The organism is Achromobacter sp. LC458 (assembly GCF_001005835.2).
Classification (GTDB): domain Bacteria; phylum Pseudomonadota; class Gammaproteobacteria; order Burkholderiales; family Burkholderiaceae_B; genus Achromobacter; species Achromobacter spanius_B.
Map to the genome: position 1 here is coordinate 57,672 of NZ_LBHW02000003.1, position 55,576 is coordinate 113,247.

56 protein-coding genes (2 of these 56 only partly in view) are annotated in these 55,576 nt (G+C 64.4%); 16 read left to right on the plus strand and 40 right to left on the minus strand.

What is annotated here, in order from left to right; translation table 11 throughout:
* The 13 genes from YH64_RS03685 to YH64_RS03745 all read right to left on the minus strand — a co-directional run.
* On the minus strand, positions 1–510 hold the 5' end (the start) of the coding sequence (locus YH64_RS03685; RefSeq protein ID WP_143215240.1) for a hypothetical protein. Its footprint begins 1,068 nt before the window's first position; 510 of the gene's 1,578 nt are visible here — the first part of the coding sequence; it begins with the start codon at positions 508–510; its stop codon lies beyond the left edge, outside the window.
* Positions 511–600: 90 nt separating this feature from the next.
* Entirely contained in the window at positions 601–1,356 is a 756-nt protein-coding gene (locus tag YH64_RS03690) for an ABC transporter ATP-binding protein (RefSeq protein WP_046802971.1), read from the minus strand.
* A 28-nt stretch (positions 1,357–1,384) separates the two neighbouring features.
* The gene (locus YH64_RS03695) at positions 1,385–2,122 is read right to left on the minus strand and encodes an ABC transporter permease (RefSeq protein ID WP_255444111.1); all 738 of its coding nucleotides are present in this window, start codon (positions 2,120–2,122) and stop codon (positions 1,385–1,387) included.
* A gap of 135 nt (positions 2,123–2,257) precedes the next feature.
* On the minus strand, positions 2,258–3,328 hold the full coding sequence (locus YH64_RS03700; RefSeq protein WP_052945926.1) for a rhamnan synthesis F family protein: 1,071 nt from the start codon (positions 3,326–3,328) through the stop codon (positions 2,258–2,260).
* A gap of 1 nt (position 3,329) precedes the next feature.
* Complete coding sequence (locus tag YH64_RS03705) at positions 3,330–4,277, minus strand: NAD-dependent epimerase/dehydratase family protein (protein WP_046802973.1); 948 nt, start codon at positions 4,275–4,277, stop codon at positions 3,330–3,332.
* A complete protein-coding gene (locus YH64_RS03710; protein ID WP_052945928.1) occupies positions 4,274–5,536 on the minus strand; it encodes a glycosyltransferase family 4 protein in 1,263 nt (420 codons plus the stop codon). Before YH64_RS03710 ends, YH64_RS03705 begins: the two co-directional genes overlap by 4 nt.
* A 6-nt stretch (positions 5,537–5,542) precedes the next feature.
* Complete coding sequence (locus tag YH64_RS03715; protein ID WP_046802974.1) at positions 5,543–6,553, minus strand: glycosyltransferase family 2 protein; 1,011 nt, start codon at positions 6,551–6,553, stop codon at positions 5,543–5,545.
* A gap of 13 nt (positions 6,554–6,566) precedes the next feature.
* On the minus strand, positions 6,567–7,112 hold the full coding sequence (gene rfbC, locus YH64_RS03720) for a dTDP-4-dehydrorhamnose 3,5-epimerase (protein ID WP_046802975.1): 546 nt from the start codon (positions 7,110–7,112) through the stop codon (positions 6,567–6,569).
* Complete coding sequence (gene rfbA / locus YH64_RS03725; protein ID WP_046802976.1) at positions 7,112–7,993, minus strand: glucose-1-phosphate thymidylyltransferase RfbA; 882 nt, start codon at positions 7,991–7,993, stop codon at positions 7,112–7,114. The genes rfbC and rfbA overlap by 1 nt, the downstream gene beginning before the upstream one ends.
* Positions 7,990–8,886: a dTDP-4-dehydrorhamnose reductase gene (rfbD, locus tag YH64_RS03730; RefSeq protein ID WP_046802977.1), complete on the minus strand. Its 897-nt coding sequence runs from the start codon at positions 8,884–8,886 to the stop codon at positions 7,990–7,992. Before rfbD ends, rfbA begins: the two co-directional genes overlap by 4 nt.
* 7 nt (positions 8,887–8,893) lie before the next feature.
* Positions 8,894–9,817 (minus strand): glycosyltransferase family 2 protein, encoded by a 924-nt coding sequence (locus YH64_RS03735; protein WP_046802978.1) that lies wholly within the window; start codon positions 9,815–9,817, stop codon positions 8,894–8,896.
* 139 nt (positions 9,818–9,956) lie between these two features.
* Entirely contained in the window at positions 9,957–11,018 is a 1,062-nt protein-coding gene (gene rfbB, locus YH64_RS03740) for a dTDP-glucose 4,6-dehydratase (RefSeq protein WP_046802979.1), read from the minus strand.
* A gap of 178 nt (positions 11,019–11,196) precedes the next feature.
* Positions 11,197–11,757: a cob(I)yrinic acid a,c-diamide adenosyltransferase gene (locus YH64_RS03745; protein WP_046802980.1), complete on the minus strand. Its 561-nt coding sequence runs from the start codon at positions 11,755–11,757 to the stop codon at positions 11,197–11,199.
* Positions 11,758–11,965: 208 nt separating this feature from the next.
* Between YH64_RS03745 and YH64_RS03750 the strand changes: the two genes are divergently transcribed.
* Positions 11,966–12,271, plus strand: coding sequence for a copper-binding protein (locus YH64_RS03750; protein WP_006216414.1), 306 nt, complete (start codon positions 11,966–11,968; stop codon positions 12,269–12,271).
* A 229-nt stretch (positions 12,272–12,500) separates the two neighbouring features.
* On the opposite strand, the gene hslU is transcribed toward YH64_RS03750, so the two are convergent.
* From hslU to YH64_RS03775, 5 genes are all read right to left on the minus strand, one after another.
* Positions 12,501–13,835, minus strand: a complete 1,335-nt coding sequence (gene hslU / locus YH64_RS03755; protein ID WP_046802982.1) for an ATP-dependent protease ATPase subunit HslU — start codon at positions 13,833–13,835, stop codon at positions 12,501–12,503.
* A 79-nt stretch (positions 13,836–13,914) separates the two neighbouring features.
* Complete coding sequence (hslV, locus tag YH64_RS03760; RefSeq protein WP_006216412.1) at positions 13,915–14,454, minus strand: ATP-dependent protease subunit HslV; 540 nt, start codon at positions 14,452–14,454, stop codon at positions 13,915–13,917.
* A gap of 132 nt (positions 14,455–14,586) precedes the next feature.
* Positions 14,587–15,051: an RNA polymerase-binding protein DksA gene (gene dksA, locus YH64_RS03765; RefSeq protein WP_006216410.1), complete on the minus strand. Its 465-nt coding sequence runs from the start codon at positions 15,049–15,051 to the stop codon at positions 14,587–14,589.
* Between the two features lie 126 nt (positions 15,052–15,177).
* Positions 15,178–16,305 carry a GTP-binding protein gene (locus YH64_RS03770; protein ID WP_046802983.1) on the minus strand — a complete coding sequence of 376 codons (1,128 nt, stop codon included), beginning with the start codon at positions 16,303–16,305 and terminating at the stop codon, positions 15,178–15,180.
* 411 nt (positions 16,306–16,716) lie between these two features.
* Positions 16,717–17,220: a Fur family transcriptional regulator gene (locus YH64_RS03775; RefSeq protein WP_046802984.1), complete on the minus strand. Its 504-nt coding sequence runs from the start codon at positions 17,218–17,220 to the stop codon at positions 16,717–16,719.
* Between the two features lie 199 nt (positions 17,221–17,419).
* Here YH64_RS03775 and YH64_RS30060 point away from each other — a divergent pair, with 199 nt between their 5' ends.
* From YH64_RS30060 to YH64_RS03800, 6 genes are read left to right on the plus strand one after another with little or no spacing between them, the layout of a single operon-like run.
* The gene (locus YH64_RS30060) at positions 17,420–17,590 is read left to right on the plus strand and encodes a hypothetical protein (RefSeq protein ID WP_162941293.1); all 171 of its coding nucleotides are present in this window, start codon (positions 17,420–17,422) and stop codon (positions 17,588–17,590) included.
* The gene (locus tag YH64_RS03780; protein WP_046802985.1) at positions 17,587–18,309 is read left to right on the plus strand and encodes a metal ABC transporter ATP-binding protein; all 723 of its coding nucleotides are present in this window, start codon (positions 17,587–17,589) and stop codon (positions 18,307–18,309) included. The genes YH64_RS30060 and YH64_RS03780 overlap by 4 nt, the downstream gene beginning before the upstream one ends.
* On the plus strand, positions 18,306–19,172 hold the full coding sequence (locus tag YH64_RS03785) for a metal ABC transporter permease (protein ID WP_046802986.1): 867 nt from the start codon (positions 18,306–18,308) through the stop codon (positions 19,170–19,172). Before YH64_RS03780 ends, YH64_RS03785 begins: the two co-directional genes overlap by 4 nt.
* Positions 19,173–19,191: 19 nt before the next feature.
* Entirely contained in the window at positions 19,192–20,202 is a 1,011-nt protein-coding gene (locus YH64_RS03790; protein ID WP_046802987.1) for a metal ABC transporter substrate-binding protein, read from the plus strand.
* Between the two features lie 50 nt (positions 20,203–20,252).
* On the plus strand, positions 20,253–20,846 hold the full coding sequence (locus YH64_RS03795) for a DUF1007 family protein (protein WP_255444131.1): 594 nt from the start codon (positions 20,253–20,255) through the stop codon (positions 20,844–20,846).
* Complete coding sequence (locus tag YH64_RS03800) at positions 20,837–22,051, plus strand: nickel/cobalt transporter (RefSeq protein ID WP_046802989.1); 1,215 nt, start codon at positions 20,837–20,839, stop codon at positions 22,049–22,051. Before YH64_RS03795 ends, YH64_RS03800 begins: the two co-directional genes overlap by 10 nt.
* A gap of 11 nt (positions 22,052–22,062) precedes the next feature.
* Here YH64_RS03800 and xerC read toward each other — a convergent pair whose 3' ends face one another.
* The 5 genes from xerC to YH64_RS03825 all read right to left on the minus strand — a co-directional run bounded on the left by xerC (position 22,063) and on the right by YH64_RS03825 (position 26,609).
* A complete protein-coding gene (gene xerC, locus YH64_RS03805) occupies positions 22,063–22,998 on the minus strand; it encodes a tyrosine recombinase XerC (RefSeq protein ID WP_046803134.1) in 936 nt (311 codons plus the stop codon).
* 199 nt (positions 22,999–23,197) lie between these two features.
* Complete coding sequence (locus YH64_RS03810) at positions 23,198–23,875, minus strand: DUF484 family protein (protein ID WP_046802990.1); 678 nt, start codon at positions 23,873–23,875, stop codon at positions 23,198–23,200.
* Between the two features lie 4 nt (positions 23,876–23,879).
* Complete coding sequence (dapF, locus tag YH64_RS03815; RefSeq protein WP_046802991.1) at positions 23,880–24,791, minus strand: diaminopimelate epimerase; 912 nt, start codon at positions 24,789–24,791, stop codon at positions 23,880–23,882.
* Positions 24,792–24,818: 27 nt separating this feature from the next.
* Complete coding sequence (locus YH64_RS03820; RefSeq protein WP_046802992.1) at positions 24,819–25,709, minus strand: lysophospholipid acyltransferase family protein; 891 nt, start codon at positions 25,707–25,709, stop codon at positions 24,819–24,821.
* A 39-nt stretch (positions 25,710–25,748) separates the two neighbouring features.
* On the minus strand, positions 25,749–26,609 hold the full coding sequence (locus tag YH64_RS03825) for a lysophospholipid acyltransferase family protein (RefSeq protein WP_046802993.1): 861 nt from the start codon (positions 26,607–26,609) through the stop codon (positions 25,749–25,751).
* A 275-nt stretch (positions 26,610–26,884) separates the two neighbouring features.
* On the opposite strand from YH64_RS03825, the gene metK reads away from it, so the two are divergent.
* Positions 26,885–28,048 (plus strand): methionine adenosyltransferase, encoded by a 1,164-nt coding sequence (metK, locus tag YH64_RS03830; RefSeq protein ID WP_046802994.1) that lies wholly within the window; start codon positions 26,885–26,887, stop codon positions 28,046–28,048.
* A gap of 262 nt (positions 28,049–28,310) precedes the next feature.
* Here the strand turns inward: metK and YH64_RS03835 are convergent, their stop codons facing one another.
* Both YH64_RS03835 and YH64_RS03840 read right to left on the minus strand, forming a co-directional pair.
* The gene (locus YH64_RS03835) at positions 28,311–29,741 is read right to left on the minus strand and encodes an amidase (protein ID WP_143215241.1); all 1,431 of its coding nucleotides are present in this window, start codon (positions 29,739–29,741) and stop codon (positions 28,311–28,313) included.
* A 79-nt stretch (positions 29,742–29,820) separates the two neighbouring features.
* Positions 29,821–31,149, minus strand: a complete 1,329-nt coding sequence (locus tag YH64_RS03840; protein WP_046802996.1) for an MFS transporter — start codon at positions 31,147–31,149, stop codon at positions 29,821–29,823.
* Between the two features lie 82 nt (positions 31,150–31,231).
* Here YH64_RS03840 and YH64_RS03845 point away from each other — a divergent pair, with 82 nt between their 5' ends.
* Entirely contained in the window at positions 31,232–32,245 is a 1,014-nt protein-coding gene (locus YH64_RS03845; protein ID WP_046802997.1) for an Lrp/AsnC family transcriptional regulator, read from the plus strand.
* 24 nt (positions 32,246–32,269) lie between these two features.
* Here YH64_RS03845 and YH64_RS03850 read toward each other — a convergent pair whose 3' ends face one another.
* The 9 genes from YH64_RS03850 to YH64_RS03890 all read right to left on the minus strand — a co-directional run bounded on the left by YH64_RS03850 (position 32,270) and on the right by YH64_RS03890 (position 41,648).
* Positions 32,270–33,061 carry an SDR family oxidoreductase gene (locus tag YH64_RS03850; protein WP_046802998.1) on the minus strand — a complete coding sequence of 264 codons (792 nt, stop codon included), beginning with the start codon at positions 33,059–33,061 and terminating at the stop codon, positions 32,270–32,272.
* Entirely contained in the window at positions 33,058–34,599 is a 1,542-nt protein-coding gene (locus tag YH64_RS03855; protein ID WP_046802999.1) for a class I adenylate-forming enzyme family protein, read from the minus strand. Before YH64_RS03855 ends, YH64_RS03850 begins: the two co-directional genes overlap by 4 nt.
* 23 nt (positions 34,600–34,622) lie before the next feature.
* Complete coding sequence (locus YH64_RS03860; protein ID WP_046803000.1) at positions 34,623–35,510, minus strand: ABC transporter permease; 888 nt, start codon at positions 35,508–35,510, stop codon at positions 34,623–34,625.
* A gap of 1 nt (position 35,511) precedes the next feature.
* Entirely contained in the window at positions 35,512–36,483 is a 972-nt protein-coding gene (locus YH64_RS03865; protein ID WP_046803001.1) for an ABC transporter permease, read from the minus strand.
* Positions 36,484–36,493: 10 nt separating this feature from the next.
* Positions 36,494–38,140, minus strand: coding sequence for an ABC transporter substrate-binding protein (locus YH64_RS03870; protein WP_046803135.1), 1,647 nt, complete (start codon positions 38,138–38,140; stop codon positions 36,494–36,496).
* A 27-nt stretch (positions 38,141–38,167) separates the two neighbouring features.
* Positions 38,168–38,590, minus strand: a complete 423-nt coding sequence (locus YH64_RS03875; RefSeq protein ID WP_046803002.1) for a PaaI family thioesterase — start codon at positions 38,588–38,590, stop codon at positions 38,168–38,170.
* Complete coding sequence (locus tag YH64_RS03880) at positions 38,587–39,600, minus strand: zinc-binding dehydrogenase (RefSeq protein ID WP_046803003.1); 1,014 nt, start codon at positions 39,598–39,600, stop codon at positions 38,587–38,589. The genes YH64_RS03875 and YH64_RS03880 overlap by 4 nt, the downstream gene beginning before the upstream one ends.
* A gap of 64 nt (positions 39,601–39,664) precedes the next feature.
* On the minus strand, positions 39,665–40,774 hold the full coding sequence (locus YH64_RS03885; protein ID WP_046803004.1) for a M14 family metallopeptidase: 1,110 nt from the start codon (positions 40,772–40,774) through the stop codon (positions 39,665–39,667).
* Between the two features lies 1 nt (position 40,775).
* Entirely contained in the window at positions 40,776–41,648 is an 873-nt protein-coding gene (locus YH64_RS03890) for a VOC family protein (protein WP_046803005.1), read from the minus strand.
* On the opposite strand from YH64_RS03890, the gene YH64_RS30445 reads away from it, so the two are divergent.
* Positions 41,647–41,775, plus strand: coding sequence for a hypothetical protein (locus YH64_RS30445; RefSeq protein ID WP_255444113.1), 129 nt, complete (start codon positions 41,647–41,649; stop codon positions 41,773–41,775). The genes YH64_RS03890 and YH64_RS30445 overlap by 2 nt on opposite strands.
* A gap of 151 nt (positions 41,776–41,926) precedes the next feature.
* Entirely contained in the window at positions 41,927–43,564 is a 1,638-nt protein-coding gene (locus YH64_RS03895) for an ABC transporter ATP-binding protein (RefSeq protein ID WP_046803006.1), read from the plus strand.
* A gap of 7 nt (positions 43,565–43,571) precedes the next feature.
* Here the strand turns inward: YH64_RS03895 and YH64_RS03900 are convergent, their stop codons facing one another.
* The 3 genes from YH64_RS03900 to YH64_RS03910 all read right to left on the minus strand — a co-directional run bounded on the left by YH64_RS03900 (position 43,572) and on the right by YH64_RS03910 (position 48,198).
* Positions 43,572–46,064, minus strand: a complete 2,493-nt coding sequence (locus tag YH64_RS03900) for a branched-chain amino acid ABC transporter ATP-binding protein/permease (RefSeq protein WP_046803007.1) — start codon at positions 46,062–46,064, stop codon at positions 43,572–43,574.
* Positions 46,064–46,942 carry a branched-chain amino acid ABC transporter permease gene (locus tag YH64_RS03905; protein WP_046803008.1) on the minus strand — a complete coding sequence of 293 codons (879 nt, stop codon included), beginning with the start codon at positions 46,940–46,942 and terminating at the stop codon, positions 46,064–46,066. The genes YH64_RS03900 and YH64_RS03905 overlap by 1 nt, the downstream gene beginning before the upstream one ends.
* Before the next feature lie 65 nt (positions 46,943–47,007).
* Positions 47,008–48,198, minus strand: a complete 1,191-nt coding sequence (locus YH64_RS03910) for an ABC transporter substrate-binding protein (protein ID WP_046803009.1) — start codon at positions 48,196–48,198, stop codon at positions 47,008–47,010.
* A 230-nt stretch (positions 48,199–48,428) separates the two neighbouring features.
* Between YH64_RS03910 and YH64_RS03915 the strand changes: the two genes are divergently transcribed.
* The 3 genes from YH64_RS03915 to YH64_RS03925 all read left to right on the plus strand — a co-directional run bounded on the left by YH64_RS03915 (position 48,429) and on the right by YH64_RS03925 (position 50,940).
* On the plus strand, positions 48,429–49,391 hold the full coding sequence (locus tag YH64_RS03915) for a polysaccharide deacetylase family protein (RefSeq protein ID WP_185975329.1): 963 nt from the start codon (positions 48,429–48,431) through the stop codon (positions 49,389–49,391).
* A 135-nt stretch (positions 49,392–49,526) separates the two neighbouring features.
* Positions 49,527–50,297, plus strand: a complete 771-nt coding sequence (locus YH64_RS03920) for a GntR family transcriptional regulator (protein WP_046803010.1) — start codon at positions 49,527–49,529, stop codon at positions 50,295–50,297.
* A gap of 1 nt (position 50,298) precedes the next feature.
* The gene (locus YH64_RS03925; protein WP_046803011.1) at positions 50,299–50,940 is read left to right on the plus strand and encodes a flavin reductase family protein; all 642 of its coding nucleotides are present in this window, start codon (positions 50,299–50,301) and stop codon (positions 50,938–50,940) included.
* Positions 50,941–50,949: 9 nt separating this feature from the next.
* Here the strand turns inward: YH64_RS03925 and YH64_RS03930 are convergent, their stop codons facing one another.
* The 3 genes from YH64_RS03930 to YH64_RS03940 all read right to left on the minus strand — a co-directional run bounded on the left by YH64_RS03930 (position 50,950) and on the right by YH64_RS03940 (position 53,660).
* Entirely contained in the window at positions 50,950–52,293 is a 1,344-nt protein-coding gene (locus YH64_RS03930) for a type II toxin-antitoxin system HipA family toxin (RefSeq protein ID WP_046803137.1), read from the minus strand.
* A gap of 2 nt (positions 52,294–52,295) precedes the next feature.
* Entirely contained in the window at positions 52,296–52,553 is a 258-nt protein-coding gene (locus YH64_RS03935) for a helix-turn-helix transcriptional regulator (RefSeq protein WP_046803012.1), read from the minus strand.
* 183 nt (positions 52,554–52,736) lie between these two features.
* Positions 52,737–53,660: a LysR family transcriptional regulator gene (locus YH64_RS03940; protein WP_143215242.1), complete on the minus strand. Its 924-nt coding sequence runs from the start codon at positions 53,658–53,660 to the stop codon at positions 52,737–52,739.
* A 163-nt stretch (positions 53,661–53,823) separates the two neighbouring features.
* On the opposite strand from YH64_RS03940, the gene YH64_RS03945 reads away from it, so the two are divergent.
* Positions 53,824–54,807 carry a tripartite tricarboxylate transporter substrate binding protein gene (locus tag YH64_RS03945; protein WP_046803014.1) on the plus strand — a complete coding sequence of 328 codons (984 nt, stop codon included), beginning with the start codon at positions 53,824–53,826 and terminating at the stop codon, positions 54,805–54,807.
* A 167-nt stretch (positions 54,808–54,974) separates the two neighbouring features.
* Positions 54,975–55,576: the start of a 3-isopropylmalate dehydratase large subunit gene (gene leuC / locus YH64_RS03950; protein ID WP_046803015.1), read on the plus strand. It continues 820 nt past the right edge of the window; 602 of the gene's 1,422 nt are visible here — the first part of the coding sequence; it begins with the start codon at positions 54,975–54,977; the stop codon falls past the right edge of the window.

Consider the following 55,576-nt stretch of genomic DNA (forward strand, 5'->3'; position numbering starts at 1 on the left):
CAACACGGACGGCACGATCGGCGAATCGCCGGTAAATCCGGCGCTGCGAAACGTCGAGACGACGTTTTCGTCTCGTGCCGACACATAACGGCTGAGAGAAAGCGCAAAGGTCAGGAAGGGACGTCCCCACTCGGGAATATCACGAACCGCCGCACTGTTCCAGCAGACGGGAAGGCCGGACGTCAGCCCAGCCAGCGCGGGTGCAAGCCAATTGCCCGCACCGGCATGTATATCGCCATGGGGAGGCAGGTTTGGGCCGGAGGACAGGTTCAGCGTATCAAGATTGCCAACCAGCAGTCCAGAGAGCGCAGGGACGTCGCGCTCGAACTCGTCCAGAGAGCGTACGTCGTAAGGCCAACTAATTACGCTGCGGGCACTGGGCGCGTAACGCGTCAGGGTTACGTTTCCCAACCGTTGCCCAAGCGCATCTTCAATAATTAGCGACGCAAGAACATCGTCAAAAGTCAGTCTATCGAATGCGCCGCAGTGGGCTAGTTGGATGGGTCGCATGGCTTCGCTCGCTGAACAGCGAGCGTCCCGACGACCCGAATATGGGGAGGGTGCCTTAATCTGCAAAGACACCCAGCCTTGACGCGGCTGTTACTGGTTGGGAGGTGGTCCAAAGTACGCCGCAGTGACTTCCGCGGCCGGGCCATCCATTTTTATCTTACCGTGCTCGAGCCAGATGACGCGGTTGCACGTGTGACAAACTAGTTCGCGCGAATGGCTGGCAATAACAAGAATATTCGTGGATGCGACCAATTCGGTCAGCCGCTTTTCAGCGCGATGTTTAAAGCTCTCATCACCCACTGAAAGCCACTCGTCCATCAACAGAATCTCTGGCCGGATCACTGTGGATACCGCGAATGCCAGACGCAGATGCATACCCGCGGAATAGGTGCGAACGGGCATGTCGATGAAGTCGCCCAGTTCCGAGAAGGTGATTATCTCTTCAAGTTTGTTTTGAATCTGCGGCCTAGTCAGGCCAAGCAACGCGCCGCGCAGATAAATATTCTCTCGGCCCGTGGCCTCGCCATCGATGCCAAAGCCGATATCAATCAGCGAACCGATTTCGCCGTTGATTTTGGCATGGCCGCTAGAGGGCTCATACACGCCGCTCAGTAGTCGCAGCAACGTGCTTTTGCCGGCGCCGTTGTGCCCGAGCAGACCGACTCGGTCGCCATCCTGGAACGTGAATGACAGATCATCCAGCGCGCGCACGTTCAGTCGGCCAGAGGCGTCGGTGCCAATCTGGCCGCCGGTCGCGACCTGGAACAGCCGCTTCTTCAGCGAGCGCGCGTTGGCGCTGTAAATGGGAAAGTCGACACAGACCTTGTCGAAGACAATGGAAGCCATAATTCGCGGTACCTAACTTGTTTATCCGTTACAGCCAATACGCAATGCGGCGCCGATAGCGCGCGAAGAGCAGAATGGTCGCGATCCAGCCCACTGCGGCGATGCCAATGGTGACGAGCCAATTCTCTATCGATGGTAATTGGCCCAACAACGGGGCACGCACGATTTCGAGAAAATGGAAGAAGGGGTTCAAATCAAGCATGTACGTACCCGCGCGTTGGGGCAGCAGGCTGGGCAGCCACATGATGGGGGTCAGATAGAAGATCACCTGGAGCAAGCTGGAAATAATCTGCGGGATATCTCGAAAGCGCGTGCAGATGATGCCAAGGAAGATGCAAAGCCACACCAGGTTCAACAGAACGAGCAGCAGTCCCGGAATGGCAAGGAACATGTGCACACTGGGCGCCTTGCCGACGGCCAGCATAACCAGCGGAAAGATCACGATGTTGTGAGTCAGGATAATTAGGTTGCGCCACAACTGCCGGAACACATGCACGGACAACGGAATGGGCAGTTGCTTGATAACGGCCTCGGCGGCGATGAAGCTCGAACAGCCTTCCGTGATGACGGACGAGATGAACGTCCAGAGGATGAGGCCCGCAGCCAGGAAGGGCAGGAACTCTTCCATAGGGGATTTGAAGATTTGCCCAAAAACCAGACCGATCGTCCCGATCATCACGCCCATGCTGATGGTGAGCCAGAAGGGCCCCAGCGCTGACCGGCGGTAGCGTTGGCGGACGTCTTGCCAGCCAAGGGTAGCGATCAAAGTGGATCGGCGCAGAGCAGAAGAAAGATCTTCCAATGCACCCGATATAGAAGTGTTAGCCATTTCTTAGAAAAAGTTAGCAGTGCGCCAGCGCACGAGATCACCGCAGCTTAACGCAGCAGCAGGGGGTCAGTCTTATTGGGAGCCAGGAGCTGCCTGGCGTAGCAGGGGGCGATAGACCTGCCGCATTCCTCGTTCGATGTCTTCGGATTTGTTTACCGGTATCAGGGTGTCGGGCAGCGGGTAGCGGTCGCGCAGCGCCACCTTGGCCCAGGTATAGCCATTGGCTTCGACTGCATACAGGAACGCGCGTTCAATTGCGTGCGCCAGGGTGCCATCAATCTGGCCGGCCTCGTCGTCGAAATCGCTGAACTGAAGGTTCTGATCAAGCAACTTCGCCAACGCGTCGGTCCGACACCAAAACATGGATCCGGACGGGCATTCGAGCATGACGTTCTCGTCGATAGCGATGTTCATGCGTTCCAGCAAGGATCGACATGTCGCAAAGTTCGCCCCCCATCCCAGGATGTCGCGCAGGAAAAAGAAATGCTGCGGAAATACCATGCCCACCCGATCGCGAGCTAGCAGGTCGAAAATCGACTTGACGATCTCGGGAGAGCCTAGCAGGTGCTCGTACAGGTACTCGCGCCAGGTTTCGAGCGCCGCGCCGGCATGGGGGGATTTCTTGGTGTGCAGGCTGAGGGCCAGATCGTATCGGTCGTAGACGTCGCGAAAGCCCACGAGCTTCGGCGCGATGTCTCGGCCCCGATTCTCGAACACCCGAATTTCGACGCTGCCCTTGCTGTAGCCTGCGAAGATTTGGGCGATTTCGCCCCGCTTCTCATCGCTGGTCGTCGAGATGTACACGTCCAGTTGGCCCGGCACGTTTTCAAGATAGCGCCGGACGTCGGGGCAAAGTTCGGGGTAGAAGGCGTGCACAATGGCGCAGGCGCTTCGGCCATCGCGGGGTGTGGGATCGGCAAAGGGTAGTTCGAAGGCGTAATCGTCTTCATCAGCCGGGCGATTCCATGCATGGCTCGCCGGGGCGGGCGCTGTGGCTGGGGAAGGCGCAGACAACCGTGCGCGTACACCATGCCAGCCTTCACTGCGCAGCACGCGCATGACGGTTCCGGCCGTGGCGACAAGACCGCCTTGCTGCTTGATCTGTGACCGTGCGCGCTTCGCGACACGAATGAGCTTTTGCATCTCAGAGTCCCACGCTGTCTTCTTGCGCCAGCAGCCACTGCCAGGTCCGGTGGATACCGGTTTCGAACGGGACTTTGGGCGACCATCCCAGCTCTTCTTGCGCCAAGCGCGTATCCAGGATGCTCTTGGGAATGTCGACGCTGCGGCTTGGCGACACTTTGACAGTGAGCGACTTTCCCGACTCGGCTTCAATGGCGTGAATGATCTGCAGCAGGCTGCGGCCTTCTCCGCTGCCGATATTGAATACCCGCGAAGGGCCTTCGTGCTTGGCCGACAAGCGTAAAGCTTCGACGACGTCATCCACATAGATGTAGTCGCGCACGCTGGTGCCATCCCCCCAAAGGTGGATGGGCTGGCCGGCAATGCACTGGCGCATGAACGCGGCCACAACGCCTTGGTTCTTGAGCGCGATCTGGTACGGACCAAATGGATTGGCCACACGCAGCACGCGGTATTCCAGGCCGTGCAAATACTCGAACAACCCCAGGTACTTCTCGATGGATAACTTGGAAATGCCGTAGGCCGTAATTGGGGAAGTCGGCGCCGTTTCGGGCGTCGGCACGACCTGGGGAACGCCGTAGATGGTGCCGCCAGACGACACAAAGACGACGCGCTTGACGCCTTCTTCGCGGCACGCTTCCAACAGACGCAATGTGCTGGCGACGTTGGCTTGCAGGTCCGCCAGCTTATCGATATTTGCGCTGGCTGGCGTGGTGGCGTTCACGAGATGGAAGACGGTGTCGCGGCCCGAAATCGCTGCGGCAATGCTGGTGGGGTCGGCGAAGTCTCCGGGCATCCATTCGACGCCATGCAACGCGCCAGGAAAGGATTGGCGGCGACCAAAGGCGCGCAAGGACGCCACTTGTGGCGCCAGGGCGCGGCACAGATTGGTGCCGAGAAAACCCCCAGCGCCCAGCACCACGCAATGCATGTTCTGTAGAGAGCTCATGGTGTTCCCGTGGGTTGCTGAGACAGGGGCGACGCGAGGCCTGCATCGGCGTCAAGGGAGCGTAGCGCCGCACCCAGTTTGCGGCCTTCTACCTCCCAATCAGTTCCCTGTGCCGTCGCCATACCCGCTTGGCGCAGCTTTTCCGCTTCAGCCGGATGCGTGAGCAGGTGGCAGATGGCGTTGGCCAAGGCGGGTAGCGTCGGGGCCTCAAGTCTTGAGTTTTCATCTGTCAACAACCACTCTGTATAAGGAGCTCGGTTGCTCACCACGGGCACGCCGCAAGCCATTAGTTCCAATGGCAACAACGACAGATTGGAGAACGATAGGACCAGTGCCACGTCGCACTGGCTGTATAGCTCGGGCAACTGATTCAGGTCCATGATGCCGTGGTCGGTGTGATCGAAAGGGATCACAAAATTGGACAGGTCAGCTCCAGCAAAGGCGACCGTCGTTCCAGGCAAGCGGCGCGCCACTTCGTCCAGCACCAGCATGCCAAGCTCAAAAGAGCGGCGCGGCGTGTTGGGGCGCGCATAGAAGAATACTCGGCGCTTCTCAGGATCCTTGCGCGGCAACGGGCGGTAGAGCTCACGGTCGTACGAGAAGCTTAGAGCATGGGTGGCCATGCCGTATTCGCGGCTCAGCATGTCCGCCAGCCAGTTGCCCGCCGTGATGCCGACAAACCCGAAGCGGTATGTTTCCTCTGCGAAGCTCGCAGCTGAGCCACTGGCGTAGAACCACGGTTCAAAGTCCTGAACGAAATAGCACTTGTGGATCGTCGAGCGGAAGTTGCGCACGTCGTAAGCGGTCTGCCAGGCCGTGGCGATGGTGATGTGTGCGGGAGGCGCGTTTTTACTGCCGACGTAGGCGCGTGCCTTGAGCGGGAAGAACCACGAACGGATCTCGCTTTCCACGGTCTCGCCGGTCAGGCCAGGAAAGTCGCCAGAGACGACAATGCGGCACTCAAAGCCCTGTTGCTCAAGGAAACGGACGAAGCGAAAGATGTTCAGGTGGCCGCCTGACCCACGGCCGACCGGCGGGATAAACCAGTTGACCGTCTGTGCCTTCACACCTTGCGAGCCTATGGGTTCGCCGATCTGCTGCTCACGAACAAAGCCGTAGCCGCTGACGATGTCCGCTTTGGCGAACATCGGCTGCTTCAGCAGCACCTGTTTGACGAGCCGCAGCAGGGCGACCGGGCCGTTGTCCCGACCGTAACGGATCGCGGTGCGGGCGCGGCGCGCAAGGGTATGGATATTCATCGTTCTCTACTTTTTCTTTGAGGTGGGCAGGCCTCGCAGCATGCGGCGATCACGGGACATCCAGTGGCGTAGTCGAGTCGGCAGGCGTTCAGCGCGTGACCCCAGATAATGCCCAGCCGATCGCATTAAATTGTGCACCGGCGTATTCAACGTCAAGCCGAAGTGGGAGCGCCACATTCCGGTCGCACGCGCGTACCGCCAGTCATTACGCGTTTGTGCCAACCACGACAACACCATGTGCTTGAGGCTTGGGGTCAGTACATATCCAAACAGCCGGAACAGCGCGTACGACTCGTCGAAGCTGCGTTGCAGTTTTTCTATGTTCTCGAAATCATGCGAGTGATAGACCACGCCATCGTGCGCATAGGCTTTCTTCCAGCCTGCCTTGAGCACCTCTTCCGCCCAGATTTGGTCTTCGGCGAAGTCCACGTCTGGGTAGGGCAGCTTTTCCCAGACGCTGCGACGGACCAGCGCATTGTTGTCTGAAAAGAAATGCAGGCGTTGACGCAGGCCGGCGTCGTTGTCATACAGCGCGCGATCCTGGATCCAGACCACAGGTTCGACAGTGAAATTGATGAAGTGCCGTTCCAGGTCGCGCTTGGTGTACGGACTGGCGTCGGGGTAAGCCAGGTGCCTGCCGAATACGCCCGCGATCTGAGGATCGGCTTCCGCCGCCGCAACCATTGCGGCCAGCCAATTCTCATCGGCGGGCAACGCATCGTGCGTGATCAGCACCGCAAACTCGCCTCGGGTGAGCGACACGCCCAGATTGCGCGTTTTGCCATGGCCGAATTCCGTGGGCGCTATTTCATGAAGGCGCACACGGGCATCGGGAAAGCCCTTCACAAATTCGACGGTGCCATCCTTCGAACCAGAGTCGATCACCAGCACTTCAAACGGAAATTCCGTTTTCTGCGCGGATACCATGGGCAAAACGCGGCGAAAGATCTCGCCGGGGTTTTTGGTCGGGATGATTACCGCGGCTTTTACGGTATCCGCCGAATTCAGTGCGTCCATTCGGTCTCAGCGCTTATGGGTACACGTGCGATTCTGACAACGGCTTGCCTTGGCTGTCTTTGGCAGACAACTTGGGCTCGTCCTGAATCCGCCAATCGATCGCCAGCGCGGGATCGTTCCAGATGATGCAACGTTCGTGTTCGGGCGCGTAGTAGTCCGTCGTCTTATACAGAAATTCGGCCGTGTCACTAAGCACGACGAAACCGTGTCCGAAGCCGGGTGGGACCCACAGTTGGTGCTTGTTCTCGGCGCTGAGTTCCGCTCCGACCCATTTACCGAAGGTCGGCGAAGATTTGCGCAAATCCACCGCAACGTCGAATACCGTGCCTTGTGTAACGCGGACCAACTTGCCCTGCGCCTGCTGGATCTGATAGTGGATACCGCGTAGCACGCCGCGCACCGACTTGGAATGGTTGTCCTGGACGAACTGGACCTCATGCCCGATGGCCTGCGTGAAAACCTTGCTATTGAAGCTTTCGAAGAAAAAGCCCCGATCGTCGCCGAAGATCTTCGGCTCGAACAGCACGACCTCGGGAATGGCTTGCGGCGTGGCTTTCATCAATACACCTTCTCAGTCAAAAGACGTTGCAGGTACTTCCCGTAATTGTTCTTGGCCAGCGGCGCGGCCAGCGCCTGGAGCTGCTCGCCGGTAATCCACTGCTGGCGGTAGGCGATCTCTTCGGGACAAGCGACTTTCAGACCTTGGCGGTTTTCAAGCGTGGAGATGAACTGGCTGGCTTCGAGCAGAGACTCGTGCGTTCCTGTGTCCAGCCAAGCGTAGCCTCGGCCCATGATTTCGACGGACAAACTGCCTTGCTGGAGGTACGCGCGATTGACGTCGGTGATTTCAAGCTCGCCACGAGGCGACGGCTTGATCTGCTTGGCGATGTCCACCACTTGCTGATCGTAGAAGTACAGGCCCGTCACGGCGTAATTGGATTTCGGCGAAGTCGGCTTTTCTTCAAGCGAGAGCACTTTGCCGTCGGCATCAAATTCTGCCACGCCATAACGTTCGGGGTCGTGCACGTGATAGGCAAATACGCTGGCGCCGGTGGTACGCTGGTTGGCGTTGCTCAGCAGGCTGGCGAAGTCGTGTCCGTAATAGATGTTGTCGCCCAGCACAAGCGCTGACGGCGAGTTGCCGAGGAACGATTCCCCGATGATGAATGCCTGCGCCAAGCCATCCGGCGAGGGCTGCACAGCATATTGCAGATTCAACCCCCACTGTTCGCCAGTGCCCAGCAATTGCTGGAACCGCGGCGTGTCTTGCGGCGTGGAGATAATTAGAATGTCTTGTATACCGGCCAGCATAAGCGTGCTGAGCGGGTAATAAATCATTGGCTTGTCGAAAACCGGCAGCAGTTGTTTGCTGATCGCCAACGTGGCCGGGTGCAGCCGGGTGCCGGAGCCTCCGGCGAGAATGATGCCTTTGCGTTTCATGCGGAATGCTCCAGTTTAGTAAGTTGGTCCACGGTGCGGTTCACGTGGACGGTCCAATCGGGGAATTGCACCAACAACGCGCGGCTGAGCGCGGACGTATCGAGGCGCGAGTTCTTGGGACGCGGTGCCGGTAACGGATAGGCGTCCGTGGGAATGGGTGCGATGCGTTCCACTGCCGCTTTCAACGCGACACCATTGGCGGCAGCGCGAGCCACAATGTGGCTGGCCAAGCCATGCCACGTGGTGTGGCCGGCGGCGGTCAGGTGATAGATGCCGCTCTTGCACAATCCCTGCCGATGGCCGGCAATGGCCAACGCCGTGACGTCGGCGATCAGTTCGGCGGAAGTGGGGGCGCCGTGCTGATCGGCGACTATGTTCAGCGCGTCGCGCTCCTTGGCCAGGCGCAGAATCGTTTTCACGAAATTGCCGCCATGCGCGGAGAACACCCAGCTGGTTCGGAATACCAGGAATCGGCAGCCGCTGGCTTCAATCGCCTCTTCTCCTTGGCGCTTGGTGGCACCGTAAACGCTCAACGGATTCGTGGTGTCCGCAGGCTGATAGGGCGACTCTTTGGAGCCATCGAAAACGTAGTCCGTCGAATAGTGGACTAGCAGCGCATCCCGCTCTTTCGCATACGCGGCGATGACGGCTACGGATTCCCCATTCACGGCGCGGGCGGCCTCCTGATTGGTTTCCGCCTTGTCGACGGCCGTATAAGCCGCCGCATTCACGATCACATCAGGCGAATGAGATTCCAACACCGAGCGCAATGTCGCGGGCTTTTCTAAGTCGGCCGTGCTGCGATCCACCGCGACCAGCGTGCCCAGCGGTAGCAAGGTGCGCTGCAACTCAGTGCCGACTTGTCCGTTTTTTCCAAGAAGAAGGATTTTCATACTTGCCTTATATTCGATTGAATATCGCTGCCACCAGCAGACCGATATTGCCCAAGCCCGTCTGCCGATATATTCCGCTGCGCAGTATTCCGAACACCCGAGGTATCAGGCTGCGTTGCCGCGCTGTAGTGAATCGATTAAACAGGGAACGATTGTCCGGCGGCAAGCGTGCAAGGAGGGGCTGGATCGCAATAACGTGCTGATCAATCCATGCTTTCAGATGGCCCTGGAACAATTTCCCGATGCGTACCAGGCGTGCACCGACACCGGCATTGGCGCCGATCAGATTTTCTGCGTGCTGCCGGTATAGCAAAGATGGCGTCGGATCGTAAAATACTTTGCCGCCACAGGCGCTAACCACGATATATACCCACCAGTCATGGGCCACCACCTGTACATTGGCACCTGCGGCTTTCAATAGATCGCGGGCCGCGTCGTTGAAAACCATCGTATTACCTCCGGCGACGTTTTGCACCATGGCGTTGGCAAACGATGGCGGGCGCTTGAAAAGCGGCGAATATCCGAGCTTTTCGCCGTTGTCGTCAACGAGTTCCGTTCGGGTGCAATACAAGGCCGGAACGTCTGCGGGCACGGTGTTCAGCCATCGAACCGCGCGCTCCACCTTGTCTGCGTGCCAGATATCGTCCTGATCGGACATCGCGTAGTAGTCTGCCGAAATCTCCTCTCGGCAGACGAGCGACATGAAATTGGCGGCAAAGCCTTTGCGCGGCCCGGGAAACACCGCCAAGCGGTCCGCGCCCCAGGCTTCCCGGTGCGCTGCCAACACGTCGTGCGTGTTGTCCGTCGACCCGTCATCCGAAACCCAGACTTTCCACGCCGTATGCGATTGCTCGCGAAACGAGGCGAGTTGCTCGGCTAGGTAGGTCCCACCGTTGTACGTGCAGAGCAGAATGGCGACGCTTTGGCTCATCGTGCCATCCACGAAAGAACTAGGTTACGAGAGAAGCCAATCGTTCGGCGTACTGCGATGTAGTACTGGCGTTGCATTGAAATAGCGCTTTTGATCGGAATGGGCCGCGCTCCAAACGGAGCGCGAACCGCTCACGCATTCAGGCGTCGTACTGGGTGTTAACCCAATCTCGATACGCGCCACTAGTAATGTTAGCGACCCATTCCTGATTCTCCAGATACCACTGCACCGTCTTGCGGATACCGGTTTCAAAGGTTTCAGCAGGCTTCCACCCCAACTCGCGCTCCAAGCGCGATGCATCGATGGCGTAACGCTGATCGTGCCCGGGGCGATCTTTCACGAACGTTATCTGGTTCTTATACGGCTGCCCATCCGCCCGGGGGCTGAGTTCGTCAAGCAACGCGCAAAGCGTGTGGACCACATCCAAGTTGGCCTTTTCGTTCCAACCGCCAACGTTGTACGTTTCGCCCAATTGGCCATCGGCGAGCACGCGTCGAATCGCGGAACAATGGTCCTTCACGTACAGCCAGTCTCGAATCTGCTGCCCGTCGCCGTAGATCGGCAGGGGCTTGCCGGCCAGCGCGTTGTGGATCACCAGCGGGATCAGCTTTTCAGGGAAGTGATACGGCCCGTAGTTGTTCGAGCAATTGGTCGTGAGAACCGGCAGGCCATAGGTGTGGTGGTAGGCGCGCACCAAGTGGTCGCTGGCTGCCTTGCTGGCCGAGTACGGGCTGTTGGGCTCGTAGCGATTGGTCTCGCTGAAGGCGGGGTCGTCCTTTTCCAGGGACCCGTAGACTTCATCGGTGGACACGTGCAAAAAGCGGAATGCAGCGCGTTCGTCGTCGGGTAGGGCGTTCCAGTACGCTCGCACGGCTTCCAGCAGGTGAAACGTGCCGACAATGTTGGTCTGGATAAATTCGCCCGGGCCATGGATAGAGCGGTCTACGTGCGACTCGGCCGCGAAGTTCAGGACGGCACGCGGCTTGTGCTCGGCCAGCAGGCGGCTGACGAGATCAAAGTCGCCAATGTCGCCCTGCACGAGCTTATGTGCCGCATTGCCTTTCAGCGACGCCAGGTTTTCGGGGTTGCCCGCGTAGGTGAGCTTGTCCAACGTCACGACGGGTTCGGTGCTTTCCTGGAACCAGTCGAGAACGAAATTGGAGCCGATAAAACCCGCTCCGCCGGTAACAATAATACTCATTCTTATATAGCCCTTAAGCGTTAAGCGTCCACGCGAACCCGCTGATTAACCCGCAATTATGCCGCAAGTGCTTTAGCGAGACCTAATAAATGAAACAAATCTGGGGTGTGAAACAGCGAGGTTACAACGGTAGTGCCCATACAAAGGCTATAACTCGCCTTGCAATTCTTCTCACCAGTTACGTCGCCTTACGCGCTTGAGGACTCGTCCAGAACACGTCCCCTTTTCCTTCCGCCTTATTGATACAGCGTGCCAACACAAACAACAGATCCGACAACCGATTCAAATATTGCCGAACTGGCGGGTTGACCGCTTCCACTCCCGCCAACGCCACTACCGCCCGTTCCGCCCTACGGCACACCGTCCGCGCAACATGCGCCTGTGCTGCCGCTCGCGTGCCGCCTGGCAAGATGAATTCCCGCAGCGGGGTCAGGGTGCCGTTGTAGTGCGCCAGGCGCTCGTCCAGTCGCGCGACCTGTTCGTCCTTCACCGCCGTGTGTCCCGGGATGCAGAGCTCGGCGCCCATGTCGAAAAGGTCGTGCTGGATGGCGAGCAGGTCGGCGGCGATTTCTGCCGGGATGGCTTCGCCCAACAATACACTGATGACGCTGTTCAATTCATCTACGTCGCCCAATGCGGCGATGCGCGGCGCGTCTTTGGGGGCGCGCGATCCGTCCCCCAGTCCGGTGGTGCCGTCGTCGCCGGTGCGGGTGGCGATGACGGATAAGCGGTTGGCCATGAAGGTTCCTGAATGGGATAAAGAGAAAGTAGGCGTTGCGTGCGGCGGTAAGCGCGCGCCCGGTGGGGCGGGGGCCGGCAATCAACCGTCAGGATTGTTGCGTTCTGCCGCAGGAACTGTTTCTTAACGGCGGTATCCTAGCACTGTGGAAAGTTGGCCGGGCGCTGTGCCGCCGGAGCAGCTTTCGCTGTCAATGGAGGATGCCTGTATGGCTTTTGACCGCAAATATGCAATGCCCATGGCCGTCGCGACCGCGATGGCTGTTGTATCGCTGGCGACGCCGCTGGCGTTCGCTCAGCAGGCCGACGCCAGCGGCGAAGTGCGGCGGGTGGACCCGGCCGCGGGCAAGGTGACGATCAAGCACGACGAAATCAAGGCGTTGGACTTGCCGGCAATGACGCTGGTGTATGACGCGGACCCGGCGCTGCTGGCCAAGATCAAGGCGGGCGACAAGGTGCGCTTCACGGCGACCCGCAAGGATGGCAAATACGTCGTGACGGCGATCACGAACTGAAGTTTGCCCGCTGGGCACTAAGCCAGCTCGGGTATCGACGATCTCGATTCGAAGCCCAAGCCCGGACCCCGAACTCCGAACTCAGGACCCCGAACTCCGGACCTCGCGGCCCGCAGCTCGCAATCCACAGAGCCCAAAGAAAAAGCCGCTTCCGCCATCAGGCGGCAAGCGGCTTTTTTGCTGGCAAGGCCAGGGGCGCGAACGTGTCGCCAACCCCAAAGCCCCCGATTTACAGCACGTAGCGAGCCAGATCCTGGCTGCTGGCGGCTTCGGCCAGTTGCGAGTTGACGTAGGCGGCGTCGATCTTCACGTGCTTGTCCTGGCTGGACGTCGCGTCGAACGACAACTCGTCCAGCAGCTTCTCCATGACCGTGTACAGACGGCGGGCGCCGATGTTCTCGGTGGTTTCGTTGACCTCGTAAGCCAGTTCGGCCAAACGGCGTACGCCTTCATCCGTGAATTCCAGCCGCACGTCTTCCGTCGCCATCAAGGCGGTGTACTGCTTGGTCAGCGACGCGTCCGTGTCGGACAGGATGCGCACGAAGTCTTCGGCGGTCAGCGATTCCAGTTCCACGCGGATCGGGAAACGGCCTTGCAGCTCGGGGATCAGATCCGACGGGCGTGCCAGGTGGAATGCGCCCGACGCGATGAACAGGATGTGGTCGGTGCGGACCATGCCGTAGCGCGTGTTGACGGTGGTGCCTTCAACCAGCGGCAGCAGGTCGCGCTGCACGCCTTGGCGCGACACGTCGGCGCCGCCCGATTCCTGGCGCGCGGCGATCTTGTCGATCTCGTCCAGGAAGACGATGCCGTTCTGCTCAACGTTATTGATGGCCACGGTGCGCAGGTCTTCTTCGTTGACGCGCTTGGCGGCTTCTTCGTCGACGATCAGCTTGAAGGCTTCGCGCACCTTCATCTTCTTCGGCTTTTTCTTGTCGCGGGCCATGCCGGCGAACATGCCGCGCAATTGCTCGGCCATTTCTTCCATGCCGGGGGGCGTCATGACGTCCATTTGCGGCACGGCCTGGGCGACCTCGATCTCGATTTCCAGATCGTCGATCTTGCCTTCGCGCAGGCGCTTTCTGAAGGTCTGGCGGGCGCTGTTGTCTTCACCGCGCTCCGGCTCGCCGGAGGCGCCGCGGGCGGGCGGCACCAGGGCGTCCAGGATGCGGTCTTCGGCGGCGTCCTCGGCTTGCGTGCGCACGCGGCGCATTTCGAGTTCGCGCGTTTGCTTGATCGAGTATTCGGTCAGGTCGCGGATGATGGTGTCGACGTCGCGGCCGACATAGCCCACTTCCGTGAACTTGGTGGCTTCGATCTTGATGAAGGGCGCGTTGGCCAACTTGGCCAGGCGGCGCGCGATTTCGGTCTTGCCCACGCCGGTGGGGCCGATCATCAGGATGTTCTTGGGGTGGATTTCGTGGCGCAGGGGTTCAGCCACCTGCTGGCGGCGCCAGCGGTTGCGCAGGGCGACGGCCACCGCGCGCTTGGCGCGGTTCTGGCCGACGATGTATTTGTCGAGTTCGGAGACGATCTCTCCGGGCGTCATGTTGGATGCGGACATGAGGGCGAATCCTTGAAGCTTGAGCGGGCTGGGGAAGCGGCCACGGCGCGGGGAACACCCCAAGCGCCGTATGGCGGCGTCAGTCGCCCAGCGTTTCGATGACGTGGTTCTGGTTGGTGTAGATGCAGAGGTCGCCGGCGATTTCCAGCGATTGCTTGACGACGGCTTCGGGCGACAGCTCGGTGTTGCGCAGCAAGGCCAGCGCGGCCGATTGCGCGTAGGCGCCGCCCGATCCGATGGCCGCCAGGCCGTGCTCGGGTTCAAGCACGTCGCCGTTACCGGTCAGCACCAGCGTGTGCTCGGTGTCGGCCACGATCAGCATGGCTTCAAGACGGCGCAGGACGCGGTCCGTGCGCCAGTCGCGGGTCAGCTCGACGGCGGCGCGCATCAGGTTGCCCTGATGCTTTTCCAGCTTGGCCTCGAAGCGTTCCTGAAGCGTGAATGCGTCGGCGGTGGCGCCGGCAAAGCCAGCGAGGATTTTGTCGTGATACAGGCGGCGGATCTTGCGGGCCGTGCCCTTGACGACGATGTTGCCCAGGGTGACCTGGCCATCGCCGCCCAGTGCGACGCGGTTGCCGCGGCGCACGCACACGATGGTGGTGGCGTGAAATTGTTCCATGCGTTCCTTCCTTTGAAAGGACTAGCTGGGGGCGGTTCCAAGGAAATCAAGCGCTGTGCGCGACGGCCAATAAAAAAGGCCATGCTGGAAACCAGCATAGCCTTTCAGGGCATGGCGTGAAAACGGGACGGATCAGTCGCCGTACAGCTTTTGGCGCATCTCGCGGCGTTCCTGCGCTTCCAGCGACAGGGTGGCCGTGGGGCGGGCCAACAGGCGCGGGACGCCGATCGGTTCGCCGGTTTCTTCACACCAGCCGTATTCGCCGCTGTCGATGCGGGCGATGGACTGTTGCACCTTTTTCAGCAGCTTGCGCTCGCGATCGCGGGTGCGCAGCTCAAGTGCGTGTTCTTCCTCGATGGTGGCGCGGTCGGCGGGGTCGGGCACGAACTGCGTTTCGCGCAGGTGCTCAGTGGTCTCGCCGGCGTTGGCCAGGATGTCCTGTTCGAGTTGTTTGAGCCGTTCCTTGAAGAAAGCCAACTGGCGTTCGTTCATATAGTCGGACTCGGGCATGGCCAGCAATTCCTTCTCGCTGGGCAGATCAATCGCCGTATCGCTCGTCGACTTGCTTGATTTTTTAGTTGCTGCCTTGGTAGCCATGAAAACACTCCACTATGAATCGATCCTGGCGCGGGCGTCCTTTCCCGGTTGGTGCTGCTTGCTGACTACGTTACTCGTACCTCACAGTACTGCCTTCGTCGCATCGCGTCACGTCGGGAAGGGGGATTACCCCGCCAGGCACTGCTCCAAGCCCCGGGTGAAAATCTCCTGGGGCAGCTTACGTCCAATGAATACCATCTTGGTGGACGGTTTTTCGGCCGCGGTCCACGGCTTGCCGGGTTCGGCGCCCATCATCATGTGCACACCCTGGAACAACATGCGGCGGTTGATGCCCTTCATGTACAGGATGCCCTTGTAGCGCATCAGGTCGGGGCCATAGACCTGCACCACGCCACCCAGGAATTCCTCAAGGCGCGCGGGATCGAACGGCTTGTTGGAACGGAAAACAAACGCGCCGATTTCGTCGTCGTGCTTGGGGTGGTGATGGTGGGCGTGATCGCAATGTGCCCCGCAGTCGCCTTCGTGATCGTGGTCATGGTCGTGACCATGGCCATGATCGTGCCCGTGGTCATGCCCATGGTCGTGGGCGTGGCTGTGGGCGGCGTCGGGGTGCTCATCGGCCAGGAATTCCGGGTCGATGTCCAGAATGGAATTCAGGTTGAAGCCGCTGATGTCAATGATCGACTTCAGGTCGACTTCGCCAAAATTGACCGGCGTGATCGGCGCGCGCGGGTTCATGTGAACCAGGCGGTGGCGCAGCGCTTCGTAGTCGACTTCGTTGACCAGGTCGCGCTTGGAGATCAGGATGCGGTCGGCGAAACCGACTTGCTTCTGGGCTTCGGGTTGCTCGTCCAGCGTGGACATGCCGTGCTTGGCGTCCACCACGGTTACCACCGCATCCAGGCGGTAGTACTCGGCGATGTCGTCGTCCATGAAGAACGTCTGGCACACGGGGCCGGGGTTGGCCATGCCGGTGGTTTCCAGGATGACGCGTTCGAATGTCAGTTCGCCGGCTTCGCGCTTGACGCGCAGCTCGGACAGGGTGCGCATCAGGTCGCCACGCACCGTGCAGCAGACGCAGCCGTTGGACAGTTCGATGATTTCTTCATCGCTGTCTTGCACGAGCAGGTCGTTGTCGATGCTTTCCGGTCCGAATTCGTTTTCGATGACCGCTACGCGGCGGCCGTGAAATTCGGTCAGGATGCGTTTGAGCAGGGTGGTCTTGCCCGCACCGAGAAAGCCGGTGAGGATGGTGACGGGAACCATTTTGTCCAAACTGCGCGGGGTGTTCATGGCGAAGCTGCTAGCGTGAAGTCAAGGCTGAAGTCTAGGCATTCAACACAGGCCCTGACAGGGTGTTTTGCCCCGTGCAGGATGGTGTTTGCCACAGGCTGCGTGGGCCGCCAACAGCGGCCGGACGCAGGATTACAGCACAGTCGGGGGCAGGGGGCAAACCCCGGGTCAACCCAGGGGCCGAAGCCCGCCGGATCGCGTCTGTAGCCTGGAAAGTATCCGGCGATATCACTATTTTGGGGCGGTTTTCCGGATTTCAAGAGTCGGGGCGACTTGGTCGCGGCCAGCCCTTGTCCGGTGCCTGGCAAATTGGCGTTGCGGCAAGCGGGGGCCTGGCAACGTCGACACGGACACGGGCGGGCAGACGTGGGCAGCGCGGCATGGCGGCGCGGGCGCCGCGCCGCAGCCGGTTCAATGGTGGTGGTGATGATGGCCGGCGTCAGCGGGTTGCTTTTGCTGGCATTGGGGACAGAGCGCCCGGATCTCGGTTTCTTGTGTGGCCAGGGCGTAGCCCGTTTGGGCGACGCGTTCGGCCAGTTGGCGGCTCATGGCGGGGTCGGACACTTCGGCCACCGCGCCGCAACCGGTGCACACCACCAGCAGGTCGTGGGGCGCGCCGCCGGCGTCGTGGCAGGCGCTCCAGGCGTTGACTGCGTCCAGCCGGTGGATCAGCCCTTCATCCATCAGGAAGTCCAGCGCGCGGTACACGGTGGGGGGCGCGGCGCCGGGGTGCACTTCACGCATGGCGTCCAGCAGCTCGTACGCCTTCAGGCTGCGCCCATGGCGCAGCAGCAGTTCCAGCACCTTGCGGCGGATGGGCGTCAGCCGGCGTCCGCGCTGCTCGCACAGCGTCTCGGCGACGCTGAGCTGGGCGCCTACGGTGTCGCTGCGGGGGGGGCGGGGCGGAGCGGGCATGGCGGACTTTATCTGAATGAAAGACGCGCGCGACGCGCGCGAGATGCCTGGAAGGTAGCAGAAAAGTCGTATATGCGGGCAGCCCCGCCGGAATCAAGCAGATTTAGTTATGATATAACATTGTAAAAATCGCAAGCGCCGCATCTCGCGGCGCATTGCTTTGATTTCGGCTTGTCCTTTTTGGTGTTTGCGCTTTCCCATGTCTCACTTCACGCTTCTGCCCGCACGGTCCGGCACCGCGCCGCGGCACGGCAACCCTCCTCGCTCTGCATTCCTGGTGTCGGCCTGGCGCCGCATGGCGGCCGCGTTGGTGGCTGCAACCTTGCTGTGGGTGTTGACGGGCTGGGCGCTGGATTGGTGGCCGCGATGAGCGTGGCGCCGGTCACGATCGAACTGTCCGAGGCGTCCTTCGGCTGGCACGGGCATCCCGCGCTGAAGGCCGTGTCGGGCCGCTTCGCCGCCGGCGGGATGACGGCGGTGGTCGGACCCAACGGCGCCGGCAAGTCGACGCTGATCAAGGGAATCATGGGGGTGCTGCGTCCCATGACGGGCAGCGTGCGCATCAGCGGGGCCGGGCGTTCCGAACTGGCGTGGTTGCCGCAGGCGGCTGAACTGGACCGGGCGTTTCCCGTGACGGTGCTGGACCTGGTGGCCATGGGCGCATGGCGCCGGGTCGGCGCGTGGCGGCGCTTTCCCGCCGACGAGCTTGATCGCTGCATGCACGCGCTGGAAACCGTCGGTCTGGCCGATGCGGCCGGGCGCGGCGTGGACACTTTGTCGGGCGGGCAGATGCAGCGCACCTTGTTTGCGCGGATGCTGGTGCAGGATGCGCCGGTGCTGCTGCTGGACGAACCCTTCGCCGCTGTCGACAGCCATACCGCCGACGACCTGATGGCCCTGCTGTGCGGGCTGCATGGCCAGGGCCGCACGGTTATCGCGGTGCTGCATGACCTCGACTTGGTGCGCGGCCACTTCCCGGAATCCTTGCTGCTGTCGGGCTCTGTGGTCTCGTGGGGCGACACCGCGACCGCGTTAAGCGACGCAAATCTGAAAATGGCGCGCCAGTGGCACGCGAGGGCCTACCAATGAGTCTGGCGCAATGGGTGCTTTCGCCCTTCATGGATTATGGATTCATGCGGCGCGCGCTGGCGGGGGCGTGCGCCTTGTCGCTGGGGGCCGCGCCTTTGGGCGTGTTCCTGGTGCTGCGGCGCATGAGCCTGATGGGCGACGCGATGTCGCACGCGATCCTGCCGGGGGTGGCGGCGGGCTTTCTGCTGTCCGGCTTGTCGCTGGGCGCCATGATGCTGGGCGGCATCGTCACCGGCCTGGCCGTCGCCTTGCTGGCGGGCCTGGTGGCGCGCCTGACTCCGCTGCGTGAAGACGCCAGCTTTGCCGCTTTCTATTTGATATCGCTGGGGCTGGGCGTACTGCTGGTGTCCCTGCGCGGCTCGAACATGGACTTGCTGCACGTGCTGTTCGGCACGGTGCTGGGGCTGGACGATGCCTCGCTGCTGCTGGTGACCATCACGGCCAGCGTGACCTTGCTGGTGCTGGCCGCCATCTACCGCCTGCTGGTGGCCGAATGCCTGGACCCCGGTTTCCTGCGGGCCAGTGGCGGCGGGGGTGGCTGGGTCCATATGGGGTTCCTGGTGCTGGTGGTGGTGAATCTGGTGGCGGGTTTCCAGGTGCTGGGCACCTTGATGGTCGTCGGCATCATGATGCTGCCCGCCGCCGCCGCCCGATTCTGGGTGCGCTCGGCTGCCCGGCAGATTCCGCTGGCAGCCGGCTTCGGCGTGCTGGCCTCGATCAGCGGTTTGCTCGTGTCTTACCACTTCAACGTACCCGCCTCGCCGTCGATCATCCTGGCGGCGGGCGCCTGTTATCTGCTTTCCATCGTTGGCGGCCCGCAAGGCGGGCTGCTGCGGGCACCGCGCCGTACGCGCCAAGCCTGAGTTCACAAGGAGATTCGCCATGCGTTCCATTCTGCCGTCGCGCCGCCGCGCCCTGTTGACTGTCGCGGGCCTGTGCCTGTCGGCTGTCCTTGGCGCAGCGCACGCCGCGGATCCGCTCAAGGCCGTGGCCAGCTTTTCCATCCTGGGCGACATCGTTCGCGAAGTAGGGGGCGACGATGTCAGCTTGACTACATTGGTGGGGCCTGACGGCGATGCGCACGAATATGAACCCACGCCGGGCGACGCAAAAAAGCTGTCCGCCGCGCAGGTGCTGTTTGTGAACGGGCTGGATTTCGAGACCTGGCTGCCGAAGTTGACGAAGGCGTCGGGCTTTGCCGGCAAGACGGTCGTGGCCTCACAGGGCGTCACGCCGCGCAAGTTCGCGCAGGTGGGCGGGGACCATAAGCACGCTGAACACGATCATGACCATGACCATGACCATGACCACGACCACGACCACGACCACGACCACGGCGATGGCGATGGCCATCATCATCACGGCGACGCCGATCCGCATGCATGGCAAAGCCTGGCCAACGGCGTGATCTATGCGCGCAACGTGGCCGACGGCCTGGCCGCCGCCGACCCTGCCCATGCCGACGCCTATCGTCAGCGCGCGGCCGCCTATATCGCCCGCCTGCAAGCGCTGGACGCCTCGGCCAAGAAGACGTTTGCCGCCATTGCCGCCGACCGCCGCAAGGTGGTGACGTCGCACGACGCGTTCGGGTATTTTGGCGACGCCTACGGCGTGTCGTTCATCCCCGCGATGGGAGTGTCGACGGACGCCGAACCGTCGGCCGGCGAAGTGGCCCGCATCATCGAACAGGTCAAGCGCGACAAGGTCCCCGCGGTGTTCGTCGAGAACATCTCCAGCCCCAAACTTGTGCAGCAGATTGCACGGGAAACGGGCGCCAAGGTGGGTGGTACGCTTTATTCCGACGCCCTGTCCAAGCCCGGACAGCCCGGCGCGACCTATATGGAAATGTTTGAATGGAACGTACGTCAGCTTGCCGCGGCCTTGCAGCCCTGACCGCCGCGACGGCCATGCTGGTGGCCGGCTCCGCCAGCGCGCATCCGCACATGTGGATCGATGCGCGGGCGGTGGTCGACATCGACGCGCAGCAGCGCGTCACCGCCGTGCGCCAGGTATGGCTGTTTGACGAAATGTTCGGCGCTTACGCCACGCAGGGCATGGCCAAGGGCAAGGGCGGCGCCTTGCCCGCCGCCACCTTGAAGGGCATGGCCGACGACTGGATGAAGTCCTTGGGTGAACCGATCTCGCACTACTTCACTCGCGTCACGGTGGGCGGGCAGACCGCTACGTTCGCGGCGCCGCGCGATGCGCGTGTCGACTGGAACCCGAAGACGACGCGGCTGACACTGTCGTTCACCTTGCCGCTGGCGAGCCCGATGCCCATCGGCGCCGAGGGCGCGCAAGTGGACATTTACGACCCTACCTATTTCGTCGCCTATGCGTTCGACGAGAAAGGCGCGGTGTCGCTGGCCGGCCCGAAGGCGTCCGCCTGCACATCCGCCTATCGCAAGCCCAAGGAATTGGATTGGAAGACCATGCAGCAATTGGCCGCAATCCCGGCCGATCCGGAGGCGCTGCCGGACGAACTTTTTGCCATCACCAAAGGGCTGACGCACCGCATCGAGGTGCGATGCCCCTAGCGTTGTCCCGTGGCGGCGCTGTGCTGGGGTTCGCGTTGTTGCTGCTGCTTGGCGGCATGAGCGCGGCGGCGGCGCAGGGCGCGCATCCTTTCGGCGTGCCGGAAAGTGGGGCGGGCATGGGCGGCCCGGGCTGGCTGGCCAATTTCTTCGGTCAGGTGTCTGTCTGGCAAAGCCATTTCTACCGTCAACTGACGGGTGCGGTGCGCGCCTGGCAGGCCGATGGCGGCGCCGCCTGGACGTTGATCGGCCTGTCGTTTGCCTACGGCGTGTTCCACGCGCTGGGCCCCGGTCACGGCAAAGCCGTGATTTCTTCCTACGTGCTGGCCAATCGGCAGACGGCGCGCAACGGCGCGCTGCTGGCGCTGGCGTCCGCATTGATCCAGGCGCTGGTGGCGATTGTGTTGGTCGCGGTGTTGGCGCTGGTGTTCAACGCCACCGCCGCCACGATGAACCAGGCGACGCGTTGGCTTGAGCTGGCGTCGTATGCGCTGGTGACGTTGCTGGGCGCATGGCTGGTCTGGGTCAAGGCGATTCGGCCGCTGCTGCCAGGCAGGCGCCAAGGGGCGGTGGCAGGAACGGTTTCGGCCACCGCGTCCACGCACGCTGTGCCAATGGCGGGTGCCGGATTGACGACGGGTGCATCGCCGCCGAGGGGCGCTCCGCCGAGGGGCGCCCCGCCGGAGGGCGCCCCGCCAAAGGGCGCTCCGCCAAAGGGCGCACCGCCAAAGGGCGCTGCGGCGTTGAATGCGATCCCGGTATATGCGTCCGCTGCGTCAGTGACGGTGGGGTTGCCGCATCAACATCACCATCATCATCACGACGACTGCGGTTGCGGACATGCGCATGTGCCCGCGCCTGAGCAGGTGGCGGGCAGCTTGAGCTGGCGTCGCGCCGCATCCGCCATTCTGGCCGTGGGACTGCGACCGTGCAGCGGTGCGTTGATCGTGCTGGTGTTCGCGTTGTCGCAAGGCTTTTTTATGGCCGGCGTGGCGTCGGCGCTGGCCATGGGCGCCGGCACCGGTTTGACGGTGGCGGCGCTGGCCTGCCTGGCGGTAGCCGCCGGCGGCGCGGCCACGCGCGTCGGCCAGCGCTTGTCCAGCAAGGGCGCGGCGCGATTGCGCTACAGCGTAGAGGCACTGGCCGCGATGGCGGTGATGTTGTTCGGTGTCATGCTGCTGGGCGGCATGTTGGCGGGCGGCGGGTAAGCCCCGCCCGTTCAGGATTTGCGGCCCGCGCGCGGATGCGCCTGGTCGTAGGCCTTGGCCAGATGCTGGAAATCCAGGCGCGTGTAGACCTGCGTGGTCGAGATATTGGCGTGGCCCAGCATTTCCTGCACGGCGCGCAGGTCTTGCGCCGATTGCAGCACATGGCTGGCGAAACTGTGGCGCAGCACGTGCGGATGCACATGCGTGGGCAGGCCCGCTGTTTGGGCGATCTGCGCCAGTTGCAGCTGCACGACGCGCGGCGAAATGCGCTTGCCGCGCGCGCCCAGGAACAAGGCGCAGGCGTCCTGAGTAAGCGGGTGGGGGGGCGACAGCTGCGGGCGCACGGCAATCCATTTCTGCAAGGCGGCAATCGCTGCCTGCCCCACCGGCACCGAGCGGCGCTTGCCGCCTTTGCCCAGCACTTCGACCTCGGCTTCTTCCAGCTTCAACCAGCCGGCGGATTCGTAATCGGGGGTGCGCGTGTAGCGCAAGTCCAACCCAACCAGCTCTGACAAGCGCAGCCCGCTGGAATACAGCAGTTCAAGCATGGCTTGGTCGCGCAGCGCGACGGGCTCGTTGGCCACTTTGGCGGGCGCGCGGTCTAGCAGGGCTTGGGTTTGTTCTACGGACAAGGCTTTGGGCAGCCCACGCGGCGCTTTGGGCGCGCGTACCCCGGCCACGGGGTTCCCGGCCAGGTCGACGGCGGGGGCCCACCATTGGTAGAAGCCGCGCCAGGCGGCCAGCGTGCGCGCCAGGCTGCGTGGCCCGCGGCCCTGGGCATGCAGGCGTGCGACAAATTGGCGGATATGGCCGTTGGCGATCTTGTCCAGCGGCAGGCCGGCGCGGTCGGCCAGTTGGTGCAGAAAGTGCAGCTCACGCTGATAGCCGCTCAGCGTGTGCACGGAATAGCGGCGGTTGGTTTCCAGATGGCGCAACCACGCGCGCATCGGTTCGGGCAGCGCCTGGTCGCCGGCGTCGGGCTGCGAGGGGCCGGCGGTTGCCCTTGCTCCGTCGGGCGAAGGCACGGTGCCGACGGTGGACCGTTTGCTGTCGGACGCGGGCGCAGCATCGGCGCCGTCCTGGGCACTGCCGGGCGGGGGCGCGTTGTGCGAGTTCTGGTCCATGTCCGCCCGCCGTCGCGTTGCGCTAGGCCTTGGGCGAGGCCGGGTTCAAGCGATGCAGCGCGGCCGATGCCAGTTGGCCGACGGATTCCAGAAACGCCGTGCCCATCTCGGGCGTAAAGCGTTCCGGGTCGTCGGAGCCCAGCACCAACAGGCCCACGGCCGGGCCGTCGGCTTCCAGGCGCAAGGGCACCAGGGCCAGCGACTTGGGCTTGCTGTCCAGCCAGCCCACCGCTTCGAAATCGGTGTCGGTGCCGCAGTACGGCGTCTTCAGGCTGTCGGTGAACGTGCGCACATCTTGCGAGACGGGCTCGCCATAACCAGTGGGCGCCAACTCGGACAAATCCCACAGGCGCAGCGCCACGTGGTTCAGGTCGAACTGTTCGGCCAGGCCCAGCGCGATTTCGCCGGGCACGCGCTGCGCGTCATTTTCAGACAGCAGGCGGCTGCACCACTTGGCCACATGCGTGCCGATGCTTTCGTTGGCGGTGGCGTTGCGCACCAGTTCGTTCAAGCGCCATTCCAGTTCGCGGTTGCGTTCGCGCAGGGTCAGGATCTGGCGTTCGCCCAGCGAGATGGCGCGCGAGCCATGCGGGTGCGGCACCTGCATGGTGGCGAACACGTCGGCGTGTTCGTCAAAGAAGCCGGGGTGGTCTTGCAGGAAGGCGGCGATGTCTTGGGCGGTGAAAGCGGTATCAGTCATAGGGTCAGCGGTTCAGCGCCATGGAGAAGACGAGCTTGTCGATGTCGACTTGCCCCGTGAACACGGATTCGGCCGGGCCGGTCATGCGCAGTTGGTCGCCATTCCAGGCAACGGTCAGTACGCCGCCGCGCGTTTGCACGCGCACCGGCGATTCCAGCAGGCCACGGCGGATGCCGGCTGCCACGGCGGCGCAGGCGCCCGTGCCGCAGGCCAGCGTTTCGCCCGCGCCGCGCTCGAAAACGCGCAGGCGGACGTTGTGGCGGTCCATGACTTGCAGGAAGCCCGCATTCACGCGGCGGGCAAAGCGCGGGTGGGTTTCGATCAGCGGGCCTTGAACGGAAACGGGCGCGGTGTCGACGTTATCCACCACCTGAACCGCGTGCGGGTTCGAGATGGCCACGGCCGACAGCCACACTTTGTTGGGCACGCCGGCGGGGGCGTCCAGTTCAAGTTCCCAGAGGGTGTCTTCGCCTTCGCGCATTGAAGGCAGGCCGGCGGTGTCAAACGGCAGGGCCTCGGGTTCGAACCGGGTGCTGCCCATATCTACCGTGACTTGTTCGTCGTCGCCTTCGTCCAGCACCAGGATGCCGGTGGCGATTTCCGCGCGCAGCGGGTTACGGTCGGACAGCCCTTGTTCGTGCACAAAGCGCACAAAACAGCGCGCGCCGTTGCCGCAGTGTTCGACTTCGCTGCCGTCGGAATTGAAAATGCGATAGCGGAAATCCGCATCGGGGCGGGTGGCCCGTTCGACCAGCAGGATCTGGTCGGCGCCGATGCCAAAGTGCCGATCGCCCAGCGCTCGGGCGCGTTCGGGCGTCATTTCGATGGTCTGGCGGACCCCGTCGAGCACGACAAAGTCGTTGCCCGCGCCATGCATTTTGGTGAAGTTCCAGTTCATCGGGCGATTATCGCCCATTATTCGGGCGCGGACAGCCGGCCGAGATCAATAGAGCTTGGCTTCGCCGGCCGGACGGGTCTTGAAGCGACGGTGGACCCAGTAGTACTGGCTGGGGCAGCGGCGCACCCAGGATTCCAGCTCGCGGTTCAGCCGGGCGGTGGCCTCTTCCAGGGACGCGTCGCCGGGAAAGTCCGCCAGGGCGGGCAGCACGTCCACATGGTATCGGCCGGTGTCGGGGTTCCAGAAGCCCACGATGGGCAGCACCGCCGCGTTCCATTTCTGGGCCAGTTGCGCGGTGGCCAGCAGCGTGGCGGCCTGCACGCCGAAGAACGGCACGAACACCGACCCTTGGCGGCCGAAATCCATGTCGGGCAGGTAGTAGACGGGACGCGGGGCGCGTAGGTGGCGGATCAGGTCGCGCACGCCGTCCTTGCGGCTGACCAGGAAAACCTCGTTGAAGCGCGCGCGCCCGGCGGCCACGACCGCGTCGATGTGCGGATCGCTTTGCGGGGTGTACATGGTGGCGCCGCTGGGCACTTCCATGGTCAGGCGGGTGGCGGCGGCATCCAGCGCGATGAAGTGCGGCGCCAGCAATATCACCGAACGGCCTTGGGCGATCAGTTCGTTGATGCGCTCGGCCCCGCTTTGCGTGACCATGTCCTTGATGGCTTCGGGCGTGCCGTACCACAGCACGCCGCGATCGACGATGGATTGCGCCAGCGCCCGGAAGTGTTCCGCCACCCATTGCTCGCGCACCGACTCGGGCTGATCGGGAAAGCACAATTCCAGATTGCGCCGCACGATGCGCGCCCGGGATTTAGCCAGCCTGGGCGCCAGCCAACCCAGCACGGCGCCGATGCGCAAGCGCGTCGACGGCTGGATGCGGCCGAACCATTTCAACAGGGAAACCAGCGTACGCGTCTTTGAATCTTTCATCGTGTCGGGAGTGGACCGGGCGGCGGAAACCAGAAAACGTCAGCGAGCCGACGGGGCGGCGTCGGGCGCCGGGGGCGCGCCGCGCGGGGTCTTGTAGCGGTTGTAGCTCCAGAGGTACTGCTGGGGGCAGCGCCGGATCAGGGTTTCCATCGCGGCGTTGATCAGCGCGGCCTGCGCCGTGGCATCGGCCGGCAGCGGCTCGGGCACGCGCACATAGTGGATGCGCCAGCCTCGGCCGTGGGGCAGGCGTTCGCCCGCCGTCAGGATGATGGGGACGTTGGTCTGCGTGGCCAGTTTGCTGGGCAGCGTCATTGTGTAGGCCAGGCGCCCGAAGAACGGCGCCCACACCCCATCGCCCACGCTGGGCGCCTGGTCAGGCAGCATGCCCACCGATTCACCGCGCCGCAGCGCCCGCACGAATTCCCGCACGCCCTGCATGGTGGCCGGCACGGCATTGACGGCGGAACTGTTGCGCGCGGTCTCCAGCAGCGGGGCCAGCACGTCTTTGCGCGGCGGGCGGAACATCACCGTCATGGGCATCTGGCGGGCCAGATAGCGGGCGGTGATTTCGAAGCAGCCCAGGTGCGGGGTCAGGAACAGGATGCCGCGCCCCTCGGCGCGCGCCGTGTCCACCACGGCGTTGTCGTCGGAAACCACCTGCGCCAGGCTTTGTTCGTTCTTGAACCACACGCGGGGGTTCTCAAGAATCATGGCGCCGGTTTCGGCGGCGGCACGGCGCGCGAAGGCCGCGCCGGGGTAGCCGGCCTGGGCGGCATTGGCCTGAAGGCGGCGCCGATACTTGCCGGGCCAGGCGTACACGGCCAGCCCCGCGGCGCGCCCAAGGGCGTGCGCAACCGGTAGCGGCAAGGCGGCAAAGAGTCGGAACAGGGCGAGCAGCATTCAGCAAATAGGAAAGGTCGGGCAGGGTTATGCCGGTATTCGGGAATATGTTTACACCCCCGCCGCGAGCATAAGAACGGCATTTTCGCTTAAAATCCGCTCAGTCGCCGAGTTAACCGACAACTTGCGGGGCGACGGCAAGGGTGCAGCGCATGGCGCGCCCTTTGCCAAATCCGCTAAAGCGTCGCGCCCAGATAGCGTATTTCATGCGGTCCGGGGTGCAACGCGCCTCATGAACCTATGCGCCGGCAACGCCGGACACCAAGGACGCATCTGTGGCCAATAACGATTTTCTCTTCACTTCCGAATCCGTCTCCGAAGGGCATCCCGACAAGGTTGCCGACCAGATTTCCGATTCGATCCTGGACGCCATCTTCACGCAGGACCCGAACGCGCGTGTCGCAGCCGAAACGCTGTGCAACACGGGCCTGGTCGTGCTGGCCGGTGAAATCACCACCACCGCCAACGTGGATTACATCCAGGTCGCCCGGGACACCATCCGCCGCATCGGCTACGACAACACCGAATACGGTATCGACTACAAGGGTTGCGCCGTGCTGGTTGCTTACGACAAGCAATCGCCGGACATCGCCCAGGGCGTGGACCGCAGCTCGGAAGACTATCTGAACCAGGGCGCGGGCGACCAGGGCCTGATGTTCGGCTATGCCTGCGACGAAACGCCCGACCTGATGCCGGCCCCGATCTGGTACGCGCACCGCCTGGTGCAGCGCCAGAGCGAACTGCGCAAGGACGGCCGCCTGCCGTGGCTGCGCCCGGACGCCAAGTCGCAGGTCACGTTCCGCTATATCGACGGCCGCCCGGCTGAAGTCGATACCGTGGTGCTGTCCACGCAGCACGCGCCGGAAGTCACGCAAGAAACCATCCGCGAAGCGGTGATCGAAGACATCATCAAGCCCAGCTTTCCCGAAGGCCTGATCACGCCGCAAACCAAGTTCCTGGTCAACCCGACCGGCCGCTTCGTCATCGGCGGCCCGCAAGGCGATTGCGGCCTGACCGGCCGCAAGATCATCGTCGACACCTACGGCGGCGCATGCCCGCACGGTGGTGGCGCGTTCTCGGGCAAGGATCCGTCCAAGGTTGACCGTTCGGCCGCCTACGCCGCGCGCTATGTGGCCAAGAACATCGTGGCCGCCGGCCTGGCGCGCCAGTGCCAGGTGCAGGTCAGCTACGCCATCGGCGTGGCCGAACCGATCAACATCACCGTCTACACCGAAGGCACGGGCGTCATCCCCGACGACCAGATCGCCAAGCTGGTGCGCGAACACTTCGACCTGCGTCCGAAGGGCATCGTCAACATGCTGGATCTGCTGCGCCCGATCTACGCGAAGACCGCCGCGTACGGCCACTTCGGCCGTTCCGAGCCGGAATTCTCTTGGGAAGCCACGGACAAGGTCCAGGAACTGAAGAAGGCGCTGTAAGCGACGGCAGTCGGGGCGGTTTCTGTCGTTCGGCTCCAGTCTGCGGACTTCTATTGCGGGCCTGCTAGCTGCCGCCTCCTTTCACCTTCGTTCAGCCACCCGGCTTTCAACGCCCGGGTCCTGAACAAAAAATGCCCCCGCCGGACTCCGGCGGGGGCATTTTTTTGCGTTGCTGCGTTGCTGCGTTGCTGCGTTGCTGCGTTGCTGCGTTGCTGCGTTGCCGCGTTGCTGCGTCGCGACGTTACGCGCGCGCCCCGTGATCCTACAGCCCCCACGCCGACAGGTCCGGCGTGCGCCGGGTCGGCGACAGCACCGGCTCCAGCACCGCCGCGCAGTCCAGCAAGGCGGCATCGCCACCGGCGGGGGCCAGCAGCTGCACGGCCATCGGCATGCCTTCAGGGTCCGCACCCGCCGGCAGCGCGATGGCTGCCGCGCCCAGGAAGTTGGCGGGGCGCAGCAGCTTGCCCAAGCCCACGTGGCGTACGTCTTCGGCGTCCAGCGCTTGCGCCGCCTGATCGCACGCGGGCATCAACAGCCCGTCCAGCCCCTGCATGGCGTCGGCGAAGGCGGCCATGTCGGCCTGGCGCCGGGTGAGCGCGGCTTCGTAGTCCGCCCGCGCAATGCGGCCGCCCGCCGCGATGCGTGCCCGCACCACGTCCCACAACGGAGCGTCGGGGTTTTCGGCCAGCGCGCCGTAATAGGCATAGGCCTCGTACGCCAGCACCAGCGAGTTGTCATCGGCCATGCGCGCAAAGGACAGCGACGCGGGCGGATGCCAGGCGGTGGGCGCAATGCCCGCTTGCGCCAGTCGCTCTTGGGCCCGATGCCACGCATCCAGGCCGGAATCCGACAGCGGCGTGGGCCACGCTTGCGGGGCCAGCACGGCAACGGCGGGGGGCCGGCGCGGCGCGGGGTGGCGCAGCGCGGTCACGCAGGACGCGGGCAACGCCAAGGTGGCTACGTCGTCCACATCCGGCCCGGCCAGCAATTGCGTCAACAGGCGCGCGTCCGCCACGTTGCGGGCGAGCGGCCCCAGCACGTCCAGCGTGTCCGACAGGGGCAGGCAGCCCGCGCGGCTGATCAGGCCCGAAGACGGCTTGAAGCCCACTACGCCGTTCAGCGCGGCCGGCGCGCGCACCGAACCGCCAGTGTCCCCGCCCAGCGCAATGGCCGTCAGCCCCGCCGCCATGGCCACGCCCGCGCCGCTGGACGAACCGCCCGGCGCGCGCGCAACCTTCGCGTCCCACGGGTTGCGCGCCGTGCCTTGGGTGGGGTTCTGCCCCGACAGCCCGAACGCGAATTCCGTCATGCGCGTCTTGCCCAGAATCACCATGCCTTCGGCCGCCAGCTTGCGCACCGCCGTCGACGTGTCGCCGCTGATCACGCCGCGCCGCGCTTCGGATCCGCCCGTGGTCGGTATGCCCTGCCACTGCACGCTGTCTTTGACGGCCACCGGAACGCCATGCAATGGCCCGAGCAGCAGGCCGGCGTCCCGCAGACGGTCGGCGGCGTCGGCCTGCGCCAACGCGCGTTCGGCGGTGACTTCGCTAAACGCGGCCAGCGGGGCGGCGCGTTCGATGCGGTCCAGGAAATGCGTGGTGACCTGGCGGGCGCTCAGCTCGCCTTCACGGATGGCGCGCGCCAGCTCGCGGGCGTCTCGAAAATGCAGGTCGGTGTGGTCTTGTGCGGGCATGGGTCTCTTTCAAAAAGGAAAAGCTCTCCGGTCCTGTCCGGACCGGAAAGCCATTGCGTTTGCAGGGCGCGCGTTGCGGCTATTTCAGCGTCTGGCCCTTTGTTTCAGGCATGCGGATGAAGGTGATCAACGTGATCACGGCGCCGGCCAGCACGTAATAGAAGAACCAGCGTTCCATGCCACGGCTTTGCAACCAAGTCAGCAGGTAAGGCGTGGTGCCGCCCAGCAGCGCCACCACCAGGTTGTACGGCGTGCCGATACCGACGGCGCGCACGCTGGTGGGAAATTGTTCCGACATGATGGCAGGCGCAATCGCCGTGTACATGGCGTACAGCACCAGGCCGAACAGTTCCACCGCCAGGATCGAGCCAAACGACGGGCCCAGGGTGGTCATCAGCGGGTAGAAGAACACCAGGTAGCCGGCCGCAAAGAAGATCAGCTGCGGCTTGCGGCCGATGCGGTCGGACAAAATGCCGAACAGCGGCTGCACCAGCATGAACACGATCAAGGCCACGGTATTGGCGGCGAACGCGGTCTTGGGGTCCGCGCCCACCTGGCGGATGGCATACGTGGGCACATAGGCCACGAAGATGTAGAACGCAAACGTGGTCAGCACCGAGAAACCCACGATGCGCAGCACTTCACGCGGATGGTCGCGCAGCAGCGTGCGCAGCGGCTGCTTTTCGATGCCGGTCTTCTTGGCGTGCGAAAACGCTTCGGTTTCCGGTACCGAACGGCGGATCCACATGCCGGCCAGCCCACCGAAGGCGCCGATCAGGAATGGAATGCGCCAGCCCCACGAGGCCATGTCGGCCTTGGTCAGCGTGGACGTCAGGATCCAACCCACGGCGGACGCGGCCAGGATGCCCACGGCGGCGCTGAAAAACACAAAGCTGGAATAGAAACCGCGCTTTTCAGGCGGCGCCATTTCAGCCAGAAAGGTCGTGGCCGAGGCATACTCTCCGCCCAGCGACAAGCCTTGCAAGAGGCGCGCGGCGGTCAGCAACAGCGGGGCAGCCAGGCCGATGGTGGCGTAGGTGGGGGTGATGGCGATGATGAGCGAACCGCCCGCCATCATCAAAATCGTCAGGCCCAGCGCGGCTTTACGGCCGTAGCGGTCGGAAAAGATGCCCAGCACCCAGCCGCCCACCGGTCGCATGAAAAACCCCACCGCGAAGATGCCGAAGGTGGCAAGCAGCGCGGTGGTTTCATTGCCTTCTGGAAAGAACTGGCCCGAAAAAAAGATGGCGAACGACGCGTAGATGGTCCAATCGAACCATTCGACCGCATTGCCTACACTACCGGCCAGGATGGTGCGTGACCGGGATATGGGCGCGGCGGCAAGCGCGGCGGCGGGCGCGGCGCTTGCCCCTTGCTTGCTGCGCAAGGTCGCGGATGGGCTGCTCATGACGTCCTCAACATAAGAATTTATTTTTAGTCAAAAAGACCGTTTAATTTTGTGTTTTTATCAATGCGCGAACGTTAGATTAATGAATATGGTCACGTCAAGTAAGGGTAAGCCCCTAATGCCAGCGCTGGACGACACCGATCTGGCCTGCCTGATCGCGTTGCAGGCAGACCCCCGCGCATCCTGGCGCGAGCTGGGCGCGGCCACCGGCATCGCCGAACGTACCGTGGCGCGTCGCATCCGCCGCTTGATGGACGCCGACGCGCTGCGCGTCATTGCCGAACCTGACCCGTTGGCCATGGGGCAGGGCGTGGTGTTGCACGCGTGGGTGCGCTGCCGGTCCGGCCGCGTGCCTGAGGTGGCCGAACAGTTGGCGAGGCTGGACATCAGCCAGCTGGTCGTCACGCTGGCCGGCACCGCCGACCTGATGGCCGAACTGACCCTGGCCGATGCGGCCGACATGCCCGACGTGGTCACCCGCGTGCTGCCGTCGATCGACGGCGTCGAACATGTGGAAGCGAGGCTGGTGCTGCGGCCATTTCGTCGTGCCGGGCAGTGGCGCATCCAGGCGCAACCGGACGCCGTGCCGGACGCGCCGCAGGCCCAGCCGCCCGCCGCGTTAAGCGATGCAGAGTCGCGCATGGTGGCGCATCTGATGCGCGACGGCCGCGCCAGCCTGGCCGAACTGGCCGAGCAGGCCGGCGTCAGCGAACCCACCGCGCAGCGCCTGCTTTCCCACCTGGTCGAGCGCCGGGCACTGAGCTTTCGCGTCGAGGTGGAGCCCGCGTTGGTGGGCTTTCCGGTTGAGGCGGTGATCTCGGTGCAGGTGCGGCCGCAAGCCGTCGACGCCATGGCGGCGCATCTGGCGCTGGACCCGCACACCCGCTGCCTGTTCGGCACCAGCGGGGCGTCGCAGTTGTTCTGGCACGTGCTGTGCCGCGACAGCCTGCATCTGTGGGAAGTGACCACACGCCGCCTGGGCGAACTGGACGGCGTGCTAAACAGCGAAGTCGGCGTGGTGATGCGGGCGCACAAGCGTTGCGGCATCGTGCGCGCGGGGGCGCGCCTGGCCAGCAACGGCGACGGCGGGGATTGATGCAGCGCGGCGCGCTCGCCAGATTTACAGCCGCTGCCCGCCGGTGGCGTCGATGCGTTGGCCAGTGATCCAGCGCCCTTGATCCGACGCCAGGAAAGCAACGATGTCGGCGATATCCTCGGGTTGACCCACGCGGCCCAGCGCTACGCTCTTGGCGATGACGCGGCTAAGCTCCGGGTCGCGTGCACGTGGGTTCAAGTCCGTGCTGGTGGCGCCGGGCAAAACCGCGTTCACCGTAATGCCGCGCTCGCCCAACTGCTGGGCCAGCAGCAGGCTCAACGCTTCAAGCCCCGCCTTGGCAGGCGCATAGACGCTCATTTCCGGGTAGGCAGCCCGCGTGCCCATCGACGAAATATTGATGATGCGGCCGTTGCCGCGCAGGAACGGCAGGGTCTGCTGGATCAAAAAAAAGGGCGACTTCAGATTCACTTGCAGCACGCGGTCGAAGTCTTGCGGCGTGACATCTGCAAGCAGCGCGCGCAGCCCCACGCCCGCATTGTTCACCAGAATGTCCAGCCCATCCACGCCATTGCGTTCCAGCAAAGTGCGGCGCAGCTCGCGCGCCAGCGTGGCGGCCCCGTCCGCCTGGGACAGATCGGCTTGCAGCGTCCACGCGTGGCCGCCTTCGCGCTGGATCAGGCCGGCGACTTCAATCGCAGCGTCGCCCGCGGCGTTGTAGTGGACGGCAACATGCGCGCCGCGCTTGCCCAGCGCCAACGCAATGGCGCGGCCAATGCCACGGCTGGCGCCCGTGACCAACGCTGTCTTGCCGACAAGACTGTCCGGGGTTTGGTTCTGGCTCCGGTTCTGGCTCATGCGGCCTCCGTTTCGTAGCTTGTCCATGCCTGATGCGCTTCCAGCTGGCGCGCCTGCAACAGCAAGGCGTTGCGATCCACCTTGTTGGTGCCGGCCCACGGCAATTCGCTGACGAATCGGATGCGGCGCGGGTGTTGATAGGCGGGCCCATTGGCCAGGGCATGTTGCTTCAGGCCGTCGGCATCCAACGCGCTGCCGTCGCGGCGCACGACAAAGGCGACCGGGATCTGGCCGCGTTCTTCGTCGGCCAGCGGCACCACGCAGCTTTGGCGCACATCGGGATGCAACTCAAGCAGCTTTTCCACTTCAACGGGATAGATGTTCTCGCCGCCGCATACGAACATGTCGTCCGCGCGCCCGACAAAATAATAGAAGCCGTCCGCGTCGCGGCGCATGACGTCGCCGCTGTAATACCAACCGTCTTGCAGCACCTGCGCACTTTTTTCAGGCAGGTTGTGATAGCCGGACAACACGGCCGGGTTGTTCATCAGCAGCACGCCCTCATCGGCGCTCGGGCCGTCCGCCAACCGCACTTGCGACGGGTCCAGGGGGTGCCCCACCGATAGCGGCGGCGTGGGCAGGCCGGCGGGATGCGGGCCGAACACGGCCGGTCCGGCTTCCGTGGTGCCGTAGCCATGCGTGATGGTGGCCTGCGGCAACGCTTGTTGTATGCGCTGATAAAGCGCGACGGTCATGGGCGCGGAACCCAGCATGACGCGCCCCAGGGCCGACAAGTCGCGGTCACGCAGCAAGCCGGGCTCTTTGACCAGCCGCGCGAACATCGTCGGCACGGCTGTCAGCACGGTGATGCGATAGCGTTCCAGCGCGTCGGCATAGGCGCTGACGTCGAACGCGGGCTGGATCACCAGCAGGCTGTTGCTGGCGAACGCGCGCTTGGCCATGAAGAGCCCATTCATGTGAAACAGGGGTTGTGCCAGAAGATAGCGCTCTTGACGCTCGCGTCGGGGCGCAGCGCCCGAGGTGGCGGCAAGCGCCCATAACTGCCCCGCGTGCGTCAGCGGCACGCCCTTGGGCTTGCCGGTGGAACCGGACGTGTAAAGCATTTGCGCGACGTCTTCGGAAGCGGGCGTCACGCTGGCAAAGTGCGCGGGCTGAATCTGCGCGGAAAAGCCCTCTGGCCCCGGGTCGTCGAAGTCCAGTACGGGCACGGTGTTCTCGAACGATGCGCGGCGTGCGGTATCGACGAACGCCAGCGCGATGTCCGCGTCACGGATGACGTAATCGATGTTCTCTTGCGTCTGCTTGATGTTGATCGGCACGGCCACGAAGCCGGCGCGCATGATGCCGAAATACGCAATCAGATATTCGGCGCGGTTCAACGCCGCGATGGCAATGCGCGAACCCGCCGGCAGCCCGCGTGCCGTCAGCCATGCGGCCACGCCGCAGGCGCGTTCGCGTATCTGCCCGTGCGAGTAATGGACGGGGGCATCGGGGATGCGCAGGTCTACGATGGCGGGCAGATCGGCGGGCACGCTCGGGTCCGTCAGGTCGCCCAGATTGTTCAGGGTATGCGTCATGAAAATGTTCCGGCGGTGGGGGCTTACTGCTTATGCAGCTTGGGGTTGAGCGCGTCGTTCAGGCCGTCGCCAACCAGGTTCAGCGACAGCACGGCAAGCATGATGGCCACGCCCGGCACGGCGCAGATGTACCAGGAAGATCGGATCAGGCTGCGGCCTTCGCCGACCAGCCGGCCCCAGCTGGCGACGTTGGGGTCGCCCAGCCCCAGGAACGACACGACCGATTCATACAGAATGGCGCCCGCCACAACCAGCGAAGACATGACGATGACGGGGGGCAGCGCGTTGGGCAGGATCTCGCCGGCCACGATGCGCAACGGGTTCATGCCGACCGCGCGGCACGCCTGCACGAATTCCCGCTCTTTGAATGACAGGAATTCGGCACGCGTCAGCCGGGCAATGGGCGGCCAGGACACCAGCCCGACCGCCAGCGTGATGGCTTCGATATGCGGTCCCAGAATCGATACCACCGTCAGCACGAAAACCACGTTCGGAATGATCTGGAACAGCTCGGTGACGCGCATCAGGGCTTCGTCGACCCAGCCGCCGAACCAGGCGGCCGCCGCGCCGATGCTCACGCCGATCAGCGTGGCGGCGGCGGCCGCGACCAGACCGATCAACAGCGTGGCGCGCGCGCCGTGCGCGATCAGGGCGGCAATGTCGCGTCCCATCGAATCCGTGCCCAGGGGGTAACGCCAGGATTCAAAAGGCCAGATCTCGGGCGCGCCCACAATGCGCAGCGGATTGGTCGGAAACAGCCAGCCGGCGCCGGCGGCCAGCAGTGCCACCAGCAGCAAGACGATCGCGCCGGCCACCGCGCCGCGGTTGCGCACGAATCGTGCGGCGAACGATGCGGGCGGGGGCGCAAGCCGGGTAGCGGGCACGGCGGAAAATGCAGGGGATGTGGACATATCAGGCAGCCTTGATGCGCGGATCCATCCGCGTGTAAAGCAGGTCGACGATGATGTTGGCAACCACCACCACGAAGGAACTGAGCACCAGAATGCCCAGCACCACCGGGTAGTTCCGGCTCATGACGCTGTCGAACAGCACGCCGCCGATGCCCGGCCAACTGAATACAGCTTCGACCACGATGCTGCCGCCCAGCACCGCACCCAGTTGCAGGCCCAGCAGCGTAACGATGGGCAGCATCGCGTTGCGCAGAATGTGTCGAAGCACCACGGCCGTACGCGTCAGGCCCTTGGCATGGGCGGTGCGCACGTAGTCCATGCGGCTGACTTCCAGCATCGATGCCCGCATCACGCGCGCATACGCCGCCGAATAGAACAGGCCCAGCGCAATGGCCGGCAACGCCAGGTGGTGCAGCACATCGAGCGCCTGCGTCCACCATCCGCCATCCAAGCCTATGGTGACCATGCCGCCCACGGGAAACCAGCCCAGCTTCACGGAAAACAGAATGATCAACATGATGCCCAGCCAGAAACTGGGCGCGGCAAAGCACAGCACGGCAAACGCCGAGACCGCACTGTCCCACCACGTGTTGACCTTGATGGCGGACACGATGCCCGCCGCCATGCCCACCAGCACGGCGATGGCGATGCTGGCCAGCATCAGCACCAGCGTGGCCGGCAGGTGCGCCAGGATCACATCAAGCACTGGCAAGTTATGCCGGTACGAGTAGCCGAAGTCCAGGCTGGCAACCGATCCGATGTATTTCAGCAATTGCACCGTCGGCGGCTGGTCCAGTCCGTACGTCACGCGCAGCCGCTCGATCAGCGCCGGGTCGGTGACCTGCTGCTCGGCCGTCATCACGTCCAGAAACGTGCCGGGCACGGATTGGATCAGGGCGAAGTTAAGCACCACCACGCCCAGCAGCAGCGGTACGGCCTGGAGCAGGCGGCGCAAGATCAGACGCACGGGCATGGCGGGCCTCTTACGCTTGCAGCCAGACGTCGGCCAGGGTTTCGCCCTGGACGTTGGCGCCGGTGGTGAAGTTGCGTACGTTCTTGCCGGCCAGCGTGAACGACTGGATTTCCACCAGCGGCACAAGCGGCACGTCGGTCGATGCCAGGCGCGCGAATTGCGCGGCCAGCGCCTTGCGGGCCTCGGGCGCGGTCTCGACCGCCAGCTTGGCCACCAGGGCGTCCATCTCGGGGTTCGAATAACCCGTGGCGTTGCGGAAGGCGGCCCCTTTCACGATGCCGTCGGTGGTGAAGAACTGCGTCACGGTCGGCACCAATTCCAGCGGCGACGTGAAGTTGGCCACCGCGATGTCGTAGTCGTAATCGCCATAAATGCGCTTGAGCGCCGTGGCGCGGTCCACCGAATCCAGCTTCACGGCAATACCCACGTCTTCAAGCGCCTGCTTCAGGTACTGGCCCAGCTTGGCATTCTCTTCAAACCACGCGGCTGCCACCAGGTTCACGGTGAAGCGCTTGCCATCCTTGACGGGCAGGCCCGCCGCGTCCAGCAAGGCGGCGGCCTTCTTCGGATCGAAGGGGTAGCGCGGCACGTCCTCGGTGTAGAACAGCGGGTTGCTGCTGAAGACGGGGGCGATGGCGGGTTTGCCTCGGCCGTAGTAGATCGTGTCGACGATGAACTGTCGATCGATGGCATGAAGAATGGCCTGGCGGACGTCGCGTCGGTTGACGATGTCGCGGCGCTGATTGAATTCCACCGTGACGGTCCACGCGGTGTTCTGGTAGCCCCGCGTGTCCACCACGACCTTGCCGGTTTTGACCAGGCGGTCGATGTCGCGCGCCGGCACCGGGTTGGAATAGGCCAGGCCCAGCTCGCCTGTTTCCAACGCCGCGCCGCGCGAGGCCGGGTCGGACCACCAGCGGATGATCAGCTTGTCCAGATTGGGTTCGCCCGGCTTCCAATACTTGTCGTTGCGCAGGTATTCCACGTGACTGCCGCGCACCCATTTGCCGTATTTCCATGGGCCCGTGCCAATGGGCGTGTTGTTCAGCGGATTGGTGATCAGGTCCTTGCCATCATACAAATGCTTGGGAACCAGCAACTGATACTGGCCGGACAACGTGGACTTCAAAAAGAACTCCGGCACCGGTGCGTTGAACGTCAGCACAACCGTGTGCGCGTCCGGGGCAGTGGCGTCCGTCAACGACTTCAGCGCGATGCCGGCGGAAATCGGCTTCCAGTGCTGCAACACGTTGTAGACGACGTCGGCGGATGTGAAGGGCGTGCCGTCATGCCAGGTGACCCCTTCGCGCAGCTTGATGGTGTAGCTGCGAAAGTCCGCCGCCGGGGTCACGCTTAGCGCCAACGCCGGTTGGAATTTCAAGTCGGCATCCAGCTTGAGCAGCCGTTCCAGAATCTTGGTGGACGTCTGAAAAGGGCTGGATCCGCCGCCGCCGGGCACGAACAACGCTTGCGGCTCCAGGCCGCCCCAGCTCGCGACCAGCGTGCCACCCTTGCGCGGCGGGCCGGCGTCCGTACCCGCTTGGGCGGTGGCGGCGAGCAGCGTGCGCGGCACCGCGCCCAGCGCGCTGGTGGCCAGGCCGCTTGCGGCGGTTCGGGTCAGGAAGGCGCGCCTTCCGAGGCGCGGGGCTTGAGTCATGATGGGCATCCTTATGGTGTCGCGCTGTCAGCCTTGGCTGAGCGTGGCGTAGGTAGCGCGGCCGATGGCGACAAGCGCGCCCTGATCGTTGTAGAGGTCCACATCCGCCACGCCGACGCTGCGACCATTGCGGCGCACGCGCGCCACGGCGGTCAGGCCGGTGTTGATGGCGGGCCGCAGGTAGTCGACGCGAAAGTTGATGGTGGGCAGGCCACGGCCCAGCAGCATGCCGACGGCAAAATCGCCCACCGTGTCGATCACGGCGGCCAACGGCCCGCCATGCCATTGGCCGCTGGCGGCACCCCGTTCGAACTCCGGCCGCATCGGCGCCAGCACGGTCAGTTCGCCGCGCTCGTGATCCACGGCGCTGACAGACAGGCCCAGCCATGCGATGAAGGGCGAATCGTCGAATTTGGCCTGTATCTGGCTGGCGTTCAGCACCGCGCTCATGAAGTCACCAGCACTTTGCCGACGATCTTGCGATCTTCCAGCGATGCCAATGCCTGAGCGCCTTGCGCCAGCGGCCAGGTACGGTCCACCTGCACGTGCAGCCTGCCGCTGCGCACCAGCTCCAGCAGCTCATGCAGGTCGTCGCGGTCCCAGCCGTTCGAGCCGCGTATCTGAAGTTCGAACGTCCAGATGTATCGCAGGTCTTCCTTGGGGTCGAACCCCGCCGTGGCGCCGCAGGTCAGCAGGCGGCCGCCCAGGCGCAGGCAGCGCAACGATTTGACCCACGTGTCGCCACCGGTGAAATTCACCACGACATCCACGCCGCCCGACTTGGCGCCGCGACGGCGGGCAGGGCGGCCAAAGCGTTCCTGCACGGCCTTCAGGAAGTCTTCCTCGGTGTACAGGATGATGTGGTCGGCGCCCAGCGCGCGCAGTGCCTCGCCTTTTTCCGGCGTGCCCACGCAAGCGATGACTTCGGCGCCAGCCAGCTTGGCCAATTGCACCGCACATACGCCCACACCGCCGCTGGCACCCAGGATCAGGACTTTTTCGCCAGCCTGGATCTGACCGATGCGGTTCATCATGCGCAGCGCGGTGCCATAGGCCACCGGCAACGCCGCGGCCTGTTCGAAGCTGACCTCGTCGGGCAGCCGAATCAGCTGGTGCGCGGGTACGCGGCAAAGCTCGGCCAGACCGCCATGGATGGTCTCGCCCACCAGCCCGCCGTCCACACGGTCGATCGGGTCCACCAGCACGCGGTCGCCGGCTTTCCAGTCGTGGACGTTTTGGCCGGTCTGCACGACCTCGCCGGCCACGTCCAGGCCGATGATCACGGGAAAGGGCAACTTGATGCCGGGCATGCCACGGCGCGTGAATACGTCGTGGTAGTTCAATGATGACGCACGCACACGAATGACGACGTCATCCGGCCCGGCGACGGGGTCAGGGAATTCGGTTTCCAGGCGGAGCTTGTCGTTGCCGCCGTGTTCACGCAATACGATTGCTTTCATGAATGCTTGAGGGAAAAAGGAATAGGAAAAAATAGGAAGAAATAGGAACAAATAGGACGCGGGCTTACCAGGACGCCACGCCGGCAATCGCCTGGCGGGTGATGGCAAGGCCATGGGCAAGGGCGCTGCGCCGCCACACGCTGGATATCGGCACGAAGGCGTCGACCAGGTCGGCGCGCAACTGCTTGTCGCGCGCGGCGTCGGGTGCCAGCGGGGCCTTGAAACGCAGCCACTGGTCCAGCCTGAGCGCGGCCCGCATCTGCAAGCCGCGCGTGCCGAACTCCACGACGGCGCCTGCCAGGGGGCGGCTGCCCAACGCCTGCTGCACGCCGCGAAACACCAGGCCCTGGTAGTCGGGTCGCGCCAGGCCATGCGGGCGCTGGTCGCGCACGCGTTCGGCGCCCCACCATTGGGCGGCCTGCGCCTGTTCTGCGCTGCCTTCGTCGTTGAAGCACAGGAAGAACGGTTCCCCGTATTCACCGATGCCGGTGTGCCAGTCGATAAACGACACGCGTTGGCTGGCGGCCAGATGTTCGTCGACGATGCGGCGCAAGATGCGGTTGGACCATTCGGGGCCGCTGCCGCCGTAGACCAGGCCGTCCGGATGGGTGTACTGGCCGCTTGCCGTTGTGTTGAACAGCACGTCGGCGCCGTGGGTCGCGCCAAATTTTTCGACCTCGCGCGCGCCGGCCGCCAGGCTGGATTCCGTCCAGGCGGCCGGGATCAGGTGCGGATGCAGCGTGGCGTAGTGCGGGTTGGCCGGCGTGGGGCGCGTGTGGTCAATGAAGTTGCGATTCAGGTCGACGTTGTTTTCAGTCGTGCGCGAGTCATATGCGTAGCCGTACGGGTTCAACGCGTGCACCAGCACGACGTTGACGTCGTCCGGCAAGGGCGTGCCGCCATCGGCGCGCAGCCAGCCGATCTGCACGGCGGAGCCCGCCGCGCCTTCCAGCCCGTGCGTGCCGCTGATCGCCAGATGCGTGCGGGGCGCGTCGACGCGGCCCAGCACGGCCACATCCACGCTCAGCGCGCGGCCGTGTGGGTCTTTCAATGTGGGATGTTCATGGCGGGACAGCACCGCGCCACGCGCTTGGGCTATTGCCACAAAGGCGTCGCGCGCCGCCGCGTAGTCGGTGCTGAAGCAGTCCCAATAATCGGGCAGGGCGTCGCTCATGTCAGGCCGCCTCTTGCACAAAAACTTGCAGCGCACCCGCGCCTGCCTCGGGCGGCACCACCAGTTCGCCTTGGGCGTTGGCGCGATAGTTCACTTGATTGGCGTCGAACAGCACGCGCGTTTTTGCCAGGTCGCGCACACCGATGACCGATCCGGCAAACCAGCCGCCGCCCGCCGATGCCGGCAAGCCGGCCGGAATGCGAACGCGGGGGTAACGCTGTTCAAACGCGGCAGGGCTGAGGAAGTCGATGCGCAGGCTGCCGCGACGCACTTGCAGGCCGTTGTCGGGCAGCGCGCTGATGGCAATGGCGCCGAACACGCGCTCATAACCCGCACGCAAAGCGGCGGGATCGGGGTGCACGGCGACCAGCGATTCGATGCGCCGAGCGCCATTGGCGTGGTCCTGCCATTGCGGGCGATACACCAGGTGGCGCGTCAAGTGGCCGCACGTGAAGAAGTCGGGCACGCCCAACAGGCCGGCCGGAAAATTCGTGTTGATCCACGCCGCGTCTTCACTGCCTTCGGGCAGATGCACGGGGCGTCCGCCGCTTTGCGGATCGTCGGCGCTGATGCCCAACCGCGCCAGTTCCTGGTGCACGGCCGTGCTGTCGGTGGTTTGCAGCGCGGTGGCGACGGGGCCTTCGTAGGCATCGTCGTAACCGCTGAAGCGCGACTCGGCTTTCAGTTCTTCTGGGAAATAAAGGAGTTCCAGATAGTTCGCATCAAGAATGATGGTCTGGTTGCGCGTGCCGCGATGGTGCCTGCCTTGCGGGGCCAGGCTGAATCCCAGCTTCACGTAGCGGTCCGTCGCCGCCTGCAGATCGTTGACCCGGATGATGTAGTGGTCTAGGCCGGTGACTGAGGGAAGAGACATGGAATTCCTGGATTCGCGTTGGGAAGACCTGAAGTCTGTCGCACGTGGCGGCGCGCTTGAACGATTGAATTCGCATGTGGATATCTGGTTTTCATTTCATGTCGCGTACGACGGGCTGCGTGCCTGATCCAATATGAACAAATGAGAAATCAGCATTTCGCCGTGCGTGTGGCGCGGGCCTACTATCGGCGGCTTCCCCCCGGCAGAACCATCACGTCGCCTTGCAAGCCCGGCATGCCTGTGCGGGTCTACCTAGGCGGCGCAAGGCTTGAACCAACATGACCCAATTGCTTCACATCCAGAATTTGACGGTGGACCTTCCGCCGGGCGCCGACCGGGCACACGCATTGAAAGACCTGACGCTTAGCGTGAAGGCGGGCGAGATCGTGTGCGTGGTGGGCGAAAGCGGGTCCGGAAAATCGTTAACGGCGGGCGCCATCCTGGGCCTGTTGCCGCAGGGCGTGCGGGCCAGCGGCGGACAGATTCATTGGGAAGGCCAGGACCTGCTGCAAATGTCGCCCGAGGCCTTGCGCCGTTTGCGCGGCCGGCGTATTGGCATGATCTTCCAAGAGCCCATGACGGCTTTGAATCCGCTGCGCACCATCGGCGATCAGATAGGCGAGGTCTTTCGCACCCACACCCGTCTGCCGAACGCTGAAATCGCGCGGCGCACGCTGGACCTGCTCGAGTCGGTCCGCCTGCCGAATCCCAAGCAGGCCGTACATGCCTATCCGCATGAACTGTCTGGTGGCCAGCGCCAGCGCGCGATGATCGCCATGGCTCTTGCCCTGGAGCCGGCGCTGCTTATCGCGGATGAACCGACGACCGCGCTGGACGTCACCACGCAGTCGCAGATACTGCACTTGATACACGACCTGCAACGGCGCAAAGGCACGGCGGTATTGTTCATCACGCATGACTTCGGCGTGGTCGCCGAGATTGCGGATCGGGTGGCGGTGATGCAGCAGGGGGTGTTGGTCGAATGCGGTTCCGCTGAGCAGGTCCTGGAGCGCCCGCAGCACCCGTACACGCGCGCGCTGATTGCAGCGGTGCCGCCGTTGGAACCGGCCGCCGTGCGCGCGACGCTGGACGCCGATGCGCCGGTCATCTTGCAGACCCGGGCGCTGTCCAAGACGTATCGCAAGCGCGGCGCGTTCTGGCGTCCGGACCGCGTGACGCATGCGCTGGACAACGTCGGCCTGACGCTGCGAGAGGGCCAGACGCTGGGCATCGTCGGCGAAAGCGGATCGGGCAAGTCCACGCTGGCGCGCACGCTGCTGGGCTTGCAGGCGCCCAATGCGGGCAGCATCGTGCTGGCGGGCGAGCCGCTGGCGTTCAAGGGAGCCACCGCGCGCCGCGCGCATGCCAGGCGCGTGCAGATGGTGTTTCAGGATCCGTATGGGTCGTTGAACCCGCGCCAGCGCGTGGGTGAAATCGTGGCGCAAGGCCCGATGGTGCACGGCATGCCCCGGCGCGAGGCGTGGGCGCTGGCGCAAGAGCTATTTGAGCTGGTCGGCCTGTCGGCGGATGCGGTTAAGCGCTATCCGCACGAATTTTCGGGCGGACAGCGGCAGCGCGTGGGCTTGGCGCGCGCCCTGGCGATGCGGCCGCGCGTGCTGATCGCGGACGAACCCGTCTCGGCGCTGGACGTGTCGGTGCAGGCGCAAGTGCTGGCGTTGCTGGCGCGGCTGCGCGAGCAACTGGGCTTGTCCATCGTATTCATTACGCACGATCTGCGGGTGGCGGCGCAGGTCTGTGATCACGTGGCCGTCATGAAAGACGGAAAGATCGTGGAGGAGGGGGGCTACGCGGACGTCTTCAGACACCCCGCGCATCCGTACACGCAAGCGCTGCTTGCCGCCGTGCCTGGCCGCCGCTGGGACCCGGGCAGCGTGGCGGTGCGACAAGCGGCCTGATGCGCCGCTATGCGCCCAGATACGCGCGTGCCAGCGCGCCGTCCTGTGCAATTTCCGCTGCCGTGCCATGCGCCGCCACGCGTCCCGATTCCAGCACATAGGCCCGGTCGGCCAATGACAGCGCCAGCGCCGCCATCTGGTCCACCAGCAGAATCGTCATGGATTCCGCGCGCAGGCGGTCCAGCGCTTCGAACAGTTCGTCGATGATCTTGGGCGCCAGGCCCAGCGATGGTTCGTCCAGCAGCAGGATCACGGGCTTGGACATCAAGCCGCGCGCAATCGCCAGCATCTGTTGTTCGCCGCCTGACAACAGGCCGGCGCGTTGGTGCAGGCGTTCGCGCAGGCGCGGAAAGCGCGTCAGCATTTCTTCGACGCGCGCCTCGCGGTCTTGCGGATGCAGGAAGGCGCCCAGCCGGATGTTGTCCAGCACGCTCAGGCCGGGAAACACCTGCCGCCCCTCCGGCACCAACACCAGCCCGCGCGCAACGATGCGGTCGGCGGCCAGGCCGTTCAGTTCGGTGCCTTGCAGGTGCATGCCGCCCTCGGCGGGCCGATGCAGCCCGGCCAGCGTGCGCATCAGCGTGGATTTGCCGGCGCCGTTTGCACCCAGCAAGGCCACCATCTCGCCTTGCCGCACTTGCAGGTCGATGCCGTGCAGCACGGGGTTGGCGCCGTAGCCGGTGACCAGATTTCCCACCCCCAGCACTTCGGGCCCGATGGCGGCGCCGGCCGGCCGCTGCCGGGCGGCGGGCGCGCGCCGGGCGTTTTCATCACCCAGATACGCCTGACGAACGGCTGGCGACTGCTGGATCTGCGCGGGGTTGCCCTTGGCCAGTTCACGGCCGGCGTCGATCGCCACGATGTGATCGGACACGCCCATCACCAGCGCCATGTCGTGTTCCACCAGCAGCACGCCGGCGCCCGCATCGGCGATGCGTCGCAGCAGACTCGCCAGGCGCGTCTTGTCTTCGCGCGACAGGCCGGCAGCGGGCTCGTCCATCAACAGGATGTCGGCGTCGGTGGCCAGCGCGCGCGCAATTTCGACCAGCCGCCGGTCCACGTGCGGCAGGTCGGCGGCGGGCACATCCAGCGCGCCCTCGTAGCCGCAGAAGGCCAGCAGCGCGCGGGCGCGTTGGCGCACGTCGGCCGCCAGGTAGCGGCGCGAGGCCAGCAAACCGCCCAGCCGGCCGCGCACCATGCCCAGCGCCACGTTGTCTTCCACCGTCAACGTGTCGAACAGCTGTGACGTCTGGTAGGTGCGCGCAATGCCGCTGCGCGCCACGCGGTAGGCGGGCAGCGCGGCCAGCGGCGCATCGCCTAGCGACACCGCGCCGCTGGTCGGTTGGTAGTAGCCGCTAAGCATGTTGATGACGGTGGACTTGCCCGCGCCGTTGGGCCCGATCAACGCGGTGACGGCAGCGGGAGGTACGTCGAACGACACGGACTGCACCGCGCGCACGCCGCCAAAAGTCATGGTCAGCGCGTCGGCGCGCAACACGCGCCGGTCGCGCGCGGCGGCCGCCATGCCGCCACCTTGGCGCGGCGCCAGCGCGTGGTTCGCCGCGCGCCGCCGCCAGCGTGACAGCAAGCCCGCGACGCCATCCGGCGCGGCCCACAACACCACCAACAGGAACGCGCCGAAGAACAGCAGCCGGTATTCCTCCAGGCTGGACAGCAGTTCGGGCAGCAGGCCCACCACCACCGCGCCCAACAAGGGGCCGGCCAACGAGCCCGCGCCGCCCAGCGTTACCGCCAGCACGAACAGGATCGACTGCATGAAGTTGAAGTTGTGCGGCGTAATCATGCCGGCTTGCGGCGCAACCAGCCCGCCCGCCAGGCCGACCACCGCGGCCGACACCATGAACGCCACGGTCTTGACCATCAAGGGGTTGATGCCGATGGATTCGCTGGCCGTCTCGCTGTCCTTGACGGCCCGCATCGCCGCGCCCCAAGTCCCGCGCGATAGCAGCGCATAAGCCGCCAACGCCACGAAGACGGCAACGATGGCCAACATCGCCACGCCCCGGTCGCCACCGATACCGGCAAGCGAGGGCTGCACGATGCCCATCAATCCGTTCTGCCCACCCGTGATGTCGCCGCCTTCGATCAGCGCGTGTTCCACGATGAAGCCGAAGGCGATGGTGATCATTGCCAGGTACGGCCCTTTGACGCGCAGCGCCGGCAGCGCCAGCAGCAGGCCAAAGGCGCCCGCCACGAGCGCTGCGGCCGGCCACGCCAACCAGAAGCTCCAGCCCGCCTGGCCGGTCAGGATGGCCACGGTGTAGGCGCCGATGGCATAAAAGCCCGCGTGTCCGAATGACATCTGGCCGGTCAGGCCCAGCAATACGTTCAGGCCGATGCCGGCCAGCGCCAGCAGCGCCACGTTGCCCAGCACGAAGACGTAGTAGCCGTTGACGGTGGCCGCCAGCGCCAGCGCCACCACGGCCAGCGCGGCGTACAGCGCCAGCGGTAGCCAGCGCGATGCAAGTTGCTTATTCATCAGACCTTCCTGACATCGGCGCGGCCGAAGAGTCCGTTGGGACGCACGGCCAGCATGACGATCACCAGCGTGAAGCTGATGATCTGGGTGTATCCGGAGCCCAGCGCCACGGTGATCAGCGCTTCGACCACGCCGAACAACAGGCCCGCGATCATCACGCCCCAGGCGCTGGTGATGCCGCCCAGGATGGCGACCACATACGCCTTCAGCCCGAACAGCGTGCCCATGTCCGCCTGCACGTTGAACAGCGGCGCGACCAGTGCGCCGGCCACGCCCGCGAACAGCGTGGACACGGCAAACGCGGCCATGATGGCGTGGCGCACCGGGATGCCCATCAGGCGCGCGGCGTTCGGGTTCTGCACCACGGCCAGCAATGCCACGCCCCAGCGCGTGCGACGCGACAGCGTATGTAGCGCGGCCGCCAGCGCCAGCCCAACCAGCGGGATCAGCAATTGCAGCGGATAGATGCCCAGCCCCAGGCCACCGATTTCAAGCGGGGCCTGGGCCAGCGGAGACGGCAGGCTGCGCGGCTCTTTGCCGAAGGTGAACATCACCACGTTGTCCAGCACGATGCCCAGCGCCACCGTCGACATCAGCCACGCGTTGGAACCCCGGCTGGCGAACGGCCGCACCGCCAGGCGTTCGACCACCAGGCCATACACGCCGCACAAGGCCAGCGCCACCAACAGCGCGGGCGCAAGCGGCCAGCCCAGTGTCTGCGCAAAGGTATAGGTCAGCACGGCGCCCAACATCATGGAACTGCCCTGGGCGAAATTCACCGTCCCCGACACGGCGTAGGTCAGGTAGAAGCCCAGGGCCATCAGCCCATACATGCTTCCCAGACCCAGGCCGCTGACTATGGCGGACATCAACAACATGCGCGTCTCCCGCGTGATTCAAGTGCTGGTTTGCGTGGCGGCCGGCGATGCCGTGCCGCGCCGCTTTATTGCGTGCCCTTGACGGGCAGGATGCGGTTGTCGATGAACTGCGTCCACACGTAGTCGTCCTCGCGCAGCGCGTCGTGCGAGGTCGGCGTGAAGGGTTGTTCGTAGGTCTTGATCAGGCCGTCGTACTTGCCGATCTTGTAGAAGCCCTGGCGGACGGCATCGCCATCGGTGGAGCCGGCCTGCGCAATCGCCAGCGCCGCCAGCTGCATGCCGTCGTACGCGTTGGCCACGCCCACGGCGGGGGTGATGTCCTGCGGGCCCTTGATGTCGGAATACTTGGTCTTGAGCGCCTGCATCACCTTGTCGCCCACCGGCCCTTGCTTGCCAAAGAAGCTGTAGGTCTGCACGAAGTGCACGTTCTTGGCGTTGGGGCCGGCCAACTCCGTGAAGCGGCCACCGGCCGGGCCCCAGTGCGACACGATGGGCACCTTCCAGCCCATGCGGTCCAGCGACTTCACCACTTGCGCCGACGGGCCCACGTTGCCCACCAGGAACAGCGTGTCGGCGCCTGCGGCCTTCAGACGGCTCAGTTGCGGCACGACGTCCAGATCGTTCGGCTGGAATTTTTCAGTGCCGGCCGGCGTGACCTTGGCGGCGGCCATGGCCGCGTTCAGGCCTTTTTCATTCGATTCGCCCCACGGGTTGTTCACCAGGATCAGGCCGGGGTTGGCCGTCTGGAAGGTCTTTTGCGCGTACTGGAGCATGGCGCTGTCGACGATTTCGTCCATGGCCGACACGCGGAACACAAAGTTCGGGTTGCCCTTGTTCTGCGTGATGGCGGTGCCGGCGGCCCACGGGCCCATGAACGGCACCTTTTCCTGATTCACGATGGGCACGATGGCCATCGACACCGGCGTGTCCAGGCCGCCAAACAGCACGGCTACCTTTTCCTTGAAGATCAGCTCGCGCGCGGCGGCCATGCCCTTGGCGGGATTGCCTTCGTCATCGCGCCGCACCAGCACGATCTGGCGTCCGCCCAGCAAGCCGCCCTTGGCGTTGATCTCGTCGATGGCGATGGTCATGCCACGCGTGAGCGCTTCGCCGGCGCGCGCCGATTCACCCGACAGCGCGGTGATCAGGCCGATCTTGATGGGGTCGGCGGCAAGCGCCGGTTGCAGGGCGAGGCCGGCCGTGAAGAGGGCGGCGGCGGTGGCGCGAAGCAGGAAGGAACGGCGGGTCGGGACCATCGGGGCACTCCTGAAAAAGTGGAACGGATCTTGCATGGGGATAAGTGCTGCTTGCGTAGCCCATGCAAGATCCATGCCATCTGTGCCGACCTGGTCGCCTGGGGTGTTGATCACTGCGCCACGAGGGGCAAGCAGCGTCTTTGAACGTGGTTTGTCTGCGTCAAAGCCGAGTTTTGTTTCCAAAGCTTCTGAAATTTTGTTAACAATCATGCATCAGGATTTGCACCAAAATGAATCCAACCTTGCTCGCAAGCACTAATCCGGGGCGTGACGACGCCAATGCGTGGACGCCCGCCGCGTTGGCCTGCCATGGCCGTTTCGCCTATCAGGGCATCGCGGACCGGCCCGACTACACCTGGCCGAACGGCGCGCGGCTGGCCGTGTACCTGGGCTTCAACATCGAACACTTTGCATTTGGCGAGGGGCTTGGAGCCGAATTGGGGCCCGCGTCACCGCATCCTGACGTGCTGAACTACGCCTGGCGTGAATACGGCAACCGCGTCGGCGCGTGGCGCTGCCTGGATCTGTTCGACCAACTGCGCTTGCCGGCCGGCGTGCTGATCAACACCGCGCTGTATGACCATTGCCCCGAACTGGTCGAGGCGTTTCGCGCGCGCGGCGACGAACTGATCGGCCACGGCTACAGCAACGCGCATCGCCAGGGCGGCTTGCCGGAAGACGAGGAAAGCGCGCTGCTGGCGCATTGCCGCGATCGCATCGAGCAGCATGTCGGGCAGGCACCGGCGGGCTGGTTGTCGCCGTGGATATCCGAAAGCCACGCCACGCCCGACCTGCTGGCCGAGGCCGGCTATCGCTATACATTGAACTGGTGCCATGACGATCAGCCCATGCGCATGCGCACCCGCGCGGGCGACCTGTGGGCCATTCCTTATCCGCAAGAGCTCAACGACATCCCGATGATCATGGGCCGCAAGATGGACGCGCGCGACTTTGCCGATATGATTCTTGACCAGTTCGAAGAGATGCGCGCACAGTCCGCCCGCCAGCCGCTCGTGATGGGCATTGCGCTGCATCCCTATATCGTCGGGCAGCCGTACCGCTTGCGTCATCTGCGGCGGGCACTGGAACCGCTGGCCGCCGCGCGCGATCGCGGAGAGATCTGGTTCACCACGCCCGGTGAAATCTGCCGCCATGTGGACGGCCTGCCACCGGGGGTGATCGCGGCGCTTTGAGCAGCCATCCAGAGCAGCCATCAAGAGCGGCCACCGATTGCGCCATCCCTCGCCCCGCTTCTCCGTCCGCTTGTCCGTCCGCCTGTCTTGCCCGTCTTGCCCTTTCATTGCCCGAGTCCATTGCCCGAGTCCAGCATGCCAACCCGACCATCCGCCAAACCCCGCGCCAAGCCCGCCGCCCATGACAACATCGGCGCCACGCCCGACCCAGGTGCCGTCGTTCCCGAAGGAGCGCCCGACAGCGACATGGAGCGCCGCATCTGCGAAGCCGTCTATGAAAGTGTGATGAGCCAGCGGCTGACGCCCGGCACGAAGCTGCCCGAAGCGGCCATCTGCGAATTGTTCGGCGTGTCGCGCTCGGTGGCGCGCAAGGCCTTGCAGCGGTTGGCGCACGAGCATGTGGTGGACCTGCACCACAACCGGGGCGCCGTGGTGGCCGAGCCCACACCCGAAGACACGCGCCAGATCTTTCAGGCGCGCCGCGCGCTGGAGGCCGCGCTGTTGCCGCTTGCCGTCGCGCGCGCCACCAAGGCCGACTACGCATCGCTGCGCAAGCAGCTGCGCGATGAGCACGCGCTCTTGCACCGCGCCGGCCAGCCCGCCTGGGCACGCCAGGCCAGCGCTTTTCACGTGCGCCTGGGCGAGCTTTCCGGCAACGCCATCCTGCACGGCTACCTGGCGGAACTGGTGTCGCGCTGCTCGCTCATCGTGGCCCTGTACGAACCGCCCGGCAATGCCGCGTGCGAACACGGCGAACACGTGCTGATCGTGGACCTGATGGAACGCGGCGACGTGGCCGAGGCCGTGAAGATCAACGACAACCACCTGGCGGACCTGGAGCGGCGCATCAGCCTTGAGCGCCCGCAGCCCGCGCAAACCCTTGCCCAGATGCTGGGACTGGCCTGATATGGAAATCGACTTCGACGCTATCACCGAATACCAGCGCTACAAGCTGATGGCCAGCCTGATCGTGCCCCGGCCGATTGCGCTGATCACCACCTTGTCGGAAACCGGCGTGGTCAACGCCGCGCCGTTCAGCATGTTCAACATGCTGGGCGAAGATCCGCCCATCGTCATGGTCAGCATCAACCGGCTGGAAGACGGCGGCCTGAAGGACACGGCGCGCAACATCGCCCGCGACAAGGAATTTGTGGTGCACCTGACCGACGAAGCCATGGCCGAAAAAATGCACCGCTGCGGCGACCGCCTGCCCGCCGACGTCAGCGAGCTTGCCCACGCGGGCCTGGACGCCGCGCCCAGCCACCACGTCAAGCCGCCGCGCATCGTGCAGGCGCCCGTCGCCTTCGAATGCACGCTGTACGAAACCATGGAAACCGCCAGCCGCCAGATCTTCATCGGCCAGGTCCGCTGGCTGCACGCCCGCGACGGCCTGATCGACACGGACACCTGGCGCGTGCGCCTGCAAGACTACTTCCCGGTAGGCCGCTTCGGCGCCAGCTTCTACGTCACCACCCGCGACCGCTACGCCATCGGCGCGGGGGAAGCCCCGGCGGGAACAACGGCAAGTACGGCGATTGATGAAATTTGAGGGGGGCGGCTACGCCCGCCGTGGCGCGGCCAGCCCGTCGGACCGTCCGATGACCCGCGCGGTATTTAACGGTGTGTCCGCGGCCTCATAGCCGGCATTGGCGATCGCGTCTTCAAGGCCACGATATTGTCGACCGAGCTTTGGACTGCGCAATGCGCACATGCCGTCGTTCCAGGCGTGCACCATTTGCTTGGCGATCCAACGCCATTGCGGCTCGTTCTTTGCCGCTTCGATGACTTCATAGCCCACCTCCACTGCCGATTCACATAGTTGTTCGACCATGGCGTGGTACTGCCTGGAAGCGATGCCTAGCCGGGCCAGCATGAACCTGGCCAGCGTGTTTCCCGGCGCCCACGTCTTGCGCCCGTCGACAGATAGCGCAGGGGCGCTGTTGCTGAACTGGGGATAGGCCTGGGTGGTGACGACGTCATAGATCGGCGTGTAAGCCACATCGGCGCGTGACGTGTAATACAGCGCGATGTTCTTGGCATGGCAATCCGCGTTACGGACCACATAGTTCGCGAGCAGATGCCACGCATAGTGCAGGTTCTGCGCACGTAGCGCCGCCGGTGGAAAGTAGTCTCGGGTGGCCTTGTACACACGTTCCGTTGTCGCGCTGTATTTCTCATGAGGCGGCAAACCGAGCAGGCTGCAAGCATCTTCCACGCCAAACGCCGGCTGACCTGTCGCGTCGACATCGTAGCGGTCGACCACCAGCACCCGGCCATCCGCCGACATCTGCGCAGTGACAACAGGCACGACGTTCAAGCGTCGAAGGACGCGAAGGGTGAAAAATTCGTTGAACCCCAGATAAGGGGTTCGCTCATCCGATCCCTTGATGATGTGTTGCGTGGTGCGAAGCGTGGCTTTCACGGTATCGGGCCCGACTCCGCCTTTGGCGCCGGGCGCCAGAAACTTCGGCACGACCCCCGAAATGGCGCTACGCGCGTATTCGCGTACCAGTTCTTCGAAACGTGGCGCCGTGTTCTCTGCCGTCAACAGGTCTTCAATACTCAGCGGCGGCAGCGCCATGCCCGGTGCGGCACCTTCCGCCGTAACCGCCACGCGCCCAATGCCCGCTGCCCCGACAACGGCAAGCAAAGACAGGTCCGTGCCATCCATAAGGGGGCCGAACAGTTCTCGGATGACGCCCAGCAAGTGTCCTTCCGGCAGGTTCTGGCGAAAGAATGGATGAAGGTCGCGCGGCCAGCGCCAGCCCTCTTCGCGCACGGGCATGGCCAGACTGACGAACGCGTCGTCGGGTGTGCCGGGCTGATACTTGAGAACGTACTCGTCACCCGCGCGGTAGAGCTTGGCGACGTGGCGCCCGAGAACGTGCACGTCCAGTTTCATGGTCATTCCCCGCGCCGCTGTTCAGCCAGGATGTCGTCCAAGGTACGCTGATGACCGGCCTTGACGACTTTCAGGTCGTAGCCGGCTGCTTCGAGCAAGCGGACGAGCGCGGAAACGCTCATGTCATTGCGGGCCAGGTTTTCCATGCGCGCGACGGTCGTCCGGGCGATATCGGCGCGCCGAGCCATTTCTTCCTGGGTCAGGCCGCTTTCCTTGCGGGCTGACCGAAGCATCTCTGCCACATCGCCAAGCGTGGTCATGTTTGTAGCCCCTGGGCATCAAAATGAGGATAGTTTACTGCTTTTGTAGCCCAGGGGACTCATTGGCTAAACGGCGTCGAAGCGGCTGAATCAGGCTTCGTGAGGCCCGCCGGCTACAAAATCTGCCACGACAGGGCGTTTTGTAGCTCCGGGGCTACAAATCGACCGTGTCGGCGGCCTGCATCACCACGCTCCTCCCGCCCCGCCCGGCGCCTTCAGATACCGCGCAAATCGTTGGGCCAGAAAGTCCACGAACGCCACCGTCTTGGCCGGCAGGTTCAGGCGTTCCGGGTATAGCGCGTGAATGTCGGCGGGGGGAGTGCGCCAGTCGGCCAGCACTTCGCGTAGCCGGCCGTCGCGCAGGTAGGCGGCGGTTTCCCATTCGGAGCGCATGACGATGCCGTGGCCGTCCAGTGCCCATTCCAGCGCGCTTTGGCCGTCGTTGGAGCTGACCGGGCCGCGCACCTTTACGGTTTCGGTGCGTTGGCCGGCTTGCAGGCGCCAGGTGCCGTAGGCGACGTCGTTTTCGCGGACGACGATGCAGCGGTGGCGTTGCAGCTCGCCCGGCGTGCGGGGTTCGCCGTAGGTGTCCAGGTAGCGCGGCGAGGCGCACAGCAGCCGGCGGTTGGAGACGATCTTGCGGGCCGTCAGGCGGGCGTCGGGCAGGTCGCCGAAGCGCACGGCAACGTCGAACCCTTCTTCGATCAGGTTCAGCGGCCGGTCCGTCAGCCGCATCAACACTTCCACGTCGGGGTACTGCCGCGCGAAGTCGGATACGGCGGGCACGATGTGGGCGCGGCCGAAGCCGAAGGTGGCGTTCAGCCGCAGCAGGCCTTGGGGTTGGGCGCGGGCGCTGGATACCGAGCGTTCCAGCGCTTCGAGGTCGGCCAGGATGCGGCCGCCCTCGGCCAGATATAGCTCGCCTTCTTGCGTGACGCTGACGCGGCGTGTGGTGCGGTTCAGCAGGCGTACGCCCAGCCGCTGTTCCAGCCTGGCCAGCCGCGCGCTGACGGCGGGCGGGGTCAGGCCCAGTTCGCGCGCGGTGGCGGACAGGTTGCCGTGTTTGACCACCAACGAAAAGAAAGCGAGATCGGAAAGGGCGTCCATGGCAGGCAGCGCAGGCAGGCGCGTAGCGGTATTTATAAATTCAATTTAATAAAGAATTCGTTTTACCGCGAATTATAAGAATCGACCCCGCTTATACACTGGCCTCACCCAAGCAGAGCCGCACGGGACCTCCCATCAACGCGGCCAATCGAGGAGACAACGCATGAAGATCAAACCGACCACCCGCGCCTGGTGCGCGGCGCTAGTTGCTGGCGCCTGTTGGAGCCTTCCGGCTGCCGCCGCCGACGCATTTCCCGACCGCGCCGTGACGCTGGTTGTGCCGTTTGCGCCCGGCGGCAGCGTCGATATCGCCGCGCGGCTGATCTCGGACGCGTGGGCGCGCGCGCTGGGGCAAAGCGTGATCGTTGAAAACCGCGCGGGCGCGTCGGGCAACATCGGCATGGCCGCCGTGGCGCGCGCGCAGCCCAACGGCTACACGCTGGCCATCAACACGATGTCGCTGGCCATCAACCCGGCGCTGTTCAAGGACATGCCGTTCGATACGAAGAAGGATCTGCGTTCGGTGGGCACGGTGGGTACGTCGCAACATGTGCTGACGGTGACCAACGCCCTGCCCGTGAAGAACGTCGGTGAACTGCTGACCTATGTGCGCGCGCGGCCCGCCAACGATCTGAGCTTTGGCTCGGCGGGCACGGGCAGCACCTTCCACATGGCGGCGGAGCTGTTCAAGTCGGTGTCCAAGACGCAGATTCTGCACGTGCCGTACAAGGGCGGCGGGCCGGCCATGGTCGACACCATCAGCGGGCAAGTGCAGATGAGCTTTCCGGTGCTGTCGGCCGCCAAGCCGCAGGTGGACGGCAAGAAGCTGCGTGCGCTTGGCGTGACGGGCACCACGCGTTCGCCGCTGTTGCCCGATGTGCCGACCATCGCGGAATCCGGCTTGCCCGGGTATGAGTTCAACACCTGGTTCGTCATCAGCGCGCCGGCCGGTACGCCGCAGCCGGTGATCGACACCTTGAACGCAAAGCTGGCCCAGGCGCTGCAATCGCCGGAGCTCAAGGCGCGCATGCAGCGCGAGGGTTTTGACCCGCTGGTCTCCACACCCGCCAAGACGGACGACATGGTGGCCGCCGAGATGACGCGCTGGGCAGGGGTGGTGAAGGACGCCGGCATCCAGGCGAACTGAGCCGGCTGACTGAGCCGGCCGACTGCGCCGGCCCAGAAAACACAGAAGACACAGCAAGACGCAGCAAGACGCAGCAAGACCCGCCCGTCGGCAAGGCGGGCGCCCCGCTTCAGGCAAGCAAGCAATCAAGCAATCAAGCAATCAGGCAAGACATAAGGAAGCAAGACATGCCCGGCATGACGCTGTACGACAAACTGGTGGCCAGCCATGAGGTGGCCCGCATCGACGACGAGCACATCCTGCTGTACGTCGATCTGCACATCATGAACGAATACACCAGCCCGCAAGCCTTCAGCGGACTGGCCGCGCGCGGCAGGGCCGTGTTGCGGCCAGGGCAGCAGATGGCGGTGGTGGACCACATCATCCCCACGCATCCCGTGCCGTCGGCGTTGCGCGTGATTGCCGATGAGGCCTCGTCGCGCCAGGCCGTGAACTTGAAGCGCAATTGCGATGCGCAGCACATTGCGCTGTTCGATACGACCGACCCGTTGCAGGGCATCGAACACGTGATCGCGCCCGAGCACGGCATGATCCTGCCCGGCATGGTGGTGTTGTGCGGGGACAGCCACACGACCACCTACGGCGCGCTGGGGGCGCTGGGCTTTGGTATCGGCACGTCCGAGGTTGAACACATCCTGGCCACGCAGACGCTGGTGTACCGCGTGGCGCGCAACCTGCGCATCCGCGTGGACGGCACGCTGGGCGTGGGTGTGTCCGCCAAGGACCTGGTCATTTATCTGGTGCATCGGATCGGGGCGCAAGGCGCGCG

Excerpts from the sequence above, each read along its gene's own strand:
- YH64_RS03690 (WP_046802971.1), bottom strand. The coding sequence starts at position 1,356 with ATGGCTTCCATTGTCTTCGACAAGGTCTGTGTCGACTTTCCCATTTAC.
- YH64_RS03700 (WP_052945926.1), bottom strand. The coding sequence starts at position 3,328 with ATGCAAAAGCTCATTCGTGTCGCGAAGCGCGCACGGTCACAGATCAAG.
- YH64_RS03705 (WP_046802973.1), bottom strand. The coding sequence starts at position 4,277 with ATGAGCTCTCTACAGAACATGCATTGCGTGGTGCTGGGCGCTGGGGGT.
- YH64_RS03710 (WP_052945928.1), bottom strand. The coding sequence starts at position 5,536 with ATGAATATCCATACCCTTGCGCGCCGCGCCCGCACCGCGATCCGTTAC.
- YH64_RS03715 (WP_046802974.1), bottom strand. The coding sequence starts at position 6,553 with ATGGACGCACTGAATTCGGCGGATACCGTAAAAGCCGCGGTAATCATC.
- rfbC (WP_046802975.1), bottom strand. The coding sequence starts at position 7,112 with ATGAAAGCCACGCCGCAAGCCATTCCCGAGGTCGTGCTGTTCGAGCCG.
- rfbA (WP_046802976.1), bottom strand. The coding sequence starts at position 7,993 with ATGAAACGCAAAGGCATCATTCTCGCCGGAGGCTCCGGCACCCGGCTG.
- rfbD (WP_046802977.1), bottom strand. The coding sequence starts at position 8,886 with ATGAAAATCCTTCTTCTTGGAAAAAACGGACAAGTCGGCACTGAGTTG.
- YH64_RS03735 (WP_046802978.1), bottom strand. The coding sequence starts at position 9,817 with ATGAGCCAAAGCGTCGCCATTCTGCTCTGCACGTACAACGGTGGGACC.
- rfbB (WP_046802979.1), bottom strand. The coding sequence starts at position 11,018 with ATGAGTATTATTGTTACCGGCGGAGCGGGTTTTATCGGCTCCAATTTC.
- YH64_RS03745 (WP_046802980.1), bottom strand. The coding sequence starts at position 11,757 with ATGGCCAACCGCTTATCCGTCATCGCCACCCGCACCGGCGACGACGGC.
- YH64_RS03750 (WP_006216414.1), top strand. The coding sequence starts at position 11,966 with ATGGCTTTTGACCGCAAATATGCAATGCCCATGGCCGTCGCGACCGCG.
- hslU (WP_046802982.1), bottom strand. The coding sequence starts at position 13,835 with ATGTCCGCATCCAACATGACGCCCGGAGAGATCGTCTCCGAACTCGAC.
- hslV (WP_006216412.1), bottom strand. The coding sequence starts at position 14,454 with ATGGAACAATTTCACGCCACCACCATCGTGTGCGTGCGCCGCGGCAAC.
- dksA (WP_006216410.1), bottom strand. The coding sequence starts at position 15,051 with ATGGCTACCAAGGCAGCAACTAAAAAATCAAGCAAGTCGACGAGCGAT.
- YH64_RS03770 (WP_046802983.1), bottom strand. The coding sequence starts at position 16,305 with ATGAACACCCCGCGCAGTTTGGACAAAATGGTTCCCGTCACCATCCTC.
- YH64_RS03775 (WP_046802984.1), bottom strand. The coding sequence starts at position 17,220 with ATGCCCGCTCCGCCCCGCCCCCCCCGCAGCGACACCGTAGGCGCCCAG.
- YH64_RS30060 (WP_162941293.1), top strand. The coding sequence starts at position 17,420 with ATGTCTCACTTCACGCTTCTGCCCGCACGGTCCGGCACCGCGCCGCGG.
- YH64_RS03780 (WP_046802985.1), top strand. The coding sequence starts at position 17,587 with ATGAGCGTGGCGCCGGTCACGATCGAACTGTCCGAGGCGTCCTTCGGC.
- YH64_RS03785 (WP_046802986.1), top strand. The coding sequence starts at position 18,306 with ATGAGTCTGGCGCAATGGGTGCTTTCGCCCTTCATGGATTATGGATTC.
- YH64_RS03790 (WP_046802987.1), top strand. The coding sequence starts at position 19,192 with ATGCGTTCCATTCTGCCGTCGCGCCGCCGCGCCCTGTTGACTGTCGCG.
- YH64_RS03795 (WP_255444131.1), top strand. The coding sequence starts at position 20,253 with ATGTGGATCGATGCGCGGGCGGTGGTCGACATCGACGCGCAGCAGCGC.
- YH64_RS03800 (WP_046802989.1), top strand. The coding sequence starts at position 20,837 with ATGCCCCTAGCGTTGTCCCGTGGCGGCGCTGTGCTGGGGTTCGCGTTG.
- xerC (WP_046803134.1), bottom strand. The coding sequence starts at position 22,998 with ATGCGCGCGTGGTTGCGCCATCTGGAAACCAACCGCCGCTATTCCGTG.
- YH64_RS03810 (WP_046802990.1), bottom strand. The coding sequence starts at position 23,875 with ATGACTGATACCGCTTTCACCGCCCAAGACATCGCCGCCTTCCTGCAA.
- dapF (WP_046802991.1), bottom strand. The coding sequence starts at position 24,791 with ATGGGCGATAATCGCCCGATGAACTGGAACTTCACCAAAATGCATGGC.
- YH64_RS03820 (WP_046802992.1), bottom strand. The coding sequence starts at position 25,709 with ATGAAAGATTCAAAGACGCGTACGCTGGTTTCCCTGTTGAAATGGTTC.
- YH64_RS03825 (WP_046802993.1), bottom strand. The coding sequence starts at position 26,609 with ATGCTGCTCGCCCTGTTCCGACTCTTTGCCGCCTTGCCGCTACCGGTT.
- YH64_RS03835 (WP_143215241.1), bottom strand. The coding sequence starts at position 29,741 with ATGCCCGCACAAGACCACACCGACCTGCATTTTCGAGACGCCCGCGAG.
- YH64_RS03840 (WP_046802996.1), bottom strand. The coding sequence starts at position 31,149 with ATGAGCAGCCCATCCGCGACCTTGCGCAGCAAGCAAGGGGCAAGCGCC.
- YH64_RS03845 (WP_046802997.1), top strand. The coding sequence starts at position 31,232 with ATGAATATGGTCACGTCAAGTAAGGGTAAGCCCCTAATGCCAGCGCTG.
- YH64_RS03850 (WP_046802998.1), bottom strand. The coding sequence starts at position 33,061 with ATGAGCCAGAACCGGAGCCAGAACCAAACCCCGGACAGTCTTGTCGGC.
- YH64_RS03855 (WP_046802999.1), bottom strand. The coding sequence starts at position 34,599 with ATGACGCATACCCTGAACAATCTGGGCGACCTGACGGACCCGAGCGTG.
- YH64_RS03860 (WP_046803000.1), bottom strand. The coding sequence starts at position 35,510 with ATGTCCACATCCCCTGCATTTTCCGCCGTGCCCGCTACCCGGCTTGCG.
- YH64_RS03865 (WP_046803001.1), bottom strand. The coding sequence starts at position 36,483 with ATGCCCGTGCGTCTGATCTTGCGCCGCCTGCTCCAGGCCGTACCGCTG.
- YH64_RS03870 (WP_046803135.1), bottom strand. The coding sequence starts at position 38,140 with ATGACTCAAGCCCCGCGCCTCGGAAGGCGCGCCTTCCTGACCCGAACC.
- YH64_RS03875 (WP_046803002.1), bottom strand. The coding sequence starts at position 38,590 with ATGAGCGCGGTGCTGAACGCCAGCCAGATACAGGCCAAATTCGACGAT.
- YH64_RS03880 (WP_046803003.1), bottom strand. The coding sequence starts at position 39,600 with ATGAAAGCAATCGTATTGCGTGAACACGGCGGCAACGACAAGCTCCGC.
- YH64_RS03885 (WP_046803004.1), bottom strand. The coding sequence starts at position 40,774 with ATGAGCGACGCCCTGCCCGATTATTGGGACTGCTTCAGCACCGACTAC.
- YH64_RS30445 (WP_255444113.1), top strand. The coding sequence starts at position 41,647 with ATGGAATTCCTGGATTCGCGTTGGGAAGACCTGAAGTCTGTCGCACGT.
- YH64_RS03890 (WP_046803005.1), bottom strand. The coding sequence starts at position 41,648 with ATGTCTCTTCCCTCAGTCACCGGCCTAGACCACTACATCATCCGGGTC.
- YH64_RS03895 (WP_046803006.1), top strand. The coding sequence starts at position 41,927 with ATGACCCAATTGCTTCACATCCAGAATTTGACGGTGGACCTTCCGCCG.
- YH64_RS03900 (WP_046803007.1), bottom strand. The coding sequence starts at position 46,064 with ATGAATAAGCAACTTGCATCGCGCTGGCTACCGCTGGCGCTGTACGCC.
- YH64_RS03905 (WP_046803008.1), bottom strand. The coding sequence starts at position 46,942 with ATGTTGTTGATGTCCGCCATAGTCAGCGGCCTGGGTCTGGGAAGCATG.
- YH64_RS03910 (WP_046803009.1), bottom strand. The coding sequence starts at position 48,198 with ATGGTCCCGACCCGCCGTTCCTTCCTGCTTCGCGCCACCGCCGCCGCC.
- YH64_RS03915 (WP_185975329.1), top strand. The coding sequence starts at position 48,429 with ATGAATCCAACCTTGCTCGCAAGCACTAATCCGGGGCGTGACGACGCC.
- YH64_RS03920 (WP_046803010.1), top strand. The coding sequence starts at position 49,527 with ATGCCAACCCGACCATCCGCCAAACCCCGCGCCAAGCCCGCCGCCCAT.
- YH64_RS03925 (WP_046803011.1), top strand. The coding sequence starts at position 50,299 with ATGGAAATCGACTTCGACGCTATCACCGAATACCAGCGCTACAAGCTG.
- YH64_RS03930 (WP_046803137.1), bottom strand. The coding sequence starts at position 52,293 with ATGAAACTGGACGTGCACGTTCTCGGGCGCCACGTCGCCAAGCTCTAC.
- YH64_RS03935 (WP_046803012.1), bottom strand. The coding sequence starts at position 52,553 with ATGACCACGCTTGGCGATGTGGCAGAGATGCTTCGGTCAGCCCGCAAG.
- YH64_RS03940 (WP_143215242.1), bottom strand. The coding sequence starts at position 53,660 with ATGGACGCCCTTTCCGATCTCGCTTTCTTTTCGTTGGTGGTCAAACAC.
- YH64_RS03945 (WP_046803014.1), top strand. The coding sequence starts at position 53,824 with ATGAAGATCAAACCGACCACCCGCGCCTGGTGCGCGGCGCTAGTTGCT.